Source organism: Streptomyces sp. NPDC043878, from assembly GCF_056435735.1.
The window spans coordinates 1-43,164 of record NZ_JBWKDW010000044.1; the positions used below are offsets into that span (position 1 = coordinate 1).

The following is a 43,164-nucleotide window of genomic DNA, read 5'->3' on the forward strand; positions in this document are numbered from 1 at the left end:
GGCGTATACGGCCACACTCGCGATCCCCGCGTCCCGGCACGCCCGGGCCACACGGACAGCGATTTCGCCACGGTTGGCGATGAGCACCTTGCGCACGATGAGGCTCCCTCCTTGAAACAAGCCGAGTTTAGGGACTGCCGACACGGCACTTCGACCCGTCCCCGATGGTGAGCTTGCCCACACGGAGCGTGATTCGAGGCGCGCTCGACCGGGAAATCCCTTGTCGCACCTCGGCACGCAGGACTCCTCCCGGAAACCCTAGCCCTCTGATGTGGTCAAGGTCTCTGTGAGAGCGTGCTGCGGCCCACTCGGTTTCTTTGTGGAGTCCCTACGAATGGCCCAATGATTCTTTGCCCTCCGCAGAACCCTTGTCCCGCGGTTTACCCGTTAGTAGCGTTCACGATGTCTCGAACGTACTTGGGGTAACAGGAAGCTTGCTCGCGCGACAGTCGAAAGTGGGTGGGACCGGTGGTGCGCAGGCCGGTGGCGTGGATCGTGGCGGTCGTGCTGTTCGCCGAGGCGATCGGCATCGCCGCACTCAACTGGTTCATGGGCGTCGTGGTCGACCGGCAGAAGATGTCCCTGGCGGGCCTCGACCCCGACGTCATGTCGATGTCGTCCAAGATCGGCGGGGTCGTCTTCGGCCTCTACTTCGCGCTGTGCGGCCTGGTCGCGCTGCTGGTGGCGCTGCGGAACCGGCGGCCTGCGGGGGTCGGCCGCATCCTGTTGATCAGCGCCGCCGTGGTGCACGCCCTACTGGGCGCCTTCACCTGGGGGCTGGTCGGCTGGAACGCGTGGCTGTTCATGGTGCTGGTCTTCGCGCTGATCGTGCTGCTCCTGATGACGTACGACGCGCGGCAGCGGTCCGTGGCCGACGAGCCCGCCGGCGCCAAGGGGGACGGGGGCTCCCCGGTCACGCCTCCGCCGGCGCCCACAACTCCGTGATGCCGACGCCCAGTTGACCCAGCAGTCGGCGGACCAGGGGCAGGCTGATGCCGATCACGTTGCCGTGGTCGCCGTCGATGCCGTCGATGAACGGCGCCGAGCGGCCGTCCAGGGTGAAGGACCCGGCGACGTGGAGGGGTTCGCCCGAGGCGACGTACGCGGCGATCTCGTCGTCGGTCGGTTCACCGAAACGGACGACGGTGGACGCTGTCGCCGACACGTGCCGCTCGCTCGCCGTGTCCCAGACGCAGTGGCCGGTCTGCAGGGTCCCGGCGCGGCCGCGCATCGACTTCCAGCGGGCGGTGGCCTCCTCGGCGTCCGCGGGCTTGCCCAGTGCCATGCCGTCGAGGTCGAGCACCGAGTCGCAGCCGATCACCAGCGCGCCCCTGACCTCCGGCCTCGCCGCCACGACGGACGCCTTCGCCTCGGCGAGGGCGAGGGCCAGGTCGGCCGGCGTGGGTGCGCTCACGGCGTCCTCGTCGACCCCGCTCACGATGACCTCGGGGTCCAGTCCGGCCTGGCGCAGCAGGCCCAGCCGGGCGGGGGACTGGGAGGCGAGGACGAGTCGGCGGCGCGGCTGATCAGTCATGCGGCCAGGGTATCGGCGCGCCGGGCGCCCCTCACCCCGGTTCCGTCCCGCACCTCACCTCAGTCCGATGACGATCATCACGAGCACCATGGCCAGCGCCATCAGAACGCTCAGCCGCCGGAGCATGTTCTGCGTGTCACGCAGTTCCTTCGGCGGCTCGTCGTCAGGGTCGGACCACAGCATGCCTCCGAGCCTGCGTCGGCCCGGGGACCGGACGCCTGAGTACGCGTACTCAACTTCGCGGGCGGCGGCCGTACGGCGGCCGGGCCGGCACCGAGGACCGCGCGCGCACGAGGAAGGGTCCCGCGGACGGACACCGCGGGACCCTTCCTGCCGGCCGGCGTCGTACGGACCGCCGCCCCGCGCCTGCTCAGCCGGGCCAGTACGTGCGGGCCCACGCCGTCCCGCCGGGCTGGGGCAGCCGGCGGGACGCGATGCGGGCCGGGTCCGACCACGCGTCACGCGGGGCCGCCACGCCCTCCGGGGCGGCCGCCGCCACCGCGGCGCGGGCCCGCACCACCGCCAGGGCGGCGGCCAGCTCCTCCGGGGTCGGATTGCCCCGGACGACCTTGATCGTCATAACGGCTCCTCGGTGTCGGGCGGACGGCTCCTAGAGAGGGATGTTGCCGTGCTTCTTCGGCGGCAGGGACTCCCGCTTGGTCCGCAGTTGCCGCAGGCCGCGTACGACGTGCCGGCGGGTGTCGGACGGCATGATCACGCTGTCGATGTAGCCGCGCTCGGCCGCGATGTAGGGGTTGAGGAGGGCGTCCTCGTACTCCCGGATGAGCCGCGCCCGGGTCGCCTCCAGCTCGCCGGCGGCCTCCGCCTCGGCGATGGTCCTGCGGTGCAGGATGTTGACCGCGCCCTGCGCGCCCATGACGGCGATCTGGGCCGTCGGCCAGGCCAGGTTGAGGTCGGCGCCCAGGTGCTTGGAGCCCATGACGTCGTACGCCCCGCCGAAGGCCTTCCGGGTGATCACCGTGATCAGCGGGACCGTCGCCTCGGCGTAGGCGTAGATCAGCTTGGCGCCGCGGCGGATGATGCCGGTGTGCTCCTGGTCGACGCCCGGCAGGAAGCCCGGCACGTCGACGAAGGTGAGGACGGGCACGTTGAACGCGTCGCAGGTGCGCACGAAGCGCGCGGCCTTCTCGCTCGCGTCGATGTCGAGGCAGCCCGCGAACTGCATCGGCTGGTTGGCGACGATGCCCACCGGACGGCCCTCGACCCGGCCGAAGCCGGTCAGGATGTTCGGCGCGAACAGCGACTGCGTCTCGAAGAACTCGGCGTCGTCCAGGACGTGTTCGATCACCGTGTGCATGTCGTACGGCTGGTTCGCGCTGTCCGGGACGATCGTGTCCAGCTCGCGGTCCTCGTCGGTGACGGCGAGGTCCGCCTCCTCCGGGTAGACCGGGGGCTCGCTGAGGTTGTTGGACGGCAGGTACGACAGGAGCTGCTTGACGTACTCGATCGCGTCCTTCTCGTCGCCGGCCATGTGGTGGGCCACGCCCGACGCGGAGTTGTGCGTCCGGGCGCCGCCCAGTTCCTCGAAGCCGACGTCCTCGCCGGTGACCGTCTTGATGACGTCGGGACCGGTGATGAACATGTGCGAGGTCTGGTCGACCATGACCGTGAAGTCGGTGATGGCGGGGGAGTAGACCGCGCCACCCGCGCACGGCCCGACCACCAGGCTGATCTGCGGGATCACTCCCGAGGCGTGGGTGTTGCGGCGGAAGATCTCACCGTAGGCACCGAGGGAGGCGACCCCCTCCTGGATGCGGGCGCCACCGGAGTCGTTGATGCCGATGACGGGACAGCCCGTCTTCAGCGCGAAGTCCATCACCTTGACGATCTTCTGCCCGTAGACCTCGCCGAGGGCACCGCCGAAGACGGTGAAGTCCTGGGAGAACACGGCGACCGGGCGGCCGTCGACGGTCCCGTAGCCGGTGACGACGCCGTCGCCGTAGGGCCGGTTGTTCTCGAGTCCGAAGTTGGTGGACCGGTGGCGGGCGAACTCGTCGAGTTCGACGAAGGACTCCTCGTCGAGCAGGAGCTCGACCCGCTCACGGGCCGTCAGTTTGCCCTTGGCGTGCTGCTTCTCGACGGCGCGTTCCGAGCCGGCATGCGTCGCTTCCTGGATACGGCGCTGCAGGTCCGCCAACTTGCCGGCGGTCGTGTGGATGTCGGTCTGTTGCGGCTCTTCCGGCTCGGACATCGGGATACGGCTCCCTGCCTGCTCAAAAGGGGGGACGGTTACTCATCCGTAGAGTAGTGGCGGCCCTACCGATCGGCAGTGCGGCGTTTACCACACCTAGGGTGGCTTGCATGACGCCGCCCGATGCAGCAGACGCGAACGACAGCCGCTGGTCCGACCTCGACCGCCCGCCCCTCAACGCCGCCGCCCTGCGCCGGGCGCTGCTGCGCGAGGGCGGCCTGTGGTCGGGCGTCGAACTGGTGCAGCGCACCGGCTCCACCAACTCCGACCTGGTGGCACGGGCCGAGGCGGGCACGGCCGCCGAGGGCGCGGTCCTGGTCGCCGAGGAGCAGACGGCCGGGCGCGGCCGCCTGGACCGCCAGTGGACGGCACCCGCCCGCTCCGGCCTGTTCTTCTCCGTACTGCTGAACCCGAGCGAGGTCCCGGTGGCCCGCTGGGGCTGGCTGCCGCTGCTGACCGGCGTGGCGGTGGCCACCGGGCTGTCCCGGGCGGCGGGCGTCGACACGGCACTCAAGTGGCCCAACGACCTGCTGGTCACCGTCGGCGGCGAGGAGCGCAAGACGGGCGGCATCCTCGCGGAGCGGGCCGGTGACCGGGGGGTGGTCGTCGGGGTCGGCATCAACGTCACCCTGCGCGCGCACGAGCTGCCGGTACCGCAGGCGGGGTCGCTGGTGCTGGCCGAAGCGGTGAGCACGGACCGCGACACCCTGCTGCGCGGCGTGCTGCGGTCACTGGAGGAGTGGTACGGCCGCTGGCGTGCGGCCGGGGGCGACCCGGCGGTCAGCGGACTCCAGGAGACGTACGCGGCGGGATGCGCCACGCTGGGTCGGGAGGTCCGGGCCGAGCTGCCCGGGCAGCGTTCGCTCGTCGGGGAGGCGGTGGCGGTCGACGGAGACGGCCGCCTCGTGATCGCCACGAAGGAAGGGGTACAGGAGCCGGTGGGTGCGGGCGACATCGTCCATCTGAGGGCGGCCTGAGGCCCTCTGCGGGTGCTCTGAGGTCGGTCTGGGGCCGGTCGGCGGGTGCTCCGAGGTCCGCCTGAGGGCGGTCTGCGGGTGCTCTGAGGTTGGTCCGCGGGTCATCCGCGGACGGTCTCCCCGGGTGGTCCGCGGACGGTCTCCGGGTGGTCCGAGGGCCGCTGAGGTGGCGTCCGCGGGGCCGTCCGGGTCGGCCCCGGGCGCGGCTCGGGGTCCGGGTGCGGGAGCGGGTTCCGGCGGTGGGCCGAGGGTGGCCCGACAGGTCCGGGGGCGGTCCGGCCGGCCGGGAAAGGGCAGCGTGGGCCGCACGTCACGGAGTGAGCTGGCGCACACCTGCCGTAGAGTTGAGGCCGGTCGATACCTGGCCGTGACAGATCGGAAGGGCAGCAGGCGTGACCGTCGACGACACGGGCTCCGGCACGGACGGGGACGGCCGGATGGACCCTCCCCCGCTCTCGCCTGCCCCGGAGCCGGAGGACGACCAGGCCGCCGACTCCGGCCAGAACCCCCTCGCCCTGCGCCTCGAACAGCTCATCCTCGGCGCCGAACGCCGCTACACGCCCTTCCAGGCGGCCCGCAGCGCCGGCGTGTCGATGGAACTGGCGTCGCGGTTCTGGCGGGCCATGGGCTTCGCCGACATCGGCCAGGCCAAGGCGCTCACGGAGGCCGACGTCCTGGCCCTGCGGCGGCTCGCCGGCCTCGTCGAGGCGGGCCTGCTCAGCGAGGCGATGGCCGTGCAGGTGGCGCGGTCCACCGGGCAGACCACCGCCCGGCTGGCCGAGTGGCAGATGGACTCCTTCCTGGAGGGCCTGACCGAGCCGCCCGAGCCGGGGATGACGCGCACCGAGGTGACGTACCCGATCGTCGAGCTGCTGCTGCCCGAGCTGGAGGAGTTCCTCGTCTACGTGTGGCGGCGCCAGCTCGCCGCCTCCGCGGGCCGGGTCATCCAGACCGCCGACGACGAGGAGATGGTGGACCGGCGCCTCGCCGTCGGTTTCGCGGACCTCGTGGGGTTCACACGGCTGACCCGGCGGATGGAGGAGGAGGAGCTCGGCGAACTCGTCGAGGCCTTCGAGACCACCGCCGCCGACCTGGTCGCCGCCAACGGCGGACGGCTCATCAAGACGCTCGGCGACGAGGTGCTGTACGCCGCCGACGACGCGGGCGTGGCCGCGGAGATCGCGCTGCGCCTCATCGAGACGATGGCGAACGACGAGACGATGCCCGAGCTCCGCGTCGGCATCGCGTTCGGCACGGTCACCACCCGAATGGGCGATGTCTTCGGTACGACGGTGAACCTGGCCTCGCGGCTGACGTCGATAGCTCCTCGTGACGCCGTCCTGGTGGACAGCGCCTTCGCGGAGGACCTGATCCGCACGGGAGAGGCGCCGGCCTCCGAGGCGGAGGCGGCCGAGGCGGCGGCCGCGGCGGAGAAGGAGGGCGAGGAGCCCCCCACGTACCGTTTCGCACTCCAGCCGATGTGGCAGCGTCCGGTCCGTGGCCTCGGCGTGGTCGAGCCCTGGCTGCTGACCCGCCGCAGCCCGGAGCCGTAGCCCTCGCCTTTCACCGCCGCGCCTCACCTCGCCTGCCCGGCGACCGCCGGCCGTGCGGGTGTCGCCGGCTCGCGGCGGGCCGCCCTCGACCGGCGTCCGGTCGGTCGCCGTCGCGGCGTTCTCCGTCGCGGTCTGTCGTCAGTCGCGGTCTGTCTTCAGGGGGTCCACGCACAGGCCGATGATCGGCACGCACAGGCCCGGCGTGCGCGGGGGTGGCGGAGCGGTGGTGCGGGTCGGGGTGGGTGCCGGGGTGTGGGCGGGCGGGTCGGCGGGGGCCGTCGTGGACGGTGGGCGGGGTGTCGGCGTGGGTGCCGGGGTGTTCGCCGTGTCCGGGATGGTCGTGCTGTCGGGCTCCGGAGTCGGCCCGGCGGTGGCAGCGGCGGTGGACGGGGCCGTGAACGGGGACACGGGGGACGCGGGCGCGCCGGGGGCGGGCAGCAGGCCGGTGTCCGGCGTGGGTGACGAGCTCAGCCCGCCCATGGCCGACGTCGACGACGGGCTCACCTCGGGCGCCTTCCGGAGGGAGGCGGCCGCGTTCGTCGACCGGCCCGCGTCGGTGTCGGCGCCCGGGTCGGCGCTGGGCTCGGCCTCCGCGGAGCCGATACCGGCGACACCCGAGTCCGGGGCCAGCCGGACCAGGCTCAGCACACCGGCGGCCAACGCCAGCCCGCCGGCGGCCAGCAGCACCTTGCGGGGGCGCGGCCTGCGGTGCCGGCCGCGGACGCGCGGGGCGAAGAGACGGAGCGGCTCGACGGCGACGGGGGCACCGGCGACGGCGGACTCGGCCGTGCCGCCCGCCGCTTCCGCTCCGGTACGTCCTTCCGCCCCGACTGTCGTGTACGTGGTCACGATCCCTCCCCGATGCCATGGCGGAGCGCACGTTATGCGCTTCTGTGGGCGTTCGGGAGGGAGTTGGGCGGGATGTCACTCGTACGAGGTGCCGGGTCCCGGGCCGGGAACCGGGCGGGCGGGGCTCGGTCTTTCCCCGGCCGGCCTCGGCTGCGATGATCGGGGAAACGGTGTTAACCCGCGTTAACTGGAGGGTGTCATGGGCGAGGAGCGGTTCGGGGAGTTCGTGCTGGTGCGGCGGCACGGGGACGGGCATGTCGCGGAGCTGGCCCTCGACCGGCCCAAGGCGATGAACGCCGTGTCGACCGACATGGCCCGCTCCCTCGCGGCCGCCTGCACCGCGCTGGGCGGGGACCGAGACGTACGGGTGGTCGTGCTGACCTCGACGCACGAGCGGGCCTTCTGTGTCGGGGCCGACCTGAAGGAGCGCAACTCCTTCAGCGACGCCGACCTGGTGCGGCAGCGGCCGGTCACCCGGGGCGCGTACACGGGGGTCCTGGAACTGCCGGTGCCGTCGATCGCGGCGGTGCACGGGTTCGCCCTGGGCGGCGGCTTCGAGATCGCCCTGGCCTGCGACCTGATCGTGGCCGACCGGACCGCCGTGGTAGGGCTGCCGGAGGTGTCGGTCGGGGTGATCCCGGGCGGCGGCGGTACGCAGCTGCTGCCCCGGCGGGTGGGGGCCGCGCGGGCCGCCGAGCTGATCTTCACGGCCCGGCGGGTGGAGGCGGCGGAGGCCCGGGAGTGGGGGCTGGTGGACCAGTTGGTGGAGGAGGGCCGGGACCGCGAGGAGGCCCTCGCGCTGGCCGCCCGGATCGCGGCGAACTCACCGGTCGGACTGCGGGCGGCGAAGCAGGCGCTGCGCCTCGGGCACGGGCTCGACCTGCGGGCCGGGCTGGAGGTCGAGGACGCGGCCTGGCGCTCGGTGGCGTTCTCGGGCGACCGCGCGGAGGGCGTGGCGGCCTTCAACGAGAAGCGCACCCCGGACTGGCCGGGGGAGTGAGCCCCGCGACCGGGCGGCGCGGCTGAGCGGCGCGGCCCCGCCGGGCCACCCCATCCGCCGCGCTGCCCCGCCGGGCCACCCCGCCGCGCCGCCGCGCCACCCCATCCGCCGCGCTGCCCCGCCGCGCCGCGCCACCCCATCCGCCGCGCTGCCCCGCCCCGCCGGGCCACCCCATCCGCCGCGCTGCCCCGCCCCGCCGTGCCGCCCCGTCCGCCGCGCTGACCGGTCCCGCCGTGCCACCCCGCCCGCCCTGCCCCGCGCGACCCGCCCACCCCCGTACCAACACCTGTTCGGCACAACAATGTCCCCATAAGTCCTGAACCTCCCTAGCCTGGGGTGATGGGTGAGGACAAGCGGCTCGCGGCTGTGGTCGCGTTGGCGCAGGGCATGGCGGCGGCCCACGGTTCACGGGAGGCGTGGCGCGCCGCCGCGTCCGGCGCGTGCCGTGCGCTGGGCGGGAGCTTCGCCGCGCTGTCGGTGTGGGAGCGCGAGCTCGGCCGGCTGCGGGTCCTCGTCAACCACGGCGCGCGCGCCGTGGACGAGGAGGAGTTCCCCGAGGGCGAGGCCTACCCGGTGCACCAGTTCCCGGAGATCACCGAGTTCCTGCACGAGCGCTGGGCCGGGGGCGGTGAGCCGAACGCCTGGGTGGAGACCGCCGAGGGTCCGGCGGCGGGCGGCCGCCCCGGTTACGTCCATCAGCGTGTCGCCGCCCTGCGCCGCCGTGGCCGCGGCTGCTGCGTCGTCGCGCCGATCGTGCTGAACGGGCGGGCCTGGGGCGAGCTGTACGTCGCCCGCCCGGCCGGCGCGCCCCTCTTCGAGCGGGCCGACGCCGACTTCGCCACCGTGCTGGCCGCCGTCGTCGCCGCCGGTATCGCCCAGGCGGAGCGGCTGGAGGAGGTCCGGCGGCTGGCGTTCACCGACGCGCTCACGGGGCTGGCCAACCGCCGTGCCGTCGACGGGCGGCTCGACGAGGCGATCGAACGGCACCGGCGGGACGGCCTGGTCGTCAGCCTCGTGGTGTGCGACCTCAACGGGCTCAAGCGGGTCAACGACACCCGCGGCCACGCCGTCGGCGATCGGCTGCTCGAACGGTTCGGGTCCGTGCTGTCGCTGTGCGGGGCGATGCTGCCCGGCACGCTCGCGGCCCGTCTCGGCGGCGACGAGTTCTGTCTGCTGGCGGTCGGGCCGACCGCCGACGCGGTGGTCAAGGCGGCCGACGAACTCTGCCGCCGGGCGGCCGACCTGGAGCTCGGTGACGGCGTGGCCTGCGGGGTCGCCTCCACCGAGGACCCGATCGGGCCGGTCCGCTCGGCCCGCCGGCTGTTCCGGCTGGCCGACGCGGCCCAGTACCAGGCCAAGGCCGAACGGGCGGGCAGACCGGTGGTCGCCGGGCGCCAGGGCCCGGACGATCCCGTCGTACGGCTGGCCGACGAGCCCTCCGGTGAGGCGACCGCGGAGCGCCGCAGGTTCCGGGGACGGCACTGACCGCCGGCCCCTCGCGCCGTAGCGGTTCCCGCGGCCCTCGGTAAGGGGCGAACCCGGCCCCCACTGGTGACATCTTCGAATTCACTGCGTACGCTCCTGAATATGGATATGCACACTGTGGTGGTGGGGACGTCCGGGGTGACCGCGTCCGACGTGCTCGCCGTGGCGCGCGGCGGCGCCCGGGTCGAACTCTCCGAGGAGGCGGTCGCGGCCCTCGCCGCGGCCCGCGCGATCGTGGACCGGCTCGCCGCCCGTCCCGAACCCGTCTACGGCGTGAGCACCGGCTTCGGCGCCCTGGCGACCCGGCACATCAGCCCGGAACTGCGCGCCCAGCTCCAGCGCAACATCGTCCGCTCGCACGCCGCCGGGATGGGACCGCGCGTCGAGCGTGAGGTCGTGCGGGCCCTGATGTTCCTGCGGCTCAAGACCGTCTGCTCGGGCCGCACCGGCGTCCGGCCGGAGGTCGCGCGGACCATGGCCGACGTCCTCAACGCCGGCATCACCCCGGTCGTCCACGAGTACGGCTCCCTCGGCTGCTCCGGTGACCTCGCCCCGCTCTCCCACTGCGCCCTGACCCTCATGGGCGAGGGCGACGCGGAGGGCCCCGACGGAGCGGTCCGCCCGGCCGGCGAACTCCTCGCCGAGCACGGCATCGCCCCGGTCGAACTGCGCGAGAAGGAGGGGCTCGCCCTCCTCAACGGCACCGACGGCATGCTCGGCATGCTGATCATGGCCCTCGCCGACCTGGACACCCTCTACAAGTCGGCGGACATCACCGCGGCGCTCAGCCTCGAAGCCCTCCTCGGCACCGAGAAGGTGCTCGCGCCCGAGCTGCACGCCATCCGCCCGCACCCCGGGCAGGGCGACAGCGCCGCCAACATGCTGGCCGTGCTGGAGGGTTCGGAACTCACCGGCCACCACCAGGACGGCGCGCCCCGGGTCCAGGACGCCTACTCCGTGCGCTGCGCCCCGCAGGTCGCCGGTGCCGGACGCGACACGATGGCCCACGCCCGCCTGGTCGCCGAGCGCGAACTGGCCTCCGCGGTCGACAATCCCGTCGTACTCCCCGACGGGCGGGTGGAGTCCAACGGCAACTTCCACGGCGCCCCGGTCGCCTACGTCCTCGACTTCCTCGCGATCGCGGCCGCCGACCTCGCCTCCATCGCCGAGCGCCGCACCGACCGGCTGCTCGACAAGAACCGCAGCCACGGCCTCCCGCCGTTCCTCGCGGACGACGCCGGCGTCGACTCGGGGCTCATGATCGCCCAGTACACGCAGGCCGCGCTGGTCAGCGAGTTGAAGCGGCTCGCCGTACCGGCCTCCGCGGACTCGATCCCGTCCTCCGCGATGCAGGAGGACCACGTCTCCATGGGCTGGTCGGCCGCGCGCAAGCTGCGCACCGTCGTCGACAACCTCACGCGCGTGCTCGCCATCGAGCTCTACGCCGCCACGCGTGCCGTGGAGTTGCGTGAGGGCCTCACCCCGGCGCCGGCCTCGCGGGCGGTCGTCGAGGCGGTACGCAAGGCGGGCGTCCAGGGCCCCGGTCCGGACCGCTTCCTCGCGCCCGACCTCGCCGCCGCGGACACGTTCGTGCGCGACGGCCTGCTCGTCACGGCGGCCGAGACGGTCACCGGGCCGCTCCGCTAGGCCGATCCGGGGCCCCGTCCTCCGACAGGGCCCCGAAGGCGGTCACTTGAGCTTGGCGGCCTGGGCCTTCACGACGGCGGCCGGTACGGCGTAGGTCTTCTTGGAGATCATCGCGCCGAGGTTCATCGTGTAGTACGACGCGATGGTGTTGCCGTGCCGCACGACCTCGCCGTGCACCGGGGCGGTGTCGCCGTCCTCCAGGGCGCCGGTCGCGGCGAAGGCCACCGACGCGTCCCCCACGCCCGTGGCCTTCTCGGCGGAGACCTCGGTGAACTTCTGCTTCTCCCCGCCGGCGGTGGCCGTGAAGCCGCCCGCGCACCCGGTGACCGCGTCGGAGACGGTCCGCATCGCCTTCTCGGCGCCGTCACCCTCGTAGGAGGACAGGGCGACCACGGTGACGTTCAGGCTGAAGGCGCCGGTGAGAGCGTTCTCGACGTCCTCACCGGACACGTCGTCCACCGGGGCCGAGGCGGCGGCCGAGGGCTTCGGCTTCTGCGTGGCCGTGCGGTGGGTCTCCGCCGCCGCGTCGCCCGGCGCGAGGCCGCTGAAGACGTACAGCAGCGGCGCGCACTTCGCGTCGTCCGCCTTGATGGCGCTCTTGGAGGACGGGCCGCTCTTCGCCGCCGCGACCCGGTAGCCGGCCACGTCGCCCTGAGTGATGATCAGCTTCTTCAACTCGGCGGCGCCGAGCGCCTTCTCGGCGCCGGTCGGCCTGCCGGAAGCCGAACTCCCGGCGCCACCGGCGCTGTCGGCGCCCTCCGCGCCGTCCGAGCTTCCGCCGCATCCTGTGATGAGGGCGAGCGACAGCACGCTCACAGCCGCCGTGGCGGTCGCACGAACCCTCGATGATCTCTTCATGGACGGACTATGAGGTCCAAGTCAAGGAATCGTCAAGCAACTTAAAAGCCGAGGCGTTCCCGGCGTACCGAGTACACGACGAATCCCGCGCCCAGCGTCAGGAACAGGGTGCCGCCGACGACGTACGGCGTGGTGTCGAAGCTGCCGGTGTCGGCCAGCCCGGGACCGCCCACCACCTCTCCGCCGCCCGTGGACGCGGCCCGCGCCTGTGTCGTGACCACGGGGGTGACATGGGTGGTGACCTGCGCGGACGGGGTCGCCGAGGGTGCCGTTCTCGCCGGTTGGTCCCCGGTCGCGTTCGCGGACGGGACGAACCACAGGGCACCCAGCAGGGTGGCCGCGGCGGTGGCGGTCAGCAGTGGACGGCGAGCGGATGACACGGAATATCGATCCCCTTGTGGTGCTGGCGAATTGGCCGTGTGGGCCGATGGTAGTGAAAGTCGCGGGTCACGGGAAAGTCACGGGAGCCACGGGCCGTACGCTCCGGGCATGACTGCTGAAGAGACATCACGTTTTGTACGGCTTCGCGTGGAGCTTGTCGTCGAGGTCGACGACGAGGGCGCGCTGGCCAAGGCCGCGCTGCGCCGCATCGCGGGTGACACCGATATGCCGGCCGATGAGCGGGTACACGCCGAAAGTGCTGTGACGGAGGACACCGCGGAGGCCCTGGCCTACCTCGTCGACCCGTTCGACCTGGTCAGCGAGGTGCCGGGGATCGAACTCGCGCAGGCTTCCTGGAGCAGCGAGCAGACCGACTACGACCCGGATTCGCCGGACTGGGATCTCGACGGGGATGATGGCGACGAGTACGACGAGGACGCACCCGGCGAAGACCGGGTCGGCTGAGGCCCCCGGGAGGTTCGTCACCCCGGGCGGCAACCGCCGGCCGGGGATCCGTCGTCTCAGGGGGCGCACGGACCGATATCCGCACCACGCGCCCCGGCGGACGTGGTGTGCCCCACACGTCCGGGGAATGCGGAACGGGACGAACCGGCCGTAGCGTTGAAGACTTGACAACGGGGCTCGGGCTTTTTGGGGAAATCGGCGACGATGGAGAAGCGTGTGATGACGGACAGTAAGCGGCGCAGGGGCCTGACGGTCGCGTCCGCACTGCTCGGAGGTGTGCTGGTGCTCTCGGCGTGCTCCAGCGGCGCCGACGCCTCAGGGAACGACGGAGGCAAGGACACCTCGCAGGCCAAGGTCGACGAGGCGGCTGCCAAGAAGACCTCCGAGGCCCAGATCAAGATCACGCCGAAGGACGGCTCGACCAACGCCTCCATCAACAACTCGGCGACCGTCACCGTGAGCAAGGGCTCGCTCACCCAGGTGGCGATGACGACCGCCGACGGCAAGACCGTCGCGGGCGAGATATCCGCGGACAGGACCAGCTGGAAGCCCAGCACCCAGCTGGAGCGCTCGACCACCTACAAGCTGACCGCGACCGCGAAGGACGCCGACGGCCGCGCCGCCCACGAGAACGGCACGTTCACCACGGTCTCCCCGAGCAACAGCTTCATCGGCAACTTCTCGCCGGAGGACGGGTCCACCGTCGGCGTCGGTTACCCCGTGTCGATCAACTTCGACAAGGCCATCACCAACAAGGCGGCCGTCCAGAAGGGCGTCACCGTCACCTCCAGCAGCGGCCAGGAGGTCGTCTGCCACTGGTTCAGCGCCAACCGCATGGACTGCCGGCCCGACGAGTACTGGAAGGAGAACTCCACCGTCACGCTGAAGCTCGCGCTCGACGGTGTCGAGGGCGCCTCCGGTGTCTACGGCGTGCAGCAGAAGACGGTCACCTTCAAGACCGGCCGCAACCAGGTCTCCTACGTCGACGCGAAGACCAAGCAGATGAAGGTCACGCAGGACGGCAAGACGATCAAGACCATCCCGATCTCCGCCGGTTCGCCGGAGAACAAGACCTACGAGGGTCAGATGGTGATGTCGGAGAAGTTCAAGGAGACGCGCATGAACGGCGCGACCGTGGGCTTCACCGACGACGACGGCAAGGGCGAGTACGACATCAAGGACGTGCCGCACGCCATCCGCCTGACCAACTCCGGCACCTTCGTGCACGGCAACTACTGGGGCGCCAAGTCCATCTTCGGCAGCGTCAACACCAGCCACGGCTGTGTGGGTCTGTCGGACACCAAGGGCGCCAACGACCCGAACACGGCCGCCTCCTGGTTCTACAACCACTCGATCCTCGGTGACGTGGTGGTCGTGAAGAACACCGGTGACAAGACCGTCGCCCCGGACAACGGCCTCAACGGCTGGAACATGGACTGGGCCCAGTGGAAGGCCGGTTCGGCCGTCTGACGTCCGCTCCGGTCCCGTCCGGTCGCCTTTTCCGGACCGGTCCCGCGCAGTTCTCCGATGCCGCCCTCTCAGGGGCGGCATCGGTGTTTCCGGGGTCCCCCACAGCCTTCTCATCCTTCTCTTATGCCGGGCTTATCGAAGCATCACGGTGCGTCCCTAGCTTTCGGCCATGTTCTTCACCTACCTGAGGCGCGAACTGCGCCGCCGTAGAAAAGCGGCCCTCGTCGTCGCCTCCGGACTCGCGCTGGGCATCGCGCTGGTCATCGTGGTCAGTTCCGTGTCGTCCGGCATGGGCAGGGCCCAGGACAAGGTCCTCCAGTCGCTGTACGGCCTGGGCACCGACATGACGGTCACCAAGGCCGCCCAGCCCCAGGCGAGCAGCTCGGACCGTCCGCGCTTCCAGTTCGACGCGCAGGACAACGGTTCCGACAAGGAACAGAGCACCGACCGCGTCATGGTGCAGGGCTTCCAGACGCTGTCCGCCTCGACCGTCGGCAAGGTCGGCACCCAGGCCGGCGTCTCCGACGCGGTCGGCGGGCTGAGCCTGACGGTCCTCAAGGTCAGCGGCCAGTTCACCCGCGGCCAGTTCCAGCAGAACGGCAACGCCGGCGGCCCACAGGGCGCCCCCGGCGGCAACGGCGGCGGCACCGGCCAGCCGCAGGGCGAAGTGCGGGGCGGCGGCGCCAACTTCGACGTCAACAACTACTCCGTCTTCGGCACCGACGTCACCCGGCCCGCCCTCGGCCCGCTGACCTCGTCGAAGATCACCAGCGGCCGTGCGTTCACGACGAAGGAGACCGACGCCAAGGTCGCCGTTCTCGACTCGGCGTACGCCAAGGAGAAGAAGCTCAAGGTCGGCAGCACCGTCACCGTCAAGGGCGTGAAGTACAAGGTCATCGGCGTCGCCACCGCCGACAGCGGAGACGCGGCCGCCAACGTCTACATCCCGCTCAAGCAGGCGCAGGCGCTCAGCGACTCGAAGAACAAGGTCACCACGATCTACGTCAAGGCGGCCGACTCCCAGAAGATCGACGCCGTCAAGTCCACCATCCAGAAGAACATCTCGGGTACGACGGTCACCACCTCCGCCGACCTCGCGGACACCGTGTCCGGCTCCCTGTCCACCGCCTCCAGCCTCGCCACCAACGTCGGCAAGTGGCTGTCCATCGCGGTGCTCGTGGCCGCCTTCCTGGTCGCCGGCCTGCTCACCTCCTCGGCGGTCTCCCGCCGGGTGCGCGAGTTCGGCACGCTGAAGGCGCTGGGCTGGAAGTCGGGCCGGGTCACCCGGCAGGTCGTCGGTGAGGCCATCGTCAACGGTCTGGTCGGCGGTGCCCTCGGCATCGCGCTCGGCCTGGCCGGCGCCTACGTCGTCACCGCCATCAGCCCCACCCTCCAGGCCCAGCTGGGCGGCGGCACGGGCGGCGGAGCGGGTGGTCCCGGCGGTGGCGGCGGCTTCGGCGGCCCGGGCCGGCAGGCCGCGGCCAGGACGCTCGACGTCGCGCTCACCGCACCCGTCAGCGTCACCACCATCGGTGTCGCGGTCGGCCTCGCGGTGGCCGGCGGACTGATCGCCGGAGCCTTCGGCGGCTGGCGCGCCTCCCGGCTGCGTCCCGCGGACGCCCTGCGCCGCGTCGAGTAGCAGCGGCCCCCGCCCGGCCAGGGGCCCGTCGCGACCTGTCGACGGGCCCCGAACCCCTATACGTATCCCAGGAGTTGGACCATGTACGAACTCAGAGGCGTCACCAAGCGCTATGCGCGGGGCAAGGAGACCGTCGACGCGCTCGCCGGTGTCGACCTGACCATCGCGGACGGCGACCGGCTCGTCATCCAGGGCCCCACCGGCGGCGGCAAGTCCACGCTGCTGCAGATGCTCGGCGGGCTCGACCGGCCGACCGCGGGCGAGGTCGTCCTCGACGGCACCGACCTCGCGAAACTGTCCGAGGCCAAGCTCACCCGGGTGCGCAGCGAGAACATCGGCTTCGTCTTCCAGAGCTTCAACCTGATCCCGACGCTCACCGCGCAGGAGAACGTCGAGACCGCCCTCGTACCGCTCGGGGTGAAGGGCAGGGACCGGCGTGAGCGGGCCGCGGAGGCGCTGCGGTCGGTCGGCCTCGGCGAGCGGCTCGGGCACCTGCCGGGCGAGATGTCCGGCGGCCAGCAGCAGCGGGTGGCGATCGCGCGGGCGCTGGTGAAGCAGCCGAAGGTGCTGCTGTGCGACGAGCCCACCGGAAACCTCGACGAATCGATGCGCGACGAGATCATGGACGTACTGGAGCGCATGTGGAAGGAGTTCGGGCTCACTTTCATCATGGTCACCCACGATTCGTCGATCGCGAGGAAGGCGCCGCGCCTGGCGACGATCCGCAAGGGAAAGATCACGGTGAAGGAGAACGCGACGAACGCGTGACGGCGAAATCCTCACGGGACAACACGACGAACGCGTAACAAGGTGCCGTTGTCAGGCACCTGTCTATTGAGCTCTGTGATCACCCCCCGGCATACTGCGTGTTCCGGGGGGTGCACGCACGTGCGTGCGAAAGCTCCCCCGGCCGGGTGAAAGGGGAATGTCACCCGGTACTTCCACGAGGGGGAGTTTTGCGCAGACAAGTGAAAAAGGCATGCGCGGTCACGATCGCCACGGCGGCCGCCGTGGCCCTGGCGGCGGGCATGACCAGCCCGGCGTCGGCGAAGGCCGAGCAGGCGAGTGCCCCGAAGGCCCCGCTCACGTCGAAGCACCGCCTCACCCTGATCACCGGTGACCGCGTCGTGCTCGACACCAAGGGCCGCGTCGTCGGCCTGGAGCCCGCCAAGGGCCGCGAGCACATACCCGTCCAGACCCGCAGGGCCGACGGGCACACCTACGTCATCCCGGCCGACGTCGCCCGTCTGGTCGCGAACGGCAAGCTGGACCAGCGCCTGTTCGACGTCACCGAGCTCGACAAGGCCGCCACCCGCAAGTCCCAGAAGCACGGCCTGAAGGTCATCGTCGGCTACAGCGGCACCGCGTCGGCCACCAAGGCCGACGTGCGCGACGCGGGCAAGCTCCGCTCGAACCTCAGGTCCCTCAACGCCGACGCCATCCAGACGCCGAAGCAGGACGCGCCCGAACTGTGGGACGCGGTCACCAACGGCGACAAGACGGCCTCCGGCATCGCGCACGTCTGGCTCGACGGCGTCCGCAAGGCCAGCCTCGACAAGTCCGTGCCGCAGATCGGCGCCCCCACCGCGTGGGCGGCCGGCTACGACGGCAAGGGCGTCAAGATCGCCGTCCTGGACACCGGCATCGACGCGACCCACCCGGACCTCAAGGACCAGGTGATCGCGGCCAAGAACTTCTCCACCTCCGCCGACGCGACCGACAAGTTCGGCCACGGCACGCACGTCGCCTCCATCGCCGCCGGCACCGGCGCGAAGTCGGGCGGCAAGTACAAGGGCGTGGCGCCGGGCGCGAAGCTGCTCAACGGCAAGGTCCTCAGCGACGACGGCTACGGCGACGACTCGCAGATCCTCGCGGGCATGGAGTGGGCGGCCGAGCAGGGCGCCGACGTCGTCAACCTCAGCCTCGGCGGCGGCGACACCCCGGAGATCGACCCGCTGGAAGCCGAGGTGAACAAGCTCTCGGAGACCAAGGGCATCCTGTTCGCCATCGCCGCCGGCAACGACGGCGACTTCGGCGAGCAGACCATCGGCTCCCCGGGCAGCGCGGCCGCGGCCCTGACCGTCGGCGCGGTCGACGACAAGGACAAGCTGGCCTCCTTCTCCAGCCGCGGCCCCGGCCTCGACGGGCAGATCAAGCCCGACGTGACCGCGCCCGGCGTCGACATCACCGCGGCCGCCGCCCCGGGCAGCCTCATCGACCAGGAGGTCGGGGAGAAGCCGCCGGGCTATCTCACGATCTCCGGTACGTCGATGGCGACCCCGCACGTGGCGGGCGCGGCGGCGATCCTCAAGCAGGAGCACCCGGACTGGACGTACGCCGAGCTGAAGGGCGCGCTGACCGGCTCCGCTAAGGGCGGCAAGTACACGCCGTTCGAGCAGGGTTCGGGCCGCATCCAGGTCGACAAGGCCATCAAGCAGTCCGTGATCGCCGACCCCTCGTCGGTGAGCTTCGGACTCCAGCAGTGGCCGCACACCGACGACACGCCGGTCGCCAAGCAGCTGACGTACCGCAACCTCGGCACCACGGACGTGACGCTGAAGCTGGCGGTGGCCGCCACCGACCCGAAGGGGCAGGCCGCTCCGGCCGGCTTCTTCAAGCTCGGCGCCACCACGGTGACGGTCCCGGCGGGCGGCAAGGCCTCCGTCGACCTCACCGTCAACAGCAAGCTGGGCGGCACCACCGACGGCGCGTACTCCGCGTACGTGACCGCGACGGGCGCCGGCCAGACCGTGCGCACGGCGGCGGCGGTGCAGCGGGAGGTCGAGTCCTACGACGTCACGCTGAAGTTCCTCGACCGTGACGGCAAGCCGGCGCAGTACTACGACACCGACCTGGAAGGCATCTCCGGTCTCGCCAAGGAGAAGTCCTTCTCCCCGTACGACCCCGACGGCACCGTCACCGTTCGCGTGCCCCGCGGCGGCTACGTCCTCAACACCAGTGTCTTCGTGGACCCGAAGGACTTCAGCAAGGGTGCCGACTGGCTGGCCCGACCGAAGCTGAGCGTCACCGGGAACACCACGCTCACGCTGGACGCGCGCATCGCGAAGCCGGTCGACATCACCGTTCCGGACGCGGCCGCCAAGTCGGAGTTCGCATCGCCGGAGTTCTCGGTCGACTCGCCCGACCTCGGGGTCAGCTTCGGCTGGTTCCTGGACTCCTACGCCAACTTCCGCACGGCGCACCTCGGTCCGCAGGTCACCGACGGCTCGCTGACCCAGCAGTGGGACGGCCACTGGAGCAGCGGCGCGGCCAAGGAGTACGACACCACGACCGGCGCCACGGTCAAGCAGCTCGCCACCGGCTACACCAAGCACTACAAGGCGACCGACTTCGCCAAGGTGAAGGTCGGCATGGGCTCCGGGGCCAGCGGCAAGAAGGGCTCGGTGGCCGCGACCGGCTGGCTGCCCGGGAGCTTCGGCGCGTCGTCCATGGGCATCCCGCAGACCCTGCCCGGCACCCGGACGCTGTACCTGTCCACGGCAGGCGGCGTGAAGTGGGACCTGGACTTCCAGCAGTCCGGCGGCGTCGACCAGGACGGTTTCCCGATCTCCGAGGCGTACTACACGCTGGGCGGCTCGCAGACCTTCAAGGCGGGCCAGACCTACTCGAAGACGTTCAACACGGCCGTGTTCGGACCGCACCTCAACTCCGACTTCGGCATCTACCGCGACGGCAACAGCATCTCCGGTTTCCTCCCGCTGTTCGCCGACGGCAAGACCCACGCGGGTTCCTCCGACTTCACCTCGGTCACCTCGACCCTGTACCGCAACGGCACCAAGGTCGGCTCCAATGACGACCCGCTGTTCGGTGAGAAGGAGTTCAAGGTCCCGTCGGGCGACGCCGAGTACAAGCTGACGACGTCGGTCAAGCGCAGCGTCAAGATCGCGGCGGCCTCCACCCGCGTCGACACGAGCTTCACGTTCCGCTCGAAGAGGACCGCGGGCATGGTGAAGCTGCCCGCCTCCGTCGCCCGCTTCGCGGCGGCCACCGGCCTGGACAACCGGGTCGAGGCCGGCCGGACGGTCACGATCCCGGTGGTCGTCGAGGGAGCGGCCAAGGGCAGCAACCTCAGGTCGCTGGCGGTGTACGTGTCCTACGACTACGGCCAGACCTGGAAGAAGGTCACCGTGGTAAACGGCAAGATCAAGGTCAAGAACCCGGCGAAGGGGAAGGCCATCTCCTTCCACGCGAAGATCGCCGACAAGAAGGGCAACAAGTCGACGGTCTCGATCTACAACGCGTACTACGGCAAGTAGGGCAGGAAGCACGACTGCCACAGCGCGTAGGTCGTACGACGGTCGGTAGGCCGTGAGCGAACGGCCCACCGGAGGTACAGCCTCCGGTGGGCCGTTCGTGTTTCTGTGGGCCCATGACCACACAGACCGTCGAATACATCCGCTACCGCATTCCCGAGGACCGCTCGGCGGAGTTCCTCGCCGCCTACACCCGGGCCGGCGCGCGGCTCGCGGCGGCGCCCGAGTGCCTCGACTACGAGCTGGCCCGCAGCGAGGAGGACTTCCAGCACTTCATCCTGCGGATCACCTGGACGTCGAGCGAGGCCCATCTGGAGGGTTTCCGGAAGTCGGAGCTGTTCGACGACTTCCTCGCCGAGATCGGCCCCTACACCGGCGACATCGAGGAGATGCGCCACTACAAGCCGACGGCGGTGCGGGGGTCCGGCTCGGCCGTGCCGACCCTCTACGACTGGGCGGGCGGTGCCGAGGCATTCGCCCGGCTCACCACGGTCTTCTACGAGAAGGTCCTGCGCGACGACCTGCTGGCCCCCGTGTTCGCGGGCCTGGCAGCCGAGCACGCCTCGCATGTCGCGCTCTGGCTCGGCGAGGTCTTCGGCGGGCCGCCCGCCTACTCCGAGACCCAGGGCGGCCACGGCCACATGGTCGCCAAGCACGTCGGCAAGAACATCACCGAGGCGCAGCGCCGCCGCTGGGTCGAGCTGATCCAGGACGCGGCCGACGAGGCGGGACTGCCGGCCGACGCCGAGTTCCGCTCGGCGTTCCTGGCCTACGTGGAGTGGGGCACCCGGCTCGCCGTCCACTTCTCCGGCCCCGGGGCGACACCTCCCGCGGAACAGCCCGTGCCGAGGTGGAGCTGGGGGGCCATGCCGCCGTACCAGGGGTGAGCCAGACCGCGGGCGGCGCCGTCAGGACGCCGGGGCCGGTCTGCCTGTCTCCGACCCCGGTGGCGTCACGCCGACGGCGCCGGTCTGCCTGTCCCCGATCCGGGTGGCGTCACGCCTACGGCGCCGGTCTGCCTGTCCCCGATCCGGGTGGCGTCACGCCTACGGCGCCGGTCTGCCTGTCCCCGATCCGGGTGGCGTCACGCCGACGGCGCCGGTCTGCCCGTCCCCGACCGGGTGGCGTCCGCGCCCCAGCTCGCCAGCAGACGCAGCGCCTCCGCCGAGGCCGAGGACGGCTCCGCGTGGTACATCAGCATGCTCTGCTCGCTGTCGTCGGGCAGCCGCAACGACTCGAACCGCAGGGCCAGTTCACCGACCAGGGGATGGTGCAGCAACTTCACGCCGTGGCTCTTCTCCTTCACGTCGTGCGTGGCCCACAGCCGCCGGAACTCCTCGCTCTTCACGGAGAGTTCGCCCACCAGGGCGGACAGCCGCGGGTCGTCCGGATGGCAGCCCGCGTCCATGCGCAGCGCGCACACGATGTCGATCGCCTTCTGCTCCCAGTCCACGAACAGGTCGCGGTACTCGGGGCGCAGGAAGACGAGCCGCGCCCAGTTCCGCTCCGCCGGCGGCAGCTCCGACCAGTCGCCGAAGACCGCGGCCGCCATCCGGTTCCACGCCAGGATCTCCGTGCGCCGCCCCACGACGTACGACGGAACGCCGTCCATCGTGTCCAGCAGCTGCCGCAGCGACGTCCGCACCTGCTGGGGCCGCGCCGAGGACTTCTTCTTGTGCTGCCTGGGGTTCGCGAGGTGGGTGAGGTGCGCGTGCTCGGCGTCGCTCAGCCGCAGCGCGCGGGCGATCGAGTCCAGCACCTCCGCCGACACGTTCCGCCCGTTGCCCTGCTCCAGGCGCGTGTAGTACGCCACCGACACCCCGGCGAGCTGCGCGAGTTCCTCCCGGCGCAGCCCCGGCACCCGCCGGTGCCGCCCGAAGCCGTGCAGCCCCACGTCCTCCGGCTTCAGCCGGGCGCGCCGGGTGCGCAGGAACTCGCTGAGCTCGGCGCGCCGGTCCAGCGCTCCGCCGGCGCCCACGGGGTCGGCCAGGGGGTCGGGCGATTCGTCCATACGTCCAGTATTCACGGTCGTACGTTCACGAGCCTGACCCCGCCAGTGGTAGGCACAGCGAACGTAGGCAGGGGCGTGGCCTGGGTGAAGGCCGGTACTTCGGGCAGGCTGGACGGCGTGCCCGGAAAAGAGCAGCAGGCAGCCGGGCACGCGTTCCCTCACCCCCCTAGGAGACCCCGGTATGACCACAGTCGCCGCGTACGCCGCCCCCGCCGCCAAGGCTCCGCTGGAGCGCACCACGATCGAGCGCCGTCCGGTAGGCGAATTCGACGTCCTGATCGACGTCAAGTTCGCCGGCATCTGCCACTCCGACATACACCAGGCCCGGGAGGGCTGGGGCGAGGCGATCTTCCCGATGGTCCCCGGCCACGAGATCGCCGGCATCGTGACCGAGGTCGGTTCCGGCGTCACGAAGTTCAAGGTCGGCGACCGCGCGGGCGTCGGCTGCCTGGTCGACTCCTGCCGTGAGTGCGACAACTGCAAGGCCGGCCTGGAGCAGTACTGCACCGTCGGCGGTGTCGGCACCTACAACGCCGTCGGCAAGGACGGCGAGCCCACCTACGGCGGCTACTCCGAGAAGATCGTCGTGGACGAGAACTACACCCTGCACATCCCCGAGGGCCTGAAGCTGGAGGAGGCCGCGCCGCTGCTGTGCGCCGGCATCACCACGTACTCCCCGCTGAAGCACTGGAACGCCGGCCCCGGCAAGAAGGTCGCCATCCTCGGCATGGGCGGCCTCGGCCACATGGGCGTCAAGATCGCCCACGCGCTGGGCGCCGAGGTCACCGTGCTCTCGCAGTCGCTGCGCAAGAAGGAGGACGGCCTCAAGCTGGGCGCCGACCACTACTACGCCACCAGCGACCCGGAGACGTTCAAGAAGCTGCGCGGCACCTTCGACCTGATCCTGTCGACGGTCTCCGCCCCGCTGAACCTGGACCAGTTCCTGGCCCTGCTCAGGACGGACGGCGCCTTCGTGAACGTCGGCGCGCCCGAGGAGCCCGTCGCGCTCAACCTGTTCTCCGTGATCGGCGGCCGCAAGACCCTCGCCGGTTCCGGCATCGGCGGCATCCAGGAGACCCAGGAGATGCTGGACTTCTGCGCCGAGCACGGCTTCGGTGCCGAGATCGAGCTGATCAGCGCCTCCGAGATCAACGAGGCGTACGAGCGGGTGCTCGCCAGCGACGTCCGCTACCGCTTCGTCATCGACACGGCGACGATCTGACACCCCCCGCTCCGAAGCCCGGGCCCCGACGGCGTACGCGCCGCCGGGGCCCGGGCTTTCGGCACGGCGGCCCCGCGCGCGTTGCCACCCGCCCCGGCGGTGGGGCGCCCACCATCCGCTTCTCCCCGCCCTCTGCCCCGGCGGCCACCACTCGGTTCTCCTCGTCACCTGCCCCGGCGGCCACCACTCGCTTCTCCTCGTCACCTTCCCCGGCTGTACGGCGGCCACCGCTCGCTTCTCCCGCCCCCTGTCCACCGGCCTCAGCAGGTCCGGGCCCCCGACCGGGATCTCCAGCGGGGGCGCCGCTCAGCTGTCGTCGCCGGGGGCCGAACCACGCGGGCCGACCGGCTCGCGAGCCGTGACGGGCCCGCCGCCGACCGGGAAGGTCTCACCGGCCCGGTAGGACCGTACGAGCACCTCACCGCCCGCACCGGGCGCGGGCCGTACGGAGTGCGCGCGGCCCCGTCCGTGGACGCGGGCGAGCCGGCCCTCGGCGTCCACCTCGACCATGGTGTTCTCGTCGACGGCGACGCCGTGCGGGAGGGCGTCCCGCACGACGGCGGCGATCAGCCGGGGCAGGGTCCCCCACTGCGCCGCGTGCACGTCCACGGTGAACGGCACGCGTCCCAGACCGGCCCGCACCTCGACCTCCTCCAGATCCTCGGCGGTGTCCTCGGGACACACCGCGACCCCGCCGGCCAGCCAGCCCCCGACGAGCGCCCGGTCCGCCGCGACGGCGGCACCGGCCGAGAAACCGGCGTACGGCAGGTCCCGCGCGGCGAGAGGGCGCGGCAGCCCGCCGCGCAGCACCTCCTGGTACGCGGGCGTCAGCCCGCCACAGACGAGAAGGCCGTCGAGGCCGTCCGCCCCGGCGTCGGCGCCGGTCCCCTCGCCGAAGGGGGCAGCGAACTCCCCGCCGAGCGGTACGAGCAGCGGTACGGGCGTGCAGTCCGCGTCGACGGACCGCAGCACGGCGTCGTACCGGGCGAACTGCGCGGCCCCGTCACCCTCGTCGACGATCAGGCACCCGATCCGGGGCGCGTCCCCGGCGGCCCGCAGGAACGGCCCGTGGACGGCCCCGGCGGCGGCTGGGTCCCACCCGCCACCGACCAGGAACGTACGGCTGCCCGCCGTCACCGCGGTCGGTTCGCTCGGCTCCGGGTCCGGCCGCCCGGCCATCAACTCCTCCGCCCGCAGAGGCCGGTGAGTCCGTCACAGGCGGCCATCACGAGTTCCACTCTCCGGGTGTCACCGGCGGGTTCGCGCACGCCGTCCACGAAGACCGCGACCGAGCCGCCCACGTCCCCCTCGTCCAGCAACGCGGCCGGCGCACGCGGCACCGCGGAGAACAGTTCGTCGTACGAGCCCTGGATGTCGGCCATGGGAGGTATTCAGCCCCTGCCCGGCATCCGGGGCAAGCGAATTACCGGGCCCGGCGGGGGAGCGGCTACCCCTTGACGAAGTCCAGCAGCGCCGGGTTGACGATCTCCGGATGCGTCCAGGCGACGTTGTGCGGACCTCCCCGCACGGTCACGAAGGTGAGGTCCTTGATCAGCTCGGGCAGCCGCGCCGCGGTGCTCTCGTAGGGCAGGACGCGGTCGGCGTCCCCGTGGATGAGGAGGGTCGGCACGTCGATCCGGGGGAGGTCCTGGCGGAAGTCGGTCAGCCAGGTGTCCACACACGCGTAGGCGGCGTGCGCCGAGGCCGCGACGGCCGTGTTGAAGCTGTTGTTCCACGCCTGGTCGCTGATGCGGGTGCCGCGGTAGGTGTCGACGTTGTAGAAGTTGTCGAGGAACTCCTTGAAGTAGGCCGGCCGGTCCCTGACGACGGCTTCCTTGATGCCGTCGAACACCGACCGGTCGACGCCCTCCGGGTTGTCGTCGGTCTTCAGCAGGAACGGCGGGATCGCCCCCATCAGGACCGCCTTGCTCACCCGCCCCGACCCGTAGGTGCCCAGGTAGCGCGTGACCTCGCCGGTCCCCATGGAGAACCCGCACAAGATCACGTCGGGCAGGGCGAGCTGGTCGAGGAGCGCGTTGAGATCCGCGGCGAACGTGTCGTAGTCGTAACCGATCGTGGGCTGGCTGGAGTTGCCGAAGCCCCTGCGGTCGTAGGTGATGACCCGGAAGCCGGCGTTCAGCAGTTCCCGTTCCTGCTTCTCCCAGGAGTGCCCGTTCAGCGGGTATCCGTGGATCAGCACGACGGGCTGTCCGCTGCCGTGGTCCTCGTAGTAGATGTCGATCGGTGTGCCGTTCTCCTGGCCCACGTTCACGATGGCCATGCTCCACCTCGGCTCTCGTTCGCTGGCTGCCCCGTTCTCTGCCGTGTCGTGCCGGCGACCCGTGTCGCCGACCGGAAGCAGCACATTCATCCATGAATGCACCGAACGGGTGATCCCGCTACCGGGGTGGGCGCCGGCCCCGCGAGTACACGGCGTCCTGCCCGTCCGCCTGCCCTGAGGTCCCTCGCCAGACCGGAACCGCCCGGCGATACTCCGTGCTCGTGGGCCCGCTCAAGGCCCGCTCAAGGGCGGCTCATGGGCGGGCTCATGGGCGGCTCGTGGGCGTGCTCGTGGGCGGCTCAAGGGCGTGACGCTCCCCACCGGGAGACGCGTGCCGCCCGTCCGTGCCGCCCGCACCGGCGAACCCGTGCCGTGCGCACCGGACGCCCGCGCCGCCCGCCCCGGGAGGTGCACGGCGTCCGCGACCCGCTCACGGCCCGCGACCCGCGACCGGGACCCGCCCGGCGCGCCCCCACCCCGCGACCCGACGCAGAAGACCCTCTGGAGACCCACCCGATGAAACTCGCCATGCGTCTCACCCTCACGACCGCGGCCCTCGCCACGGCGGCCGTCACCACGCTCTCGGGCGCGACGGCCGCGACGGCCGGCCAGGCCGTGACCGCGCGGCCCGCCCACACCGGCCCCGACGTCCCCGCCGCCCTCAAGGTCCCCGACGGCAACCGGCTCACCGGCGTCTACGCCGCCGAGGGCGTGCAGACCTACACCTGCACCGACGGCGCCTGGAAGCTGCTGGAGCCCGCCGCCACCCTGTGGGCCAGGAACGACCGCTCACACCGGCCCGTCGCCCTCCACTCCCGCGGCCCCGTCTGGGTGTCCACGCGGGACGGCAGCGCCGTCAACGCCACCGCCGTCGCCAACTCGCCCAAGGACGGCACCATCCCCGAGCTCCTCCTCCAGTCCACCGCCACCCGCGGCAAGGGCACCTTCGCCGACGTCTCCTACATCCAGCGCCTCGGCACCCACGGCGGCGTCGCACCCGCCACCGCGTGCACCGGCACCGACCAGATCGGCGTCCCGTACTCGGCGACGTACGCCTTCTACAAGCCGGCCAAGTGACGCGGCTACGGCGTTCGCCGGCCGGCAGGTGAGAGGGGGGTACGTCGTCCGTGAGGCCGTCGGCTGCCACGGGTACGTCTCCCGCCAGGCCGTCGGCTGACACCCGGGTGCGCCTTCCCGGCCCCCGCCGGGTGACGCCGGTGCGCCTCCGGCGAGGCCGCCGGGTGACGCCGGTACGCCTCCCGCGAGGCCGCCGGGTGACGCCGTAGCGGCGACACCTCGCGGTCCGAGCATGCGGACGTGTCGCCCTCCCCGCGCTTCACGACCCTCCGTTAAGCTCGCGCCGCCACACAGGTTCGACCTTGACGGAGGGCAGGACGGCCAGGATCAATCGAGAGCGCCTCGTCAGGACGCTGACGTTCTGGCTGCGTCCCGCGTTCGCGCTGCGTGTCGTCAACCGCTTCCAGAAGATCGTCGGATTCGACCGCGCGATGGCTCTGGCCTCCAGCGCGCTCACCGCGCTGATCCCCCTCGTCATCCTCAGCGGAGCGGTCCTCGGCGACGCCGTGCACACCGACCCCGCGCAGCGGATCATCAAGCGCTACCACCTCACCGGCGCGGGGGCCGACGCGGTCGACTCCCTCTTCGCCCCCGCCAAGGGCACGACCGCCGGCGTGGGCGTGTTCGGGTTCGTGTTCCTGACGATCTCGGTACTGAGCTTCGCGCGCGCCGCGCAGCGGCTCTTCGAACAGACCTGGGAACTCAAGCCCCTCAGTGTGCGCAACACCCGCAACGGCCTGTGGTGGATCCTCACCCTGGTCGCCTACGCGGTGGTCGCGGGCTGGATCGCGGCGGTCCTCGGCGGGCACACGGTACGGCTGGTGGCCCTGGCCTGCCAGTTCCCGGTGACCGCCGTGTTCCTCGTCTGGAGCGGCTGGATCCTGTCGGCGAAACGGATCGCCTGGCGTGACCTGATCCCCTTCGGCGTCACCGCGGCCGTGCTGGCGGCGGCCTGGTCCGTGGCCGCGACCGTCTACCTGCCGCGCGTCTTCAACTCCTCCGTCGCGCGCTACGGGGTCGTCGGCGCCGTCTTCGCACTGATCTCGGCCCTGTTCACCGCGATGCTCGCGCTCGTCGCGGCGGCGGCGCTCGGACGCGAGGTGCGGGAGGAACTGAGCCTTATCCGGCAGGGACTGCGCCCCTCCGACAACGACGTCCGCCGGCAGTGGGACACCCTGGTCGAACAGACCGGTTCGCGCTGGCGCAAGGTCCGGGCCCAGGCCTCCCACCGGCGAGGCAGGAACGCGGGCGGGGACGCGGACAGGAACCCGGACAAGGACGCGGACGACGACGCCGACCGCTAGACGGTCGGCCGGCCGGCCGGTCGCCGACCGGTCGACACCTGGTCGCTGACCGGTCGCCACCCGGGCGCCGAAGCCGGGACGCGTACGCCCCCGCCGGATTTTCCGCGTGCACGAACCTTGACGCTCTCGGAGGGGCACATCTAGCTTCGGAGCGATTTAAACGATTCAAAACCATAGGCCACTTGAGGGTCCACTCCGTGCTGCCCTCCGGGAGAGTGAACCAGACGCATGAACGACCACTCCGCAGCGCACCCGGGACCGGGCCTCCGTCGTCGCACGCTGCTGGGCGCCGCGATCGGCACGGCCGCGGCCGCGGCGCTCGACCTGGGCGTACCCGCCGTCGCCGCGGCGGACAGCGCCCGGATCGTGGCGCTCGGCCGCCCCGGCCTGTTCGGCGACCGCGACGGAAACCGCCCGCACGCCGTCGGGAGCGAAGCGGAGGAGGTGCGCTTCACCGGGTCCGGCCTCACCGTCCGCGCCTCCGCGCCCGGTACGTACCGGACCGTCCTGTCCCAGGGCCGAACCGTCACCACGACACTGCGGGACGTCCCCGCCGTCACCGAACTGACCTCCTGGCACCTGCACGTCGAGGACTGGCGCCCCGGCTCCACGGCCACCCGCACCACCGTCGTGGAACACGACCTCGACCTGGACGCCCTGCTGCCCTGGGCGCAGATCCCGGAACTCGCCGACGTCTCCGGCATCGGCCGCTACCGCACCACCGTCACCCTCGGCGGAAGCTGGAGCGGCGGTCACGGCGCCCACCTCGAACTCGGCACGGTCACCGACACCTGCCGGGTCACCGTCAACGGTCACCGCCTGGACCCCGTGGACCAGATCCACCCCGTGGTGGACCTCGGCGGCCTGCTGGGGCAGGGCCGCAACGTCATCGAGGTGGAGGTGGCCACCCCCCTGGCCAACCGCCTGCGCACCACCGACCCGACGATCTACGGCGGCCTGCCCCGAGCGGCCTACGGCCTGCTGGGCCCGGTCCGCCTGGTGCCGTACGGGGAGGCCCGGGTGGGCTGAGCCGGTGGAGGACTGAGAGAACGGGGGAAGGGCCGACGGTTGCCGCGCGGGGCCGTCGGCCGGCCGGGGCCCGGGACGCGGGTCGGACATGGGCGTGCCCGGAGCGCGGGGCGCGGTGCCCGTGCCCGGTGAGGGCGGGGCGGGCCGGTTCGCCGAAGGCCGGCCGGCGCCTGCGGCCCGCCGGTCAGTGACGCAGATGGGCCAGCAGTTCGTCACCGGCCGGGTAGCGCTCCTCCCGGGGCAGCAGCAGCGCCGCGGACTCCGGATCGCCCCGGCCGACGAGTGCGCGGATCTCACGGGCGAGCGGAGTCACGTCGGTGATGGACACGGTCCACTCGTCCGCGTACCGCGCCGCCGCCTCCCCCGTCAGCCCGAGCTGCAGCGCGCGGTACGGCAGAGGACGCAGACGCAGATCACGCTCGGGGTCCCACTGGACCCGGGCGGGCGCCCGCCCGAGGTCCCGCCGCCAGGCGTCACGGTCGGGATGCAGGCCGCGCACGTAACTCGACAGACAGGCATGCCGCAGCGCCCAGTCGAAACCCTCCCGAGCGATCTCGACAGCGAGAACGGTCTCCTGCCCCGCCTTCGCACCCCACCCGCAGCGGTACATCATCCACAGGAAGGACGGCTTGATCCACGTCATACGGTCACGCTTCCAAGCAGGAGGGAAACGGCCGTCGCGGACGGCGGGTACGCCGATCTCCGGGGCGTACGCCTGGTAGACGGTGATCGTGGACGCCGTGTGGAGTGCGCGGATGCCCTGGTGCGGTTCTTCCATGCCGTACAGGGTGGGACCGGGCGCTTTCCGTCGGCCAGTGAATTTCGACGCCCCGGCCGTGGCGCGAGGCGTGGCCGCCCGCCACCGTCGGCCGCCGGGCGCTGCTCCGCCGGCCGACCGCCCGGCCGCCTGGGTGGGCGTGGAATCGCTGGGGGTCCTCGCGCGTTGAGGGGGGTGGGCGAGGACGGCGTGGTGTGTGCCGGGCAGCCCGAATGATCCAGCTGACATATGGAGGAGGGCCGCGATGGCTGCGCAGACGCAGAGGGCCGTGCTGGCGGGCGGATGCTTCTGGGGGATGGAGGATCTGATCCGCCGGCTCCCGGGAGTGGAGGCGACCCGGGTCGGCTACACCGGGGGTGACGTGCCGAACGCGACGTACCGCAACCACGGCACGCACGCGGAGGCCATCGAGATCCTCTTCGACCCCGAGCGGACCGACTACCGCGCGATCCTGGAGTTCTTCTTCCAGATCCATGACCCGAGCACCAAGAACCGCCAGGGCAACGACATCGGTCTCAGCTACCGTTCGGCGATCTACTACGTGGACGACGAGCAGAAGCGGATCGCCGAGGACACCATCGCGGATGTGGACGCCTCCGGGCTGTGGCCGGGCAAGGTCGTCACCGAGGTGGAGCCGGTCGGTCCCTTCTGGGAGGCCGAACCGGAGCACCAGGACTACCTGCTGCGTTACCCGGACGGCTACACCTGCCACTTCCCCCGTCCGGGATGGCGGCTGCCCGCCCGTACGCAGGGCTGACAGCGAGGCGGCCCGGCAGGCACCGAGCGGACACCGCCTGACAGCGGCTCCGCGGCGGGCCGGTCTCGCCTCGTGGGATCCGACCCCCGGCGCGGTTCACGCGCCGGGGGTGAGCAGTGCCCGGAGCGGGGCGGTGTCGGGGGCGTCGGCGACCGCTGAGACGACTGCCGCGTCGAGGTCGGTTCGGGTGCCGTCGGCGGCGGGGGGCAGGTGCGGGACGGCGGCGCGTTCCCAGGAGAACTCCCAGCGCAGCAGTGAGCGGGCGCTGAGTTCGGCCAGAGCCATGCTGCTGAGGGACTTGTGCAGGGTGGGGCGGACGAACTCGCGGAAGGCGCGGCCGTGCGCGTCCACCGCGTGGCCGGACACCGGCAGCCGCTTCGCCAGCTGCCACAGCCCGCCGTCCTCTATCACCCGGAGCAGCGCGGGAACCGTCGGCCGGTCCTCGGTGTACTGGGCGAGCGCCCGTTGAAGGGGCGTGCTGCTGGAGGCGAGGGAGGCGGCCATCGCACGGTCGAGCAGTTCCTGCCAGTCGCGGGCGCGCTCGTGACGTCGCAGGTCATCCGTGAGGCAGGTGTCCTCCAGGGCGGCCATGATCCGCTCCGGGTCGGACAGCAGGCTGAGGGCAGCGCCCCGGGCCTCGTGCGTGCGCCCGTCGTCGGGCAGTTCCTCGATCCGGCGGACGCGGTCGGCGAGCGGCGGATGGGAGTCGTACGGCGACGACGGCTCGACGGACAGGTCCGCGCGCAGCCCGGCCATCTCAAGCCGGCGGGCGCTGAGCATGCGGCCGAAGCCGCCGAACACCTCGCCGCGCGGGGGCAGCAGCTTCGCGCCCGAGCCCAGCATCGCGTAGTTGACCCTGTAGAACCCGAACGCGGCCTCCAGTACCGGGAGTTCGCGCAGCGCCGAGGCGGTGGCGTCCCGGCCGGCGACCCGGACGGCGGCGGCGTCGGCGGCGTACTCCCGACGGCGGGAGAGGGCGAGCGTGGACCGCAGGCAGAGCCGCGCGTACGCCGAGTGGATCCGCTCGCGCGTGGCGGCCCGGCCGGCCCGCTGCTCGATGCGTGTGACCGTGTGCAGGACGTGAGCCCGGCCGCGGAGGGTGACGGTGGCGAGACGCGTGTCGGCGTCGGCGCGGTGGCCCAGTTCGTGCGCGAGGACCGCCCGCAGCTGCGCCTCCGACAGGCCCTGCACCAGCGGTACGCCGAGGCGCAGGCGGAGCGGCCCGGGCAGCAGCCCGAACAGACGGGCGGCCTCGGTCACGGTGACGTCGACCTCGGCGGTGAGCAGGATGCGGGAGGGAACGCGGGTGCCGACCCCGTCGGCCAGTTCCCGCACGGTCCGCCAGAGTTCGGGCTGGTCGGCCTCCGTCACGGGCAGTCCCGCCGTCGCCTCGCCCCGCTCACTGCGCGGCATCAGCAGGCCGCGTGCCAGGAGGAAGGCCGGCGGTACGGAGACCAGCGTCAGCACCGCCGCGACGGCGCCGGGCGCGTGCCGGAACAGCAGGTAGTCGCCGGTGGCGAGCAGCGCCGGCGGCAGAACGCCGACCAGGTGGAAGCCGGCGAGCAGCGGGAGTGCGCGGAGAGCGCGCAGCGTTGTCCCCATCGGGCAGAGGTCCCCCCACAGGGCGGATCCGAGGATCGCGAGAACTCGGAACAGCGTCGGTCGGCATGAGTGGGCCCGGTGGTCACGGGAGGCGCGAGGTGTGCGTGCTCATGACCACTACGGGTGTGAGGGCGGAGTATGACCGACCGGTCCGCCGCGGAGCAACACACGCACCGCGGTCGGCGGTCGGCAGACGGACGAGACGGACGAGACGGACGAGACGGACGAGGTGGACGAGACGGACGAGGTGGACGAGGTGGGCGAGGTGGGCGAGACGACCGGCGGCGGGGTGGGACGGGAACGCGGCGGCGCGGGTCACCGCGGGAGCGTCGCCGGGCTGCCGCCGTTCGCCTCGTAGCCCGCCACCGCGAGCGCGCGGTAGACCGCGAACTCCCCGGCCGGGTCGGCGTTCAGGGTCCAGGGCAGGGCGCCCACGTGGCCGTCGACGTGTATCAGCTGGTTCATGGCCTCGGCCCAGCGCTCGGAGCGCACCAGGAAGAAGATCAGCAGGTGGCGGACGTGCGCGAGCATGGGATCGTCGGAGCGCGCCGAGTGGACGGCGTGCAGCGCGCCGTGCGTCGCCTTGGTGACGACCTCGCTCTGGTAGAAGCTGCTGACCAGGTTCACCTCGGGCAGGTGCTCGAAGACCGAGAACAGCGGCATCGCGGCGAGCAGGGAGCCCCGCGGCGCGCGGGCGGCGGCGGCCTCCGCGAACGAGGTCGCCAGCTCGCGCGAACCGTGCCACTTCTCGCACCAGTAGTGCAGCGCGGCCAGATGGGCCCCCATGTGGGCCGGCGCCCGGTCCAGGATCTTCAGCCAGAGCTGCTCGAACTCCGCGTGGGTGTAGGCGAGTCCGCGGGCCACCGACAGTTCGATGATGTACGGGACCGGGTCACCGGGGGCCAGCAGCGCCGCGTCGCCGCACGCCGAGCGCGCCTCCTCCATGATGATCCGGAACTCGTCCGTGCCGGGCGTCGAGGTGCGCCACGCCTGCTGCACCAGGAACTCCGCGTGCACGGCCGCGCCGCCCGCGTCCTTGGGGGCCTCGGCCCGCCACACCCGCAGCCACTGGCCGCCGGGAATCTCGCCCACCCCGCCGGGCCGCTGCCGCAGTTCCAGGGAGGCGGCGCCCGCGAACGCCTGGACGCGCTGCCAGCGCAGCTCGCCCTCGCTCCCGGTGCCCGCGAGGAGTTGTGCGGCGGCCCGGTGGTCCTGGGTGTGCTGCACCACTCCCAGGACGTCCAGCAGGTCCTGGTCGGGGCCGGGCATCCGGACGTCCAGCTCCTCCTGCCGCGCGAATCCGTAGTTCGCCGGGTCCGCGGCGTCCGGGTGGCCCGGCGACACCTGCTCGATCATGCCGCGCCTGCGCCTCAGGAACGGAAGCAGCACGAAGCCGAGCATGACCAGCGCCATCAGGACCCACAGAATCTCCATGCCACAAGCGAACCAGACGGCGCCGACAATTGGCGAACCCGGCTTCGCGGCCTGTGGACAACCCGCGTCACCGGCCTCCGTCGCGAGCGGGGCGAGCCCCGCCGTCCGGCCTCTGCCGCCCGGCCGTCGGGCCTCCCGTGCCCCGCCGTCCGACACCGGTCCCGTGAGCGCATTACCCTCGGTGCTCATGAGCGACAGGCACATCAGTCAGCACTTCGAGACCCTCGCGATCCACGCGGGCAACACCGCCGATCCCCTGACCGGCGCGGTCGTCCCGCCGATCTACCAGGTCTCGACCTACAAGCAGGACGGCGTCGGCGGTCTGCGCGGCGGCTACGAGTACAGCCGTAGCGCCAACCCGACCAGGACCGCACTGGAAGAGAACTTGGCCGCCCTGGAGGGCGGTCGCCGCGGTCTCGCGTTCGCGTCCGGGCTGGCGGCCGAGGACTGCCTGCTGCGTACGCTGCTCAGCCCCGGCGACCACGTGGTCATCCCGAACGACGCGTACGGCGGCACGTTCCGGCTGTTCGCGAAGGTCGTCTCCCGGTGGGGCGTGGAGTGGTCGGTCGCCGACACCAGCGACCCCGCCGCCGTACGGGCCGCCCTCACCCCGAAGACCAAGGCCGTGTGGGTGGAGACCCCCTCCAACCCGCTGCTCGGCATCACCGACATCGCCGCGCTCGCCGAGGTCTCCCGGGACGCGGGCGCGCGGCTGGTCGTCGACAACACCTTCGCCACGCCGTACCTCCAGCAGCCGCTGTCGCTGGGCGCGGACGTCGTCGTGCACTCCCTGACCAAGTACATGGGCGGGCACTCGGACGTCGTCGGCGGCGCCCTGGTCGTCAGCGACCCGCAGCTGGGAGAGGAGCTGGCCTACCACCAGAACGCGATGGGCGCGGTCGCCGGGCCCTTCGACTCCTGGCTGGTGCTGCGCGGCACGAAGACACTGTCGGTGCGCATGGACCGGCACAGTGAGAACGCCACCAGGGTCGCCGACATGCTGACCCGGCACGCGCGCGTGACGAACGTCCTGTACCCGGGGCTGCCCGAGCACCCCGGTCACGAGGTCGCCGCCAAGCAGATGCGGGCCTTCGGCGGCATGGTCTCCTTCCAGGTCGAGGGCGGCGAGGAAGCGGCCGTCGAGGTCTGCAACCGGGCCAAGGTGTTCACGCTGGGCGAGTCCCTGGGCGGCGTCGAGTCCCTGATCGAGCACCCCGGGCGCATGACGCACGCGTCGGCGGCCGGTTCCGCCCTGGAGGTGCCCGCCGACCTCGTCCGCCTCTCCGTGGGCATCGAGAACATCGAGGACCTGCTGGAGGACCTCCAGCAGGCGCTCGGCCGCTAGCCGGCTCCGGCCGGCACCATCGCTGGCCACCGGCACCGCCACCGCCACCGGCACCAGCGGCGGGCGCGAGCACCGGCACCGGCGGGCGGTCACCCGCGTGCGACCGCCCGCCGTCACCGGTGGGCGGTCGGCAGTTCGGGACCGCCCGCCGTCACCGGTGGGCGGTCGACCCGCCCGCGACGGCCCGCCGTCCCGCCGTCCGGCGGTTCACCATCCCGAGAGCGGTGGAGTCGTCTCCGACGGCGGCTCCACCCACGGCTGGGCGGTCAGCGCCCAGACGGTGAGGGCCACGCTCGCGGCGAGCAGCACCAGCCACATCAGACGCCGTACGGCCGTCCTGCGGCGCAGCATGCGGCCGCCGCGGCGTACGACGTCGGTGTAGAGGTCGGGCGGTACGAGGGGCTGCGTGCCCTCCATGATCCGCCGCGCCTCCGCCTCCCGCTGGGACCGGTTCACGACGCGGCCACCTTCGCCCCCAGCACCGCGCGCGGGGGTCCGGCCGGCGGATGCAGCAGGGTGGCCGTCGCCCGGTCGCAGATCGCGTGGACGCGTTCCGCGGGCAGTCCCAGCAGGGCCGCGGCCTGTTCCTCGGCGACACCCTCGTAGAGCCTCAGGACGATGATGAGGCGCTCCTGCGGGGTGAGGACGGCCAGCGGGCTGTCCGGGTGCGGGCGGCCGCGGCCGAGGGCGCCGTACTGGTGCCAGGTCCCGTGCGCGAAGCGGGTGGCCAGATACTGGCGGGCCCGGTCGTACGGGTCCTCGCCGCGCAGCCGGTCCCAGCAGGCGTACGTGTGGGCGAGGGCCAGCGTCAGCAGGCGCCGCGCGCGCGGGTTGTCGCCCGCCGCCTCCGCGGTGAGCAGGGTGGCGGTGTGCAGGAGCCGTCCCGACGCGCCCGCGACGAACGCCTCGCACTCGCGGGCCCGGCGGGCACGTTCGGACATCTGCTGTTGTCGCACCGTGCCTCCCCTGAGGGCGACCTGACGGGACGGGCCCGGCCGGTGGACGCGGTCCGCGCCCGCGTACGGCATCGGATGCCGGTACGACCGGGGCCTCGGTCTCATATGAGGCCAGGGGTGGCCTTTCGGTCAAGAGCCTCGTGGACACGAGCGGTGTTCGCACGAGCCGCGCCCGGGCGTGAGGGGCGTACCGGCGCGGCGCGAACCCCGGCCCTGCGCGACCTCCGCCCCGCGCGCGCGTGCCCACTACATACCGACGCACTGCCCGCGCACGCGTGCCTGGCGACGCACTACGCGCACACGCGTGCCCACCGCTTCACCGCCCGCCGTCGCGTACCTACCGACGCACCGCGCGGAGCACGCACCGCACCGCCCGCCGCACGCCCACCCCGCCCGCCCCGCACGCCCGCCCCGCACGGCCGGCCCGTAACGACGCCGACGTCCCCGCTCAGGACCGCGCGGCCGCCTCGGCCGTCGCGTCCGCGCCCGTGAGGCCCGGGGCCGCCGCCATCCGGGTGGACAGGGCGCTGTTGAAGCGGGTGAGGAGCGCGCAGAACGTCTCGCGCTCCTCCGGCGCCCAGTCGTGGGTCAGCTCGGCCATCAACTGACGCCTCGACGAGCGCACTTCCTCAAGTCGCGACTGGCCGCGCGGGGACAGCTGGAGCACCACGGCCCGCCCGTCCTCCGGGTGCGAGGTGCGCTTGACGAGGCCGGTGTCGACCAGCGGCGCCACCTGGCGGGTGACCGTCGAGGAGTCGATCCCCATGCTCGCGGCGAGCGCCTTGACGCCCATGGGGCCTTCCTTGTCGAGGCGGTTGAGCAGCAGGTACGCGGCGCGGTCCATGGAGTTGCGCACCTGTCCGACGCCGCCGAGCCGGGTCTGTTCGGCACGGCGGGCGAACACCGCCACCTCGTGCTGCAGCGTGTCGAGGAGACCGGGATCGCCGACGGTCGTCATGTCCATCGACATTTCAGGTGTAGTGGGCATGGCCGGGGGCTCGCTTCATGAAGGGGGTGCTGGGTTGGGGGACAGGGTACGCGGCCGGGGGGCAGGCCGTGCCGACGCCGGGAAAACCGGTCTCGGGGGTTGGTCACAGCCGCGGCCGCCGTCTGTGAACTGCGAGACTCGGGTCATGAACTACCGTACGGCCCACCCCTTGCCGCCGGTCACCCTCGACGACGTACGGGGCGCCCGGAAGATGCTGGGGGGCGTGGCGCGGACGACCGCGATGGAGGGCAGCCGGCACCTGTCCCGGCTGGTGGGCGCGCCGGTGCACCTCAAGTGCGAGAACCTCCAGCGGACGGGATCGTTCAAGCTGCGCGGCGCCTACGTGCGGATCGCCGGGCTGCTGCCCGAGGAGCGGGCCGCCGGCGTGGTCGCGGCCAGCGCGGGCAACCACGCGCAGGGTGTGGCGCTGGCGTCCGCGCTGCTCGGCGTGCGGTCCACGGTGTTCATGCCCCGGGGCGCCCCGCTGCCGAAGATCAGTGCCACCGAGGAGTACGGCGCGGAGGTGCGGCTGCACGGACAGGTGGTCGACGAGACGCTGATGGCGGCGCAGGAGTACGCGGCCGCGACGGGCGCGGTGTTCATCCACCCCTTCGACCACCCCGACATCATCGCGGGGCAGGGAACGGTCGGCCTGGAGATCCTGGAGCAGTGTCCCGAGGTGCGCACGATCGTCGTGGGTGTCGGCGGGGGCGGGCTCGCGGCCGGTCTCGCGGTCGCGGTGAAGGCGCTGCGGCCGGACGTGCGGATCATCGGGGTGCAGGCGGCGGGCGCCGCCGCGTACCCGCCCTCGCTGGCGGCCGGTCGGCCGGTGTCGATCGAGAACCCGGCGACCATGGCCGACGGCATCAGGGTGGGGCGACCGGGCGACGTGCCGTTCAAAATCATTGGCGAACTGGTGGACGAGGTCCGTACGGTGAGCGAGGACGAGCTGTCCGCCGCGCTGCTGCTGTGCCTGGAGCGTGCCAAGCAGGTCGTGGAGCCGGCCGGGGCGAGCCCGGTCGCCGCGCTGCTGAGCGACCCGGGCGCGTTCGAGGGGCCGGTGGTGGCGGTCCTGTCCGGCGGCAACGTGGATCCGCTGCTGCTGCAGCGCATCCTGACGCACGGTATGGCCGCGCAGGGCCGTTACCTGGCGGTACGGCTGCGGCTGACGGACCGGCCGGGCGCCCTCGCGACACTTCTGGGGGTGTTGTCAGTGGTGGACGCTAACGTCCTGGATGTGGGTCACGTCCGCACCGATCCGCGGCTCGGGCTCACGGAGGCGGAGGTGGAGCTGCACCTGGAGACCAAGGGCCCGGCGCACTGCGCCGAGGTCGACAGGGCGCTGCGCAAGGCGGGTTACACGGTCATCGACTGAGGTCGCGGACCCGGTTGTCACCCGTTCGGAAAACTCCGTTGAGACTCGCGATACATCGCGTTAGGGTGTGTTCGCGGTCACCCTCCGGCTCCCCTGTGGTGACCGGCTTCCGCGGCCCCGACCGTGTTCCGGAAGAACTGTGACGACACCATCCCCGACGACGTGGAGAACCACATGCCAGGCGCCATCTATGCCGAAGGTCTGGTCAAGACCTTCGGTGACGTAAGGGCTCTGGACGGCGTCGACCTCGACGTCCCCGAGGGCACCGTGCTGGGCCTGCTCGGGCCGAACGGCGCGGGCAAGACGACGACGGTCCGCTGTCTGACCACGCTCCTGCGCCCCGACAGCGGCAGGGCGGTCGTCGCCGGCCTCGACGTGCTCAAGCAGCCCAACGAGGTACGGCGCTCCATCGGCCTGTCCGGCCAGTTCGCCGCCGTCGACGAGTACCTCACCGGCCGCGAGAACATCCAGATGGTCGGCCGGCTCTACCAGATGAAGACGAAGGCGGCGAAGGCCCGCGCGGAGGAACTGCTCGAGCAGTTCCACCTCACCGACGCCGCCGACCGGCCCGCGAAGACCTACTCCGGGGGCATGCGCCGCCGGCTCGACCTGGCCGCGGCCCTGGTCGTCTCCCCGCCCGTGATGTTCATGGACGAACCGACGACCGGCCTCGACCCCCGCAACCGCCAGCAGTTGTGGGAGGTCATCAAGCAGCTGGTGTCGGGCGGTACGACCCTGCTGCTGACCACGCAGTACCTGGAGGAGGCCGACCACCTCGCGCACGACATCGCCGTGGTCGACCACGGCAAGGTCATCGCCCGCGGCACCTCCGACCAGCTCAAGGCCCGCACCGGCGGCGAGCGCGTCGAGGTCGTCGTGCACGAGCGCGACCACATCGCGACCGCCTCCGAGGTGCTGACCGGTTTCGGCAAGGGCGAGACCTCCGTCGAGGAGCACACCCGCAAGCTGACCGTCCCCGTCACCGGAGGCGCCAAGCTGCTGGCCGAGGTCATCCGCGAACTCGACGCCCGCGGGATCGAGATCGACGACATCGGCCTGCGCCGCCCGACCCTGGACGACGTCTTCCTCTCCCTCACCGGCCACCTGGCCGAGACGGCGGACGAGGCGAACGCCGGGGCGGCCGACGCCGCCGGCCCCCAGGACAAGGGCAGGAACCCCCAGCGCAGGGCCAAGGACGCCCAGCCCGAGAAGGAGGCAACCCAGTGAGCGCCAGCACCGAGACCGTGCGCGTCGCGGCGCCCGGCAACGCCCTGAGCCAGTCCGTGCGCGACTCGCTGGTCGTCGCCCAGCGCAACCTGATCCGGATGTCCCGCATCCCGGAGATGGTGATCTTCGGGCTCATCCAGCCGATCATGTTCGTGGTGCTGTTCAGCTACGTCTTCGGCGGGTCCATGCAGATCGGCGGCAGCAGCAGCGCCACCGCCTACAAGAACTTCCTGATGGCGGGCATCTTCGCGCAGACCGTCACGTTCGCCACCGCGAGCTCCGGCGCGGGCATCGCCGACGACATGCACAAGGGGCTCATCGACCGCTTCCGCTCGCTGCCCATGGCGCGCGGCGCGGTGCTGACCGGGCGCACCCTCGCGGACCTCGTGCAGACCGCGCTGACGCTGCTCGTGCTCGCCGTGGTCGCCCTCCTGGTCGGCTGGCGTGTCGGGTCCGACGGCGACACCAACGCCGGCCGGGTCCTCGGCGCGTTCGGCCTGCTGCTCCTGCTCGGTTACGCGTTCACCTGGATCGGTGCCCTGATCGGACTGTCCGTCCGCACCCCCGAGGCGGCCACGTCGGGCGGGCTGATCTGGCTCTTCCCGGTGACGTTCATCTCCAACGCGTTCGTGGACACCAGCCACATGACCCCGTGGCTGCGCCATGTCGCCGAGTGGAACCCGTTCAGCGCCACCGTCCAGGCATGCCGGGTGCTCTTCGCCAACCCGGGCCAGTCCGCCTCGAACGCCTGGCCCATGGTGCACCCGGTGTGGGCCTCGCTGATCTACTCGGTCCTGATCATCCTGATCTTCAGAACCCTGTCGGTCCGCAAGTACCGCTCCGCCACCGCATGACGAAGCCCTCGGCGTCACCGGGACGCCGAGGGCCTGTCAAGGACGTGCCGGCCGGGCTCAGGCGCTGTAGGGCTCGGCGCTGAGGATCTTCACGGAGGCCCGCTTGCCGTTGGGCAGCTCGTACTCCGCGTCCTCGCCGACCTTGTGGCCGATCACGCCGGTGCCCAGCGGGGACTGCGGCGAGTAGGTCTCGATGTCGGCACTGGCGTACTCGCGCGAGGCGAGGAGGAACGACAGGGTGTCGTCCTCGTCGCCGTCGAAGGCGATCGTCACGACCATGCCGGGTGCGACCGTGCCGTCCGCCGAGCTGGGTGCCTCGCCGACCTGGGCGTTCTCCAGAAGCTGGGTCAGCTGGCGCACACGGAGCTCCTGCTTGCCCTGCTCCTCCTTGGCCGCGTGGTACCCGCCGTTCTCACGCAGGTCGCCCTCCTCGCGCGCGGCCGCGATCTTCGCGGCGATCTCCGTGCGCGCAGGACCAGTAAGGTACTCAAGCTCGTCCTTGAGCTTGTTGTACGCCTCCTGGGTCAGCCAGGTGACGTTCTCGCTGGTCTGGGTCACAGGTGCTCCTCGTAGGTACTGGGGATACAAAGCATCGCCCTACCCAGAAGAATGTTCCTTCACGGAAGGGCGAAACCACGAGCCTAACAATTCAGCGGCGGAAGGGGGAGGACATAAGCCATCAGATCTCCGTAGCCGCAGGTCAGCGCCCACGTATTGGGGCCGGTGTCAGTCGGAGTGGCAGCCCAGCAGCTCGGCCGTCGTGCCGGTCGAGGTGGTACGCAGCGTGACGACCCGGTCGATGCGGGTGGCGCTCCCGCCGAAGTGGAAGTCGGCCCGGCCCACCTCCGCGCCGTTCGCCGCCTGGGACCGCAGCGTGCAGTAGCCGGCGGCGTCGGCGTCCTTGCGGACCTCCAGATGCACCTTCACCGCGTCCCGCGCGGGGTCGAACGTGATGACCTGCGCACTGATCTTGTTCTGGCCGACATAGTGGTAGGCGAAGTAGCCGACCAGCGTGAGAAGGGCCACCGCGAGGACGGCGCCGACGATCCTGAGCCCGCGGTCCGAGCGCTCGTCCGAGGAGCGGCCGTACCGGCCCTCGGGCGGCCGCGTGCTCGCCGTACTCATGATCGTCCTCTCGGCAGGGGCGGGACCCGGGTCCCGAAGGGGCTCCGAGAACCCGGCCCCGGAATTATTCGCCCCCCGATTCGGTCACTATAGAAGCCGCCGATCGCACCCGTTCACACCGGGCGCCGACTTACGAGGATTGAGTCTTGACTGACCAGCTGCGACTGATGGCCGTGCACGCCCACCCCGACGACGAGTCGAGCAAGGGCGCGGCCACCATGGCGAAGTACGTGTCCGAGGGGGTGGACGTGCTGGTCGTGACCTGCACCGGTGGGGAGCGCGGCTCCATCCTCAACCCGAAGCTGCAGGGCGACAAGTACATCGAGGAGCACATCCACGAGGTACGCAAGAAGGAGATGGACGAGGCCCGCGAGATCCTCGGCATCAAGCAGGAGTGGCTCGGCTTCGTCGACTCCGGCCTGCCCGAGGGCGACCCGCTGCCGCCGCTGCCCGAGGGCTGCTTCGCCCTGGAGGACGTCGACAAGGCGGCCGGCGAGCTGGTGCGGCAGATCCGCACGTTCCGTCCGCAGGTGATCACCACGTACGACGAGAACGGCGGCTACCCGCACCCCGACCACATCATGACCCACAAGATCTCGATGGTGGCCTTCGAGGGCGCGGCGGACACCGAGAAGTACCCCGAGGCGGAGTTCGGCCCGGCGTACCAGGCGCTGAAGCTCTACTACAACCAGGGTTTCAACCGCCCGCGCACCGAGGCCCTGCACAACGCGCTGCTCCAGCGCGGCCTGGAGTCGCCGTACGGGGACTGGCTCAAGCGGTGGGCGGAGTTCCAGCGCGCCGAGCGCACCCTGACCACGCACGTCCCGTGCGCCGAGTTCTTCGAGATCCGTGACAAGGCGCTGATCGCGCACGCCACGCAGATCGACCCCGACGGCGGCTGGTTCCGGGTGCCGATGGACATCCAGAAGGAGGTCTGGCCGACCGAGGAGTACGAGCTCGCGAAGTCCCTCGTGGACACCTCCCTCCCCGAGGACGACCTCTTCGCGGGCATCCGCGACAATGCCTGACATGAGTGCAAGCGCGAGCCTGGCAATGACGCACCTCGTCCCCCTCGCCAAGGAGGTCGACGAGAACAAGGTCACCCCCGGCGTCCTCGGCTTCATCGTCTTCGCGGCGATGGCCCTGGCGGTGTGGGCCCTGATGAAGTCGATGAGCAAGCACATGAACAAGGTCGACTTCAAGGAGCCCGCCGACCGGGACGCGGAGGCGGGGGCCGCGTCCGGGGCCGCCTCCGTGGAACCCGAGGGCCGCCGGGGCTGAACCGCCCTGCGGCGGGGACCCCGCCCGGCCGGTCCGACTCAGCGCCCGGCCGGCACCGCCACCCCCATCACCTCCCGGGCGTGGGGGGGGGGGGGGGGGGGGGGGGGGGGGGGGGGGGGGGGGGGGGGGGGGGGGGGGGGGGGGGGGGGGGGGGGGGGGGGGGGGGGGGGGGGG

42 protein-coding genes and 1 pseudogene are annotated in these 43,164 nt (G+C 71.9%); 23 read left to right on the forward strand and 20 right to left on the reverse strand.

Features of this window, described 5'->3' with window-relative positions; all coding sequences use genetic code 11:
* Positions 1–96: biotin carboxylase N-terminal domain-containing protein (locus AC07AZ_RS36645; RefSeq protein WP_279617129.1), on the reverse strand; the 96-nt coding region annotated here is incomplete at its 3' end.
* A gap of 372 nt (positions 97–468) precedes the next feature.
* On the opposite strand from AC07AZ_RS36645, the gene AC07AZ_RS36650 reads away from it, so the two are divergent.
* Positions 469–945: a hypothetical protein gene (locus tag AC07AZ_RS36650; RefSeq protein WP_478855084.1), complete on the forward strand. Its 477-nt coding sequence runs from the start codon at positions 469–471 to the stop codon at positions 943–945.
* Here the strand turns inward: AC07AZ_RS36650 and AC07AZ_RS36655 are convergent.
* The 4 genes from AC07AZ_RS36655 to AC07AZ_RS36670 form a co-directional block, all read right to left on the reverse strand.
* Positions 914–1,534, reverse strand: coding sequence for a Maf family protein (locus AC07AZ_RS36655; RefSeq protein ID WP_478855085.1), 621 nt, complete (start codon positions 1,532–1,534; stop codon positions 914–916). The two genes, AC07AZ_RS36650 and AC07AZ_RS36655, sit on opposite strands and share 32 nt — an antisense overlap.
* A 54-nt stretch (positions 1,535–1,588) precedes the next feature.
* Positions 1,589–1,717, reverse strand: coding sequence for a morphogenic membrane protein MmpB (gene mmpB / locus AC07AZ_RS36660; protein ID WP_478855086.1), 129 nt, complete (start codon positions 1,715–1,717; stop codon positions 1,589–1,591).
* A gap of 187 nt (positions 1,718–1,904) precedes the next feature.
* Positions 1,905–2,114, reverse strand: a complete 210-nt coding sequence (locus AC07AZ_RS36665; RefSeq protein ID WP_356049865.1) for an acyl-CoA carboxylase epsilon subunit — start codon at positions 2,112–2,114, stop codon at positions 1,905–1,907.
* Between the two features lie 30 nt (positions 2,115–2,144).
* Positions 2,145–3,746: an acyl-CoA carboxylase subunit beta gene (locus AC07AZ_RS36670; protein ID WP_478855087.1), complete on the reverse strand. Its 1,602-nt coding sequence runs from the start codon at positions 3,744–3,746 to the stop codon at positions 2,145–2,147.
* Between the two features lie 110 nt (positions 3,747–3,856).
* Here AC07AZ_RS36670 and AC07AZ_RS36675 point away from each other — a divergent pair, with 110 nt between their 5' ends.
* Together AC07AZ_RS36675 and AC07AZ_RS36680 are read left to right on the forward strand one after the other, a co-directional pair.
* Positions 3,857–4,723: a biotin--[acetyl-CoA-carboxylase] ligase gene (locus AC07AZ_RS36675; protein ID WP_478855088.1), complete on the forward strand. Its 867-nt coding sequence runs from the start codon at positions 3,857–3,859 to the stop codon at positions 4,721–4,723.
* Between the two features lie 392 nt (positions 4,724–5,115).
* Positions 5,116–6,276 carry an adenylate/guanylate cyclase domain-containing protein gene (locus AC07AZ_RS36680; protein WP_478855089.1) on the forward strand — a complete coding sequence of 387 codons (1,161 nt, stop codon included), beginning with the start codon at positions 5,116–5,118 and terminating at the stop codon, positions 6,274–6,276.
* Positions 6,277–6,414: 138 nt separating this feature from the next.
* Here AC07AZ_RS36680 and AC07AZ_RS36685 read toward each other — a convergent pair whose 3' ends face one another.
* Complete coding sequence (locus tag AC07AZ_RS36685; RefSeq protein WP_478855090.1) at positions 6,415–7,125, reverse strand: hypothetical protein; 711 nt, start codon at positions 7,123–7,125, stop codon at positions 6,415–6,417.
* A 199-nt stretch (positions 7,126–7,324) separates the two neighbouring features.
* On the opposite strand from AC07AZ_RS36685, the gene AC07AZ_RS36690 reads away from it, so the two are divergent.
* The 3 genes from AC07AZ_RS36690 (at position 7,325) to hutH (ending at position 11,257) form a co-directional block, all read left to right on the forward strand.
* Positions 7,325–8,125: an enoyl-CoA hydratase/isomerase family protein gene (locus AC07AZ_RS36690; protein ID WP_478855091.1), complete on the forward strand. Its 801-nt coding sequence runs from the start codon at positions 7,325–7,327 to the stop codon at positions 8,123–8,125.
* A 339-nt stretch (positions 8,126–8,464) separates the two neighbouring features.
* On the forward strand, positions 8,465–9,610 hold the full coding sequence (locus AC07AZ_RS36695; RefSeq protein WP_478855092.1) for a GGDEF domain-containing protein: 1,146 nt from the start codon (positions 8,465–8,467) through the stop codon (positions 9,608–9,610).
* Between the two features lie 108 nt (positions 9,611–9,718).
* On the forward strand, positions 9,719–11,257 hold the full coding sequence (gene hutH / locus AC07AZ_RS36700; protein ID WP_478855121.1) for a histidine ammonia-lyase: 1,539 nt from the start codon (positions 9,719–9,721) through the stop codon (positions 11,255–11,257).
* 42 nt (positions 11,258–11,299) lie between these two features.
* Here the strand turns inward: hutH and AC07AZ_RS36705 are convergent, their stop codons facing one another.
* Positions 11,300–12,115 carry a hypothetical protein gene (locus AC07AZ_RS36705; RefSeq protein WP_478855093.1) on the reverse strand — a complete coding sequence of 272 codons (816 nt, stop codon included), beginning with the start codon at positions 12,113–12,115 and terminating at the stop codon, positions 11,300–11,302.
* Positions 12,116–12,156: 41 nt separating this feature from the next.
* Positions 12,157–12,495 carry a hypothetical protein gene (locus tag AC07AZ_RS36710; RefSeq protein WP_478855094.1) on the reverse strand — a complete coding sequence of 113 codons (339 nt, stop codon included), beginning with the start codon at positions 12,493–12,495 and terminating at the stop codon, positions 12,157–12,159.
* Positions 12,496–12,604: 109 nt separating this feature from the next.
* Here AC07AZ_RS36710 and AC07AZ_RS36715 point away from each other — a divergent pair, with 109 nt between their 5' ends.
* The 6 genes from AC07AZ_RS36715 (at position 12,605) to AC07AZ_RS36740 (ending at position 21,231) form a co-directional block, all read left to right on the forward strand.
* Complete coding sequence (locus AC07AZ_RS36715; protein WP_478855095.1) at positions 12,605–12,961, forward strand: hypothetical protein; 357 nt, start codon at positions 12,605–12,607, stop codon at positions 12,959–12,961.
* A gap of 219 nt (positions 12,962–13,180) precedes the next feature.
* The gene (locus AC07AZ_RS36720) at positions 13,181–14,431 is read left to right on the forward strand and encodes a L,D-transpeptidase (RefSeq protein ID WP_478855096.1); all 1,251 of its coding nucleotides are present in this window, start codon (positions 13,181–13,183) and stop codon (positions 14,429–14,431) included.
* Positions 14,432–14,600: 169 nt separating this feature from the next.
* Positions 14,601–16,070 carry an ABC transporter permease gene (locus AC07AZ_RS36725; protein WP_478855097.1) on the forward strand — a complete coding sequence of 490 codons (1,470 nt, stop codon included), beginning with the start codon at positions 14,601–14,603 and terminating at the stop codon, positions 16,068–16,070.
* A gap of 81 nt (positions 16,071–16,151) precedes the next feature.
* Positions 16,152–16,838: an ABC transporter ATP-binding protein gene (locus AC07AZ_RS36730; RefSeq protein WP_478855098.1), complete on the forward strand. Its 687-nt coding sequence runs from the start codon at positions 16,152–16,154 to the stop codon at positions 16,836–16,838.
* A gap of 200 nt (positions 16,839–17,038) precedes the next feature.
* On the forward strand, positions 17,039–20,347 hold the full coding sequence (locus AC07AZ_RS36735; protein WP_478855099.1) for a S8 family peptidase: 3,309 nt from the start codon (positions 17,039–17,041) through the stop codon (positions 20,345–20,347).
* Positions 20,348–20,460: 113 nt separating this feature from the next.
* Positions 20,461–21,231 (forward strand): globin domain-containing protein, encoded by a 771-nt coding sequence (locus AC07AZ_RS36740; protein WP_478855100.1) that lies wholly within the window; start codon positions 20,461–20,463, stop codon positions 21,229–21,231.
* A 197-nt stretch (positions 21,232–21,428) separates the two neighbouring features.
* Here AC07AZ_RS36740 and AC07AZ_RS36745 read toward each other — a convergent pair whose 3' ends face one another.
* Positions 21,429–22,355 carry a helix-turn-helix domain-containing protein gene (locus tag AC07AZ_RS36745; protein WP_478855101.1) on the reverse strand — a complete coding sequence of 309 codons (927 nt, stop codon included), beginning with the start codon at positions 22,353–22,355 and terminating at the stop codon, positions 21,429–21,431.
* Positions 22,356–22,536: 181 nt separating this feature from the next.
* Between AC07AZ_RS36745 and AC07AZ_RS36750 the strand changes: the two genes are divergently transcribed.
* Entirely contained in the window at positions 22,537–23,577 is a 1,041-nt protein-coding gene (locus tag AC07AZ_RS36750; protein ID WP_478855102.1) for an NAD(P)-dependent alcohol dehydrogenase, read from the forward strand.
* 306 nt (positions 23,578–23,883) lie between these two features.
* Here the strand turns inward: AC07AZ_RS36750 and AC07AZ_RS36755 are convergent, their stop codons facing one another.
* The 3 genes and pseudogenes from AC07AZ_RS36755 to AC07AZ_RS36765 form a co-directional block, all read right to left on the reverse strand.
* Complete coding sequence (locus tag AC07AZ_RS36755) at positions 23,884–24,756, reverse strand: type 1 glutamine amidotransferase family protein (RefSeq protein ID WP_478855103.1); 873 nt, start codon at positions 24,754–24,756, stop codon at positions 23,884–23,886.
* A gap of 68 nt (positions 24,757–24,824) precedes the next feature.
* A pseudogene (locus AC07AZ_RS36760) lies at positions 24,825–24,959 on the reverse strand (serine hydrolase); the annotation flags it as partial.
* 65 nt (positions 24,960–25,024) lie between these two features.
* Positions 25,025–25,858 (reverse strand): alpha/beta fold hydrolase, encoded by an 834-nt coding sequence (locus AC07AZ_RS36765; protein ID WP_478855104.1) that lies wholly within the window; start codon positions 25,856–25,858, stop codon positions 25,025–25,027.
* Positions 25,859–26,374: 516 nt separating this feature from the next.
* Here AC07AZ_RS36765 and AC07AZ_RS36770 point away from each other — a divergent pair.
* The 3 genes from AC07AZ_RS36770 (at position 26,375) to AC07AZ_RS36780 (ending at position 29,268) form a co-directional block, all read left to right on the forward strand.
* Positions 26,375–26,935 carry a DUF3455 domain-containing protein gene (locus AC07AZ_RS36770; protein WP_478855105.1) on the forward strand — a complete coding sequence of 187 codons (561 nt, stop codon included), beginning with the start codon at positions 26,375–26,377 and terminating at the stop codon, positions 26,933–26,935.
* Positions 26,936–27,237: 302 nt separating this feature from the next.
* On the forward strand, positions 27,238–28,239 hold the full coding sequence (locus AC07AZ_RS36775) for a YhjD/YihY/BrkB family envelope integrity protein (protein ID WP_478855106.1): 1,002 nt from the start codon (positions 27,238–27,240) through the stop codon (positions 28,237–28,239).
* A 228-nt stretch (positions 28,240–28,467) separates the two neighbouring features.
* Positions 28,468–29,268, forward strand: coding sequence for a hypothetical protein (locus AC07AZ_RS36780; protein ID WP_478855107.1), 801 nt, complete (start codon positions 28,468–28,470; stop codon positions 29,266–29,268).
* Positions 29,269–29,452: 184 nt separating this feature from the next.
* Here AC07AZ_RS36780 and AC07AZ_RS36785 read toward each other — a convergent pair whose 3' ends face one another.
* Complete coding sequence (locus AC07AZ_RS36785; RefSeq protein WP_478855108.1) at positions 29,453–30,046, reverse strand: DUF4291 domain-containing protein; 594 nt, start codon at positions 30,044–30,046, stop codon at positions 29,453–29,455.
* A gap of 244 nt (positions 30,047–30,290) precedes the next feature.
* On the opposite strand from AC07AZ_RS36785, the gene msrA reads away from it, so the two are divergent.
* Positions 30,291–30,803 carry a peptide-methionine (S)-S-oxide reductase MsrA gene (msrA, locus tag AC07AZ_RS36790; RefSeq protein WP_478855109.1) on the forward strand — a complete coding sequence of 171 codons (513 nt, stop codon included), beginning with the start codon at positions 30,291–30,293 and terminating at the stop codon, positions 30,801–30,803.
* Positions 30,804–30,899: 96 nt separating this feature from the next.
* Here msrA and AC07AZ_RS36795 read toward each other — a convergent pair whose 3' ends face one another.
* Both AC07AZ_RS36795 and AC07AZ_RS36800 read right to left on the reverse strand, forming a co-directional pair.
* Entirely contained in the window at positions 30,900–32,405 is a 1,506-nt protein-coding gene (locus AC07AZ_RS36795) for a M48 family metallopeptidase (RefSeq protein WP_478855110.1), read from the reverse strand.
* Between the two features lie 315 nt (positions 32,406–32,720).
* Positions 32,721–33,839, reverse strand: a complete 1,119-nt coding sequence (locus AC07AZ_RS36800) for a hypothetical protein (protein ID WP_478855111.1) — start codon at positions 33,837–33,839, stop codon at positions 32,721–32,723.
* A gap of 187 nt (positions 33,840–34,026) precedes the next feature.
* On the opposite strand from AC07AZ_RS36800, the gene AC07AZ_RS36805 reads away from it, so the two are divergent.
* Positions 34,027–35,184 carry a cystathionine gamma-synthase gene (locus AC07AZ_RS36805; RefSeq protein ID WP_478855112.1) on the forward strand — a complete coding sequence of 386 codons (1,158 nt, stop codon included), beginning with the start codon at positions 34,027–34,029 and terminating at the stop codon, positions 35,182–35,184.
* A 207-nt stretch (positions 35,185–35,391) separates the two neighbouring features.
* Here AC07AZ_RS36805 and AC07AZ_RS36810 read toward each other — a convergent pair whose 3' ends face one another.
* The 3 genes from AC07AZ_RS36810 to AC07AZ_RS36820 form a co-directional block, all read right to left on the reverse strand.
* Entirely contained in the window at positions 35,392–35,640 is a 249-nt protein-coding gene (locus AC07AZ_RS36810; RefSeq protein WP_478855113.1) for a hypothetical protein, read from the reverse strand.
* Positions 35,637–36,125: a sigma factor-like helix-turn-helix DNA-binding protein gene (locus AC07AZ_RS36815; RefSeq protein WP_478855122.1), complete on the reverse strand. Its 489-nt coding sequence runs from the start codon at positions 36,123–36,125 to the stop codon at positions 35,637–35,639. Before AC07AZ_RS36815 ends, AC07AZ_RS36810 begins: the two co-directional genes overlap by 4 nt.
* Positions 36,126–36,588: 463 nt before the next feature.
* Positions 36,589–37,110 carry a MarR family winged helix-turn-helix transcriptional regulator gene (locus AC07AZ_RS36820; protein ID WP_478855123.1) on the reverse strand — a complete coding sequence of 174 codons (522 nt, stop codon included), beginning with the start codon at positions 37,108–37,110 and terminating at the stop codon, positions 36,589–36,591.
* Between the two features lie 163 nt (positions 37,111–37,273).
* On the opposite strand from AC07AZ_RS36820, the gene ilvA reads away from it, so the two are divergent.
* From ilvA to AC07AZ_RS36835, 3 genes are all read left to right on the forward strand, one after another.
* Entirely contained in the window at positions 37,274–38,503 is a 1,230-nt protein-coding gene (gene ilvA / locus AC07AZ_RS36825; RefSeq protein ID WP_478855114.1) for a threonine ammonia-lyase, read from the forward strand.
* Between the two features lie 174 nt (positions 38,504–38,677).
* Complete coding sequence (locus tag AC07AZ_RS36830) at positions 38,678–39,730, forward strand: ATP-binding cassette domain-containing protein (RefSeq protein ID WP_478855115.1); 1,053 nt, start codon at positions 38,678–38,680, stop codon at positions 39,728–39,730.
* Positions 39,727–40,584 (forward strand): ABC transporter permease, encoded by an 858-nt coding sequence (locus AC07AZ_RS36835; RefSeq protein ID WP_478855116.1) that lies wholly within the window; start codon positions 39,727–39,729, stop codon positions 40,582–40,584. The genes AC07AZ_RS36830 and AC07AZ_RS36835 overlap by 4 nt, the downstream gene beginning before the upstream one ends.
* A 57-nt stretch (positions 40,585–40,641) precedes the next feature.
* Here AC07AZ_RS36835 and greA read toward each other — a convergent pair whose 3' ends face one another.
* Both greA and AC07AZ_RS36845 read right to left on the reverse strand, forming a co-directional pair.
* Positions 40,642–41,142: a transcription elongation factor GreA gene (greA, locus tag AC07AZ_RS36840; protein WP_478855117.1), complete on the reverse strand. Its 501-nt coding sequence runs from the start codon at positions 41,140–41,142 to the stop codon at positions 40,642–40,644.
* Between the two features lie 168 nt (positions 41,143–41,310).
* Entirely contained in the window at positions 41,311–41,709 is a 399-nt protein-coding gene (locus AC07AZ_RS36845) for a DUF4307 domain-containing protein (RefSeq protein ID WP_478855118.1), read from the reverse strand.
* Positions 41,710–41,855: 146 nt separating this feature from the next.
* Here AC07AZ_RS36845 and mca point away from each other — a divergent pair, with 146 nt between their 5' ends.
* Both mca and AC07AZ_RS36855 read left to right on the forward strand, forming a co-directional pair.
* On the forward strand, positions 41,856–42,737 hold the full coding sequence (mca, locus tag AC07AZ_RS36850) for a mycothiol conjugate amidase Mca (RefSeq protein ID WP_478855119.1): 882 nt from the start codon (positions 41,856–41,858) through the stop codon (positions 42,735–42,737).
* Positions 42,730–42,990, forward strand: a complete 261-nt coding sequence (locus AC07AZ_RS36855) for a hypothetical protein (RefSeq protein ID WP_478855120.1) — start codon at positions 42,730–42,732, stop codon at positions 42,988–42,990. The genes mca and AC07AZ_RS36855 overlap by 8 nt, the downstream gene beginning before the upstream one ends.
* Positions 42,991–43,164 lie beyond the last annotated feature (174 nt).

What these genes read in the sequence shown, in the direction of transcription:
- AC07AZ_RS36715 (WP_478855095.1), top strand. Translation starts at nt 12,605, where the DNA reads ATGACTGCTGAAGAGACATCACGTTTTGTACGGCTTCGCGTGGAGCTT.
- AC07AZ_RS36745 (WP_478855101.1), bottom strand. Translation starts at nt 22,355, where the DNA reads ATGGACGAATCGCCCGACCCCCTGGCCGACCCCGTGGGCGCCGGCGGA.
- AC07AZ_RS36820 (WP_478855123.1), bottom strand. Translation starts at nt 37,110, where the DNA reads ATGTCGATGGACATGACGACCGTCGGCGATCCCGGTCTCCTCGACACG.
- AC07AZ_RS36830 (WP_478855115.1), top strand. Translation starts at nt 38,678, where the DNA reads ATGCCAGGCGCCATCTATGCCGAAGGTCTGGTCAAGACCTTCGGTGAC.
- AC07AZ_RS36805 (WP_478855112.1), top strand. Translation starts at nt 34,027, where the DNA reads ATGAGCGACAGGCACATCAGTCAGCACTTCGAGACCCTCGCGATCCAC.
- msrA (WP_478855109.1), top strand. Translation starts at nt 30,291, where the DNA reads ATGGCTGCGCAGACGCAGAGGGCCGTGCTGGCGGGCGGATGCTTCTGG.
- AC07AZ_RS36690 (WP_478855091.1), top strand. Translation starts at nt 7,325, where the DNA reads ATGGGCGAGGAGCGGTTCGGGGAGTTCGTGCTGGTGCGGCGGCACGGG.
- AC07AZ_RS36675 (WP_478855088.1), top strand. Translation starts at nt 3,857, where the DNA reads ATGACGCCGCCCGATGCAGCAGACGCGAACGACAGCCGCTGGTCCGAC.
- AC07AZ_RS36785 (WP_478855108.1), bottom strand. Translation starts at nt 30,046, where the DNA reads ATGGAAGAACCGCACCAGGGCATCCGCGCACTCCACACGGCGTCCACG.
- AC07AZ_RS36740 (WP_478855100.1), top strand. Translation starts at nt 20,461, where the DNA reads ATGACCACACAGACCGTCGAATACATCCGCTACCGCATTCCCGAGGAC.
- AC07AZ_RS36695 (WP_478855092.1), top strand. Translation starts at nt 8,465, where the DNA reads ATGGGTGAGGACAAGCGGCTCGCGGCTGTGGTCGCGTTGGCGCAGGGC.
- AC07AZ_RS36845 (WP_478855118.1), bottom strand. Translation starts at nt 41,709, where the DNA reads ATGAGTACGGCGAGCACGCGGCCGCCCGAGGGCCGGTACGGCCGCTCC.
- AC07AZ_RS36665 (WP_356049865.1), bottom strand. Translation starts at nt 2,114, where the DNA reads ATGACGATCAAGGTCGTCCGGGGCAATCCGACCCCGGAGGAGCTGGCC.
- AC07AZ_RS36730 (WP_478855098.1), top strand. Translation starts at nt 16,152, where the DNA reads ATGTACGAACTCAGAGGCGTCACCAAGCGCTATGCGCGGGGCAAGGAG.
- AC07AZ_RS36705 (WP_478855093.1), bottom strand. Translation starts at nt 12,115, where the DNA reads ATGAAGAGATCATCGAGGGTTCGTGCGACCGCCACGGCGGCTGTGAGC.
- AC07AZ_RS36755 (WP_478855103.1), bottom strand. Translation starts at nt 24,756, where the DNA reads ATGGCCGGGCGGCCGGACCCGGAGCCGAGCGAACCGACCGCGGTGACG.
- hutH (WP_478855121.1), top strand. Translation starts at nt 9,719, where the DNA reads ATGCACACTGTGGTGGTGGGGACGTCCGGGGTGACCGCGTCCGACGTG.
- AC07AZ_RS36800 (WP_478855111.1), bottom strand. Translation starts at nt 33,839, where the DNA reads ATGGAGATTCTGTGGGTCCTGATGGCGCTGGTCATGCTCGGCTTCGTG.
- AC07AZ_RS36855 (WP_478855120.1), top strand. Translation starts at nt 42,730, where the DNA reads ATGCCTGACATGAGTGCAAGCGCGAGCCTGGCAATGACGCACCTCGTC.
- mmpB (WP_478855086.1), bottom strand. Translation starts at nt 1,717, where the DNA reads ATGCTGTGGTCCGACCCTGACGACGAGCCGCCGAAGGAACTGCGTGAC.
- AC07AZ_RS36795 (WP_478855110.1), bottom strand. Translation starts at nt 32,405, where the DNA reads ATGGGGACAACGCTGCGCGCTCTCCGCGCACTCCCGCTGCTCGCCGGC.
- AC07AZ_RS36750 (WP_478855102.1), top strand. Translation starts at nt 22,537, where the DNA reads ATGACCACAGTCGCCGCGTACGCCGCCCCCGCCGCCAAGGCTCCGCTG.
- AC07AZ_RS36765 (WP_478855104.1), bottom strand. Translation starts at nt 25,858, where the DNA reads ATGGCCATCGTGAACGTGGGCCAGGAGAACGGCACACCGATCGACATC.
- AC07AZ_RS36720 (WP_478855096.1), top strand. Translation starts at nt 13,181, where the DNA reads ATGACGGACAGTAAGCGGCGCAGGGGCCTGACGGTCGCGTCCGCACTG.
- AC07AZ_RS36725 (WP_478855097.1), top strand. Translation starts at nt 14,601, where the DNA reads ATGTTCTTCACCTACCTGAGGCGCGAACTGCGCCGCCGTAGAAAAGCG.
- AC07AZ_RS36780 (WP_478855107.1), top strand. Translation starts at nt 28,468, where the DNA reads ATGAACGACCACTCCGCAGCGCACCCGGGACCGGGCCTCCGTCGTCGC.
- ilvA (WP_478855114.1), top strand. Translation starts at nt 37,274, where the DNA reads ATGAACTACCGTACGGCCCACCCCTTGCCGCCGGTCACCCTCGACGAC.
- AC07AZ_RS36670 (WP_478855087.1), bottom strand. Translation starts at nt 3,746, where the DNA reads ATGTCCGAGCCGGAAGAGCCGCAACAGACCGACATCCACACGACCGCC.
- AC07AZ_RS36770 (WP_478855105.1), top strand. Translation starts at nt 26,375, where the DNA reads ATGAAACTCGCCATGCGTCTCACCCTCACGACCGCGGCCCTCGCCACG.
- AC07AZ_RS36655 (WP_478855085.1), bottom strand. Translation starts at nt 1,534, where the DNA reads ATGACTGATCAGCCGCGCCGCCGACTCGTCCTCGCCTCCCAGTCCCCC.
- AC07AZ_RS36815 (WP_478855122.1), bottom strand. Translation starts at nt 36,125, where the DNA reads ATGTCCGAACGTGCCCGCCGGGCCCGCGAGTGCGAGGCGTTCGTCGCG.